Source organism: Candidatus Frackibacter sp. WG13 (assembly GCF_900114655.1).
Lineage (GTDB): Bacteria > Bacillota > Halanaerobiia > Halobacteroidales > Acetohalobiaceae > Frackibacter.
The window spans coordinates 1-57,671 of sequence record NZ_FOTT01000003.1 but is presented as its reverse complement, the minus strand read 5'-3'; the positions used below and the strand labels follow the sequence as shown (position 1 = coordinate 57,671).

Genomic DNA, 57,671 nt, shown 5'->3' with positions numbered 1-57,671 from the left:
AAGATAAGCTGTTTGATAGGAAACTAAAGCGTAAGCAGCACTATGAGATTTATTAAAACCATATCCCCCAAAATACTCCATTAAATCAAATAGATCATTTGCTAGCTTTTCTGAATAGCCATTATCTAAAGCTCCACTAATAAATTTTTGTCGATGTTTCTTAAGCAATTCTGGTTTCTTCTTACCCATACCTCTTCTTAAAATATCTGCTTCGCCAAGGCTATAGCCTGCTATTTCATTAGCAATCTTCATTACTTGTTCTTGATAGACAATAACACCGTAAGTCTCTTTTAAAATCGGTTCTAAGTCTGGATGCAGATACTCTATTTCAGCTTCACCATGGCGGCGTTGAATGAAGTCATCTACCATCCCACTCCCTAATGGTCCTGGTCGTCCTAAGGCCAATAAGGCAATTAAATCTTCAAACTTTGTCGGTTGCAAATCAGTAATTAACCTCTGAAATAGATTAGACTCAATTTGAAAGAGCCCTTCAGTATTACCAGTTTGGAGCAATTCATAAGTCTTTTGCTCTTCTAAAGAAATATCACTTAAATCTAGCTCTATACCTTGAGTTCTTTGAACTATTTCTAAGGTATTGTTAATAACAGTTAATGTCCTTAACCCCAAGAAATCCATCTTTAACAAACCGATCTCTTCTAAATCATTCATTGGGTATTGAGTAGTAACTTCACCTTTATTCTGCTGTAAAGGAGTATAATCAGTCAATTCTTCTTTCGAGATTACTATTCCAGCAGCATGGGTTGAAGCATGACGAGGTAATCCTTCTAGTCGACGAGCATAATCGATTAATCGCTTAATTCTTCGCTCTTCTTCATAGATCGACTTTAATTCTGGCGAAGCTTCTAAAGCCTCATCTAAATTAGCTCCAAATGGAATCAGTTTAGCTATCTTATCTACATCTCCATACGGCAAATCTAAAACTCTACCTACATCTCTAATTACTGCTCTTGCTGCCATAGTCCCAAAAGTGATAATCTGTGCCACTTTCTCCTGACCATACTTTTCTGTTACATAATTAATAACTTCATCTCGTCGTTGATAACAGAAATCTATATCTATATCTGGCATACTAACCCGCTGAGGATTAAGAAATCTTTCAAAGATCAACCCATACTCTAGTGGATCTAAATCAGTAATTCCTAATACGTAGGAGACCAAGCTTCCGGCAGCACTTCCTCGCCCTGGCCCCACCATAATCCCTTCCTCACGAGCATACTTAATAAAATCCCAAACAATCAAAAAATATGCTGGATAACCCATCTCTTCGATAATTTCTAACTCGTAATCTAACCTTTCTCTAACCTCTTCAGTAATTTCGCCATATCTCTCTTCTGCTCCCGTCAAACATAAATTTCGCAGATAGGAAGATAAATCATGTTCAGCAGGAACTTCATAATGAGGTAAATAGATCTGGTCAAAATCTAAATCTACATTACATCGTTTAGCAATCTCTAAAGTACTCTTAATGGCCTGTGGAGCATCTGCAAAAACAGTCTCCATTTCATCTCCACTCTTTAAGTAAAACTGATCATTAGGAAACTTCATTCTATCTTCATCAGACAAATTCTTTCCAGTCTGAATACATAACAGTACATCATGCGCTTGAGCATCTTCTTCTTTTAAATAATGAACATCATTAGTTGCTACTACTGGTATATCTAATTCCTTACTTAGCTTTAACAATTCATGATTAACCATCTTCTCTTCACGTAGACCTTGATCCTGTAGTTCTAAATAGAAGTTATCCTTACCAAAAATATCTTGATAACTCTCAATCGTCGCTTTAACCTCTTCAATCTGTTCATTTAAGACCCCTTTAGCCACTTTGCCAGCTAAACAGCCGCTTAAACAGATTAGACCATCACTATATTCTGTTAATAACTCACGATCAACCCGGGGTTTATAATAAAACCCTTCTAAAAAGCCTAAGGAAACTAACTTTAATAAATTCTGATATCCTTGATTATTCTTAGCTAATAATACTAAGTGATGGGCCTTTTCATCCTTCTTCCCTTCACGGCTAAATCTACTTCGAGGAGCTACATAAACCTCCGAACCAAGAATCGGTTTAACACCTTGTTTCTTAGCCTCTTTATAAAATTCTATTGCTCCATACATATTACCATGATCTGTAATAGCTAAAGCTGGCATATCATAAGCAGCAGCTTGACTAACTAATTCTTCAATTCTAGCTGCTCCATCTAAAAGACTATACTCTGTATGAACATGTAGATGAACAAAATCAGTCACTGCCAGCCCTCCTCTATCCATAATTAAAGACTATTATTCCCAATTTAAGCCTATATAACATCAATATATATCAAATTTTGGCATTAACTTCTTCTCTTTTTGATATAACTCTATTAACCCCAATATATATAGTTATTCAAGCTAACCACCTAAAAATCCTGCTTAAAATTAATTGTCCTTATTTATACAAGATAACCAAGTTCTAAATATATTTTTATATAAATATATATTATTAACAATTTAAGCAGGTGATATTATGCAAAAGATAGTTGTTGTTTTCTTTACTTCCCTCGGTGTTCTATTGGGAGGAGCATTAATCGGAAGTATTGGGGGAACTTTAACCAAACAGTCTCCTATTAAAATTATGTTTGAATTAGCAGAAGATATCAAATTATGGGCAGTAGCTACTGCTATTGGTGGTACTTTTTCTAACTTAAGAGTCTTAGAAGGCGGTTTTATGGAAGGAAAATTATCCTTAGTAGTTAAACAACTAATAATTCTAATTGTTGCTTTTTTAGGTGCTCAATTAGGAATCTGGATTATTACTGTCTTAACTGGGGGCAAATAAGATATGAAGTTTAGATTTTTAAGTTTAACTAAAGCTGAATTAATGCAATTAATTGCTTCATTTATATTGGGATTCATTATGGGTGCTTTAATATTAAATTTAATTGTAGCCAACGAAATAGATAACTTAATATATAAAAATAGGGAATTAAACAGTAAAATCAAGAACCAAAATGAAGAATTGAAGAAGTTAGAAGAAAGCCTATCAAGTCGAAAGTGGAAGGTAGTACAAAAAATAAAGATTGTGGTTGAAACTGAAGAGAATAAACATATCAAACAAGAACTAGAATCAAAACTATATGAAATTTTAAATAGCATTATCGGTCGCCAAATGAATAAGATAGACGGTACTTTAATCAGTAATACAGTTGACGACCGAGTAATAATTATTGATGACACAAACTACCAAATAGATTTAATCTGGTTACTCCTACAGGAAGAAACTATCGTTAAAGTTAAAGCAACTAATATAAGTCAAAATTAAATTCAATCTAAACAATCAGCAATTCTATCTAAAGCTTCAGTTAAATCCTCTAATGAAGTAGCATAAGATAACCTCAAATAACCCGGAGCCCCAAATGCACTCCCAGGAACTACTGCCACCTTAGCTTCAGTTAATAAGAATTCGACTAATTTTTGGTCATCTATAATTTTAACCCCTTTAATCTTACTTCCAATTAGCTCCTTAACATTTACAAAAAGATAAAAAGCGCCTTGTGGCGTTCTAGCCGATAATCCGTTAATCCTATTTATTCTTTCGACAATGTAGTCTCTTCGTTCTTTAAAAGCTTCTAACATTTCCGCTACTGGTTCTTGGCTGCCTTCTAAGGCAGCTACGCTTGCTTTTTGGGCAACGGAATTAGGATTAGAGGTGCTATGACTCTGCAATTTAGACATAGCATCTACTATCTCTTCTTTAGCAGCTACATATCCAATCCTCCAACCAGTCATCGAATAAGCTTTAGAAACACCATTAACTAAAATGGTTAAATTGTTAACTTCTTGCCCAAAACTGGCTATACTTACTGGCTTCTGACCATAATGAATCTTTTCATAGATCTCATCAGCTATAATGTAAATATTATTCTCAACTGCTATTCTAGCAATCTCTTTCAGCTCTTCTTCAGTATATACCGCCCCAGTTGGATTAGACGGCGTATTTAAAATAAGAGCACATGTTTTATCTGTAATCTGTCCTTCTAAAGCTTCTGATTCTAATTTAAATCCATTAGTTTCATCAGTTTCTAAAATTATTGGTTCTCCACCGGCTAATTTAATCTGTTGTGGGTAACTCACCCAATAAGGAGCCGGTACAATAACTTCGTCACCATCATCACAGATAACCTGTAAAGTGTTATAAAGTGAATGTTTAGCACCAGAAGAAACTATAATTTCATCTAGCTTATACTCTACATCATTTTCTAACTTTAATTTTTTGATGATAGCTTCCTTTAATTCTTTAATTCCAGCTACAGGAGTGTAGTTAGTAAAGCCTTCTTCGATTGCTTTGATTGCTTCTGCTTTAATATGTTCTGGAGTGTCAAAGTCAGGTTCTCCAGCTCCTAAACCAATAATATCAATCCCTTCATTCTTCATTTCTTTTGCCTTAGAACTAATTGCTAAAGTTGGTGATTCATCTATTCCTTTGGCGCGCTCAGATAAATACATCTCTTTCCTCCCCTTAGACTAATTTCTAAATTTAAAATTCTCTTTCATCATTCAAAATAAAATTCCTTATTAAACAACAAATTTCCTGCTTAAAATTAAAAATAAATAAAATTTTATTTAAGAAACCTGATCCGCGTCTAAGTATAATGTTTCCTTCTTAAACTGAGCATCGTATAATTCCTTATAGACCCCATCTTCTTCTAGTAATTCTTTATGATTACCTACCTCTTTAATCTTGCCTTCTTTAATCACTACTATCTTATCAGCCTTTACTATTGTTGATAAGCGGTGAGCAATAACAAAAGTAGTACGATTTAAATAGAGGTTCTCTAATGCATTTTGAATCAAACTTTCTGATTCCGAATCTAAAGATGAAGTTGCTTCATCTAAGATTAATATTTTAGGGTCTTTTAATAAGGCCATTGCTATAGCCACTCGCTGTTTCTGCCCCCCAGAAAGCTTAATCCCTTTTTCGCCAATCTCTGTCTCATATCCATTAGGAAAATTAGTAATAAATTGATGAGCATTAGCAGCCTTCGCTGCTCTTTCTATCTCTTCTTGACTGGCCTCAGGACAGCCATAAATTAAGTTTTCTTTAATCGTGCCACTAAATAAAATCGGATCTTGTAAAACAATTCCCATCTGTTGTCGTAAAGAATCCAAAGTATAATCTTCAATATCTACTCCATCAATCTTAATTCTACCAGAATCAAGATTATAAAATCTGAGTAATAGATTAATGATACTCGTCTTTCCAGCACCGCTAGGCCCTACTAACGCTACCATCTCCCCAGGACTTACTTCTAAATTAATATTATGTAATACTTCCTCTTCCGATGCATAACTAAAACTTACATCTTCAAATATAATCTCTCCTTGACAGTCAATTAACTCAACAGCTCCACTTTTTTCTTTAACTTCTACCTCGGTGTCTAATACTTCAAAAATTCTTTCTAAACTAGACATACCTTGCTGAATAATGTTATTCAACATAGTTAATCTGATAATTGGTCTAAATAACATCTGAGTATAAGTTATAAAAGCAGCTAGCTCACCTACAGTCAAGTTCTGATTCATTACTTGCAGCCCACCATACCAGAGAATAATTAAAGTCGATGATCTAGAAGTAAAGTTAATACTTGTATCTAACCTAGCATATAAACTACCTCGTTTAATATTTAAACGTTTATTCTCAACCGCTTCTTTCATAAATTTATTTAGTTCGTGCTCTTCGTTAACAAAAGCCTTAACTATCTTCATCCCTGAAATTGCTTCTTGTAACACACCGCTCATATCAGCCATCTTCTGTTGAATATTCTTATTTACTTTTCTTAGCTTACGTCCAAATTTAGACGTTATAAATAGCATAATCGGAAATAAAGACATTGTAACCAAAGTTAGACGCCAGTTCATCACAAACAAAAAGATAATAACTCCAACTATCGTTAATGACTGCTGAATTAAACGCGAAGAACCAGCCACAATCATCCGCTGTAGATCTTTTACGTCATTAGTCACTCTAGAGGCTATCTTACCGGTTAGGTTCTGTTCATAATAAGATAGCGATAGATGCTGTAAATGACTATATAATCTCTTTCTAATCTCCAATAAAACCTTCTGTGAAATGACAAAAACCAACTTTACTCGATATAAAGTTAATAAGTTTCTAATTACCAGTAGAAAAAACGAACCAATAATAACCCAGTTTAAAAGTGAAAAATCCTTTTGAGGAATTATTCTATCGATTACTAACCGAATCATCTGCGGAATAACAGTAGAGATAACTGCTACAAAGAACATCATAATAACAGCTATCGCTAACCCTTTCTTCTCTGGTTTAAGATACTCCTTAAAGAAGCGCTTAAAGATTTCCATTCTACCCCCCCCTATTTCTTTTGGGCCTTTATTCTTCGCTTCTTATTTAAAACTTTCTTTCTTAAACGAATATTGCTAGGAGTTATTTCTACATATTCATCATCAGCAATATACTCCAAAGCTTGTTCTAAACTCAATTTAGTAGGTGGAGTTAATTGAATTGCTTCATCGGCTGAGCCAGCACGAATATTGGTTAACTTCTTCTCTTTACAGATATTAATATCTAAATCATTTTCACGCGAGTGGGCCCCAATAATCATCCCTTGGTAAACTTTAGTTCCTACATCAACAAAGATAGTACCTCTTTCCTGAGCATTCCAAACTCCATACTTAGTTACTTCTCCTTCTCTATCTGCTACTAAAGAACCATGTTCCCTTTTAGGGATCTCTCCTTTATATGGAGCATAATGTGAAAAAGTATGGGTTAGGATCCCTTCTCCTTTAGTCAAAGTCAAAAAATCTGACCTAAAACCGATTAAACCTCGGGCTGGAATTTCAAATTCTAATCTAATCCTCCCCGCATTAAGATGAGTCATATTCTGCATTTCACCTTTTCGTTTCCCGATTTCCTCCATAATCGTTCCCATAAATTTCTCTGGAATATCAATTACTAAGTCTTCAAATGGTTCTAATTTTTTGTTATCTTCTTCCTTCATAATTACATCCGGTTTAGAAACTTGAAATTCATAACCTTCTCTACGCATAGTTTCAATTAAGATCGATAAGTGTAATCCTCCTCTACCAGAAACCTGCCAAGCATCAGCACTATCTGTCTCAGCTACATCTAAAGCAACATTACTTTCTAACTCTTTCAATAATCTCCTCCGTAAATGACGCGAAGTTAAATAATCTCCTTCTTGTCCAGCCAGTGGACTATCATTAGTAGTAAAAGCCATGGTGACCGTTGGCTTCTCTATCTCAATAAACGGCAAGGGCGTTGGTTTCTCTAAATCAGCAATCGTCTCTCCAATATTTATTTCTTCTAATCCAGCTATAGCAATTATATCTCCTACTTTAGCTTCTTCAACCTCTTTCTTATCTAATCCGTGATATTTATATAGATTACTCACCTTATCTTGAACTATACTTTCGTCAGGTTTACAAATCGCTATTTTTTCGCCATTCTTTATCTTCCCATGCATAACTCTACCTACCGCTAGCCTCCCTACATAATCATTATACTCAATTGTAGTTACTATCATCTGCAAAGGAGCATCTAACTTTCCTTTCGGCGCAGGAATCTCTTCTATTATCTTTTGAAATAAAGGATTTAAATTCTCATTCTTTAAATCTAAGTTTTCCTTAGCATATCCATCTAAAGCCGAAGTATAAATCACTGGAAATTCTAACTGTTCATCGGAAGCTTCTAATTCAATAAATAGATCTAATACCTCATCTACCACTTCATAAGCTCGCTCATCACTGCGGTCTATCTTATTAACTACCACTATTGGCTTTAAATCTAAAGCTAGCGCCTTTCTAAGAACAAATTTTGTCTGCGGCATAGGACCTTCAAAAGCATCTACTACTAAAAGAACACCGTCTACCATCTTAAGAATCCTTTCTACCTCTCCCCCAAAATCAGCATGACCAGGAGTATCGATTATATTAATCTTGACTCCGTCATATTCTATCGCAGTATTCTTCGATAAGATGGTAATGCCTCGTTCTTTTTCTAAATCATTAGAGTCCATTACTCTCTTTTCTAAATTCTTCTCTTTATGAAAAATCCCACTCTGTTTTAACATGCCATCGATCAAAGTCGTCTTACCGTGGTCAACATGAGCAATAATTGCTATATTTCTAATCTTTTCCCTCTTATCTAACTTAGTCAATAAATACATCTCCTTTTATTTATATACTACTTTCACATATTAATTAGCTCTAACTCACGATTTTTAAAAGTAGCTAACTTATTATATCCTATCTCTTTTAACATTTTCTTAGCTGTTACCAGTTTTTCTCCTACTCGTTCTGGTGAATGAGCATCTGAACTTAAGGTTACTGGTATATCTAATTCATAAGCTCTTTCTAATAATTGAATACTCGGATACATTTCATTAACCGGTTTATTAAGTCCATTAGTATTAATCTCAAGACAGAGGCCTTGATCTGCAATTGTTTGTAAAGCAAGTTCAGCATACTTCAATACATCTTCTTGCGGATGATGATCAAAGACTTTAATCAGATCTAGGTGTCCTATAATATCGAAGAGACCTGAACCGGCTGCTTGAGCGATATTTGAAAAGTATTTTGCATATAGTTGATCAATATTCCAATTATCATACTCATCAACATAATCTGGATGATCAAACATCCAATCATCAATATAATGAATTGAGCCAATAACATAGTCTAACTTAAATTGATTTAAAAAGTCAAATATTTCTCCTTCATGTAATGGTGTGTAATCCATCTCAATCCCTATTTTAAGTTCAACATCTGTAAATTCTTCATTAACAGCTTGAATATTATCAAACTTAAATGCTTTATGATAGCGATTATGATCAGCTATCCCTAATTCTTTTATCCCTTTCTCTTGAGCACTTTTAGCAAACTTTCTCAAGTTTTCTTTAGAATGATCAGCATCATCATGACCAATTGGGTGGGTATGGTAGTCGACTAACATTTCTATTCCTCCTAATCACTTTTATTATATTACTCAGAAATCAACTTTAATTTTATTTTTCTTTTACGAGGACCATCAAATTCACAAAAATAGATTCCTTGCCAAGTACCTAAAACTAAATTTCCTTCCTTAATGATTATCTGTTGACTACAGCCAACTAAGGTTGATTTAATATGAGCTGCAGAATTACCTTCTAAATGTTGATAATTATCATTGAATGGAATCACCTTATTTAACTCCATTAACATATCCTCTTTAACAGTAGAATCAGCATTCTCATTAATAGTAATCGCCGCAGTAGTATGAGGTACAAAGATAGTACAAATCCCATTTTGAAAATTAATATCTTGAATGAGCTTTTGAACTTTACTAGTTATGTCTAACAACTCCGTTTTAGCATTAGTTCCAATTTGTAGCTCATAAATCATAATTTTCCCCCTCTATCAATATTTTAAACTGAACTTCTAACTATTAATTCTTAATCTAATAGATTATTCCTGCACATTAAGTTTTTTTTAGCATATACTAAGAATATACATCATATAATTTAACAAAAACCTTTTATTAATCTAATTATTAAAATTTTCAGAAAATTCTTGACATTAATCCAATTTTGCTATATAATTTAATTCAACAGTAATTATTTAACTTTAATTCCATCTATAATATATTATGGTTAGGAATTAAAGTAAAAAAGATGAAGGGAGGGAGGAAATTTCAAGTATTCTACTGTTTAAATACGCCTTGATATAACAAAAATCATAACATATGTATGAAATTTAAATAGGAATAATATATCTGGTATTATGGTATATTTATTTTAGGTCATTCTCTAATCTTATTTATCATGTTTAAGTGGTTAACTTTTAGGCTTAATCAAAAATATTTATTAGAATACAAAGGGGGATTAAAAATGGCTGATACTAAAATAGCAAATCCTGCTCCTTTAGGGTTAGCAGGTTTCGCTTTAACTACATTTGTACTTAGTTTTTATAATGCTGGTATTCTACCAGTAGAAGGGGAGGCAATTGTTTTTTCACTAGCATTCTTTTATGGTGGTTTAGCTCAATTTATGGCTGGTATGTGGGAGTTTAAAACTGGTAATACTTTTGGAGCTACTGCCTTTACTTCTTATGGTGCTTGGTGGATGTTTTTTGCTTTACTTAAGTATTCACTTGCACTTGGATGGATATCTTTAGGTGAAAGTGGTGCTGTATCTGTAGGGTTAGTGCTTATGGCTTGGGCATTCTTCACTTTCTATATGTGGATAGGTACATTCAAGCTTAATAGAACTCTTTGGTTGGTCTTCTTAACCTTATGGGTTACTTTCTTCTTATTAGGCTTAGGAGATTTAGTAAATCCTAAGTTTGGAACAATGGGTGGCTATTTAGGTTTAGTTTGTGCTGCTCTTGCTTGGTATCTATCAGCTGCGGAAGTTATTAATTCTGTTTCTGATGGAACTGTATTACCTGTTGGTGAAAGAGATAATATTAGTGCTTAAAAACCCATAATATTTCTTTAATATATTAGTTTAAAGCCCTTCCTAATTCTGTGGAAGGGCTTCTTTTTTAATGATTCTTTTTTGCAACCTTCATTGGCTCACCTTTCTTATCACTATACCTTTCTTCATGTGTATATAACTGCCTATCTACATAGCTAGTATGTAATAATTCTTGAGATCTTTCTCCATGAGGATCACCTAAATAATTATCATACAATTTTTTCACAAATGGATTCTCGTGTGCAACTCGATATTCTTTCTGTCCGTCTTCTTCAAATAAACCTTTAGCTCTATGGGCTCTATCTTCAACCATTCTAAGCCATTTATCACGCCCAGAATAGATCGGTTGTCCACCACCACCGACACATCCTCCAGCAGGGCAAGCCATCACTTCAATAAAGTCATATTCGGCTTCTCCATTCATGATTCTGTGAATTAATCTTCTAGCATTCCCCGTTCCTCTTGCTACAGCTACTTTTAAGCTTCGACCATCTTTTAAATCTATCTCAGCTTCTTTAAAGTCTCTCCCTCTTACTGATTTTAATTCAAAGTCCTCTAGTCGTTCACCAGTTATCCTTTCATAAACAGTACGTAAAGCAGCTTCCATCACTCCCCCAGTAGAACCAAAGATAACTCCTGCCCCACTGGCATAACCCATCGGTTCATCATAATCCTCTTCTGGCAGTTTTTTAATATCTAATCCTATCTGCTTAATCATCTCACCTAATTCTCGAGTAGTTAATACAGCATCTACATCTCGATGACCACTAGAATCCATCTCTGGTCGCTGAGATTCGTATTTCTTGGCTACACAAGGCATAGTTGATACACAGAATATATCTTCTGGGTCAATCCCCGCTTGTTCAGCATAATAACTTTTTGCTAAAGCTCCAAAGACTTGCTGTGGAGACTTACAGCTTGACAGATTATCTAACATTGATGGATAAAATGATTCACAGAACTTAACCCATCCTGGACAACAAGAAGTAAATTGTGGTAAATCCTTGCCACTCTCTAACCTTTCCATCAACTCATGCCCCTCTTCCATTACAACTACATCGGCACCGAAACAATCATCAAAGACTTTATCGAAACCTAACCTCTTTAATGCAGCTACTAATTGTCCTGTTACTAAACTACCTATTTCCAACCCAAACATCTCTCCAATTGTAACCCTAATAGCAGGCGCAGTCTGAATCACTACATGCTTAGATTCATCAGCTAATGCATCCCATACTTTTTGCGTATCGTCCTGACCATGTAACGCTCCAGTTGGACAGACCATAATGCATTGTCCACAAGTGATACAAGGCGTATCCATTAAGCTTTCGTTATAAGCAGGTGCTGCAACTGATCCAAACCCTCTTTCAATGACATCATAAATATGCACTTCCTGGATTTCAGCGCAGACACTAATACATCGTCTACATAAGATACATTTACTTGGCTCTCGAACTAGCGATGGCGACAGATCATCGACTGGAAACTTATTTCTTTCCCCACCAAACTCTAAATCCCTAATACCATACTGCTTAGCTACAGATTGTAATTCGCAATTTTGATTAGCAACACAAGTCAAGCATTCAAAAGGATGGTCTGACAAAAGAAGTTCTATAACTCTCTTGCGTGCTTCTATAACCTGCGGAGTGTTAGTCCTAACTTTTAGACCGTCTGTAACTTCATAAACACAAGCTGGTTGAAAGTTAGCATCACCTTCTACATCCACCAAACAGACTCTACAAGCTCCTGGCTCATTTAATTCTTTTAAGTAACAAAGAGTCGGAATGTCGATATCTAACATATCAGCGGCATCCAATATTGTTGTTCCTTCACTTACTTCTACTTCTTGTCCATCTATCGTTACCGTAACCAACATTTAATCCCTCCCATTCTAACCTTTCGTAATTGCTTCGAAAGGACATTCTTCTTCACAGATACCACAGCTTTTACATGCTTCTGAATTTATAGTATATCCTTCTTCCTTATCTCCTTCTATAGTAGCAGCTGGACACTTTTCAGCACATAATCCACATGCTTTACACTTCTCTTCATCTATTACATAATCTAATAATGCTTCACAAACCCCAGCAGGACATCTCTTCTCAAATACATGGGCTTCATATTCGTCCCTAAAGTATTGCAGCGTACTTAAAATTGGATTAGGTGCTGACTGTCCTAGACCACACAAAGAGGATTTCTTAACTTGATTCGACAAAGCTTCTAATTTTTCAAGAATATTAGGTTCGGCTTCACCCTCTACTATCTTATTTAACATCTCTAGTAATCTCTTAGTTCCAACTCGACCAGGAGTACACTTCCCACAGGCTTCATCCTGGGTAAAATCCAAATAGAATCGTGCTACATCTACCATACAAGTATCTTCATCCATGATGATCAATCCACCGGAACCCATCATCGAACCAACTTCTATTAAGGAATCATAGTCCATAAGAATGTCTAAATGTTCCTTAGGAATACATCCCCCGGATGGTCCTCCAGTCTGAGCAGCTTTAAATTCTTTCTTATTTGGAATCCCACCGCCAAGCTCAAAGACTACTTCACGTAGAGTAGTCCCCATAGGAACTTCAATCAATCCTGTATTATGAATATCTCCTGCTAAAGCAAAGACTTTAGTCCCTGTACTCTCTTCAGTTCCTATATGGCTAAACCATTCACCACCATTCAAGATAATCCCTGGTATATTAGCTAAAGTCTCTACATTATTGATCACTGTTGGCTGTCCCCATAAACCCTTGTTGGCTGGATAAGGAGGTTTAAAACGCGGGTCTCCTCGTTCCCCCTGTACAGACTGCATTAATGCCGTTTCTTCGCCACATACAAATGCTCCTGCTCCTACTCGAATCTCTAAGTCAAATTTAAAACCAGTCTCGAATATATCTTCTCCTAAAAGATTTAATTCTCTAGCATCTTTAATAGCTTGTTCTAACCTTTCTACTGCCAATGGATACTCAGCTCGTACATATACATATCCCTGTTCTGCTCCAATCGCATAAGCAGCAATCGCCAAGCCTTCAATTACACTATGAGGATCTCCTTCCAATATACTTCTATCCATAAAAGCACCTGGATCACCTTCATCCGCATTACAGATTACATATTTAGGTGAACCTTTAGCCTTTGCTGTTAACTCCCACTTGAGTCCGGTAGGAAACCCACCGCCTCCTCTACCTCTTATCTTTGAAGTCTTGACTATTTCAATGACTTCCTTAGACGTCATATGAGATAAAGCTTCACCTAATGCTCTATAACCATCTCTGGCTATATACTCTTTAATCTTATATGGTTGAATAAGTCCACAATTCTTTAATGCAATTCTTTGTTGATACTTATAAAAGCCCATATCTTCATGCCCAGGAATTTTAGCCCCTGTCTCTGGATCTTCATAAAGCAAGTCATCTATAATCTCTCCATTTATTATATGTTCTTTAAGGATCCGTTCACTATCTTCTGGTTTAACTTGACAATAAAAGATCCCATTCGGCTCTTTTTCACAATAAATTACTACTACTGGTCCTTTTTCACAAAAACCAAAGCACCCCGTTTGAGTCAACTTAACCTTCTCTTCTAACTCCTTTCTTTTTAACTCTTCAATAAGATTCTTATAAATATCTGGTCCACCAGAAGAATAACAACTAGTCCCTCCACAGACCAATATTTCAGCTTTAGGCGCCATACTCTCCCTCCTTCTATTGATATTGCTCCAATAATTTTGGTACATCTTCTACTGTTAATCGCCCATGTGCATCATCACCAATTATAACTACTGGTGCCATGCCGCAAGCTCCTACACAACGAGTAGTCTCTAATGTAAACAATTTATCATCAGTAGTTTCTCCCGGTTCTATTTCTAATTCATTCTTTAATTTTTTTAAAATATCTTCTGCCCCTTTTACATAACATGCCGTGCCAGTACAGACTTCTATAGTATATTTTCCCCGAGGATTAGTAGAAAATAAAGAATAAAAACTTACCACACTATAAACTTTACTAAAAGGAATATCTAATCCCCTTGCGACTCGAACTTGTATCTCTCTTGGCAAATAACCAAGTATCTTTTGTGCTTTATGTAAAACATTAATTAGAACTCCTCTTTGCCCTTTATTCTCTTCTATAATTTTTTCCAACTCTTTTAACTCTTCTTCTGTCAATTTAACATCATCTATTGCTTCATCTTCTATCTCATGACCTTCTATTTCATTTCCTGTCTGCTCTGTATTAATCTTCTCTTCTGTAGTCGCCAATAAACTACACCTCCCTAATAATCTACATTGAATATTATCTCCATAGCCTTTAAAAAATATTCTGTATTAGAATATATAGTAATTAAAAATAAAAAAGCACCAAGAATAATATTCCTGGTGCTTTAACTAAATTCTATTCATTTTTACATTCTGAACATTGACCAAAAAACTCCATCCGATGATGATCGATATTACAATCCATTTTATTTTCTATATTATGATTTATTTCAACATGGATTGGTTCATCGACATCCATTACCTTACCACATCCTACACAAGTAAAGTGATAATGATTTTTGGGATTGCCATCGAAACGACTATAAGAGCTACCGTAATTTAATTCCATAATCTTACCCATCTCTTTTAACACATTTAAGTTCCGATAGACAGTGCCTAAACTAATATTAGGAATCTCTTCTTTCACCTGGTCATAAATCCAATCAGCAGTAGGATGAGTATCTGTACTCTTTAAAATTTCTAATATCTTCTTCCGCTGCTTTGTCATTCTTCTTTTAGGTTTAGATTTACCCATTTTTTCACCCTTTATTTGCTAATAGTAATAATTATTAATTGCTATTTTAATTATATCAATCATAACACTAATTGTCAAAAGCTAAAAAATATAATAAATCATATCTCTAAAATATTTTTCATTAATTTAAAAAGGAATATTATTCTCTATCAAGAAATAGTAGTTGTTGAGAATATTTTTTTAGAAATGTAAGCTATTTAACAGTATTACTTATTTGATTTTTGATATACTAGAAATAGTCTTGGCATTCAAGGTTTATTTTGGGAGGAGGTGACTTGAATTGAAAGAAGAAGTTCAAGCTGCTTTAAATAAGGTTAGACCATCTCTACAAGCTGATGGTGGAGATGTTGAATTAGTTGAAATTGATGGAGGCGTCGTAAAAGTTAGGTTAACAGGAGCTTGCGGCGGTTGCCCTATGTCTCAAATGACTCTTAAGAATGGTATTGAAAGAGTACTTAAGGAAGAAGTTCCTGCAGTAGAATCTGTAGAGTCTGTAGAATAAAATTTATTTTAAAGAATTAAAACCTTACTGGAATTCCCAGTAAGGTTTTTCTTTAGCTTAATTAATTTAATTTTTTTCAATTTTCCTCTTGACTATAAAGAAAAAATCATTTATAATTTATATTGTTGCATCGGAGCGTGGCGCAGTTTGGTAGCGCACCTGGTTTGGGACCAGGGGGTCGAAGGTTCAAATCCTTTCGCTCCGACCATTTAGGAGGGATGCCCGAGTGGCCAAAGGGAGCAGACTGTAAATCTGCCGGCGATGCCTTCAAAGGTTCAAATCCTTTTCCCTCCACCATTTTTTATAGTTAACATTTTAAAAAGCGAATTATAAAATAAAAAATTTAAATTATTTTTTATATAAACTTATAAAAGGTTGCTACTTAAGTAGCAACCTTTTATTCATTCTGTCCTAAACAATTTTAAATTAAACTAAAGATTTTCAATAATATTAATAGATTCTAAATTACATTGCCATTTCTCTTAATTTATATTTTTGCACCTTCCCACTAGCTGTCATTGGATATTCATCGACTATTTCAATCTTTTTTGGAATCTTATACCACGAAAGTTTATCCTTGAAATAATCAAAAATTTCTTCAGAAGTTGCCTCTGTTCCTTCTTTTAATTGAATATAGGCCATTACTTCTTCTCCATACTTTTCATCTGGAATACCTACTACTTGCACATCTTTAATCTCAGGATGTTCATACATGAATTCCTCAACTTCACGTGGATATACATTCTCTCCACCACGAATAATCATATCTTTAAGGCGACCAGTAATCTTAAAGTAACCATCACGATCCATAACAGCTAAATCTCCTGTATGCAACCAACCATCTTCATCAATAGCCTCTTCTGTAGCTTCTGGCATCTTATAATATCCTTTCATTACATGAAAGCCACGAGTACATAATTCACCTTGAATTCCTGGTCCTACTTCTTCACCAGTCTCCGGATCTACAATCTTAACTTCTACATTAGGCAATGCCTTACCTACCGTAGATACTTTCCTTTCAATAGAATCATCAACCCTAGTCTGGGTAATTACCGGCGAAGATTCTGTTTGACCATAAGCAATAGTTATTTCATCTGCTCCCATTTTATCAATTACCTGTCTCATAACCGACATTGGACAAGGAGATCCGGCCATAATTCCTGTTCGTAAAGAACTAAGATCATACTTATCAAAATTAGGATCTTCTAATTTAGCAATGAACATTGTTGGCACCCCATGCACCGCTGTACATCGCTCTGCTTCAATCGCTTTTAAAACTGGTTCCGGCTTAAACTTAACTACTGGAACCATTGTTGCTCCTGCTGTTACACAAGTTAGTGTGCCTAGCACACAACCAAAGCAATGGAAGAATGGTACTGGAATACATAAACGATCTTCATGACTAAAGTCCATACATTCCCCTATATAAGTAGCATCGGCTATAATATTAGCATGGGTTAACATAACTCCCTTCGGAAATCCAGTAGTACCAGAAGTATACTGCATATTAATCACATCATCAGGATCCAAGCTATCTTGTCGTTCCTCTAACTGGACATCACTAACTTCTTTACCCATCTCCATAATATCATCCCAGTGATACATACCAGCAGGTGCCTCTCCTTCGCCAATATATATTATATTCTTAAGACGAGGCAACTTTTCAGACTCTAACTCCCCTGGTTCGCATTCTTTTAATTCCGGACAAATCTTATATAAAATCTCTGGATAACTAGTTCTCATTCCTTCTGATAAAATTAAAGTTTCAGTATCAGAATTCTTTAACAGATATTCCAATTCAGAAGTTCGGTAATTAGTATTTACAGTAACTAAGATTCCACCCATCTTCCCCGTAGCAAACTGTGTCGTCAACCATTCTGGACGATTATGGGCCCAAACTGCTATGTGATCTCCTACTTCAATCCCTAGCTTCATAAACCCTTTCGCTGCCTGATTACAAACATCTCTAAATTCTCGATAACTATACCTAATCCCTTCTTCCACATAAACTACAGCATCATTCTCCGCATACTCTACTGCTTGCTGATCTAACAATTCACCTATTGTCATCTCTAACTCTTTAGTCATAATTATAATAAACCTCCTTAAAATATACTCTTCTTCTCTTCTACTCAGTTTTAATCCTAATAAAAATCAAAAAATCCTTCCGTCTCTATTAATATTAATAGAGACGGAAGGATTAATCCGCGTTACCACTCTAATTGTCTTGTCTTAAAAGATAAGACAAGACCCCTCTTAACCTCTTAACGGAAGGCACCGATATAATCTTACTATATTTCAGATTAACAACTCCAGGGTGAGTTCAAAAGTAGTAGATACTATCTCCCACCAACCGATAGCTCTCTAAAAATCTACTAGTATTTTACTACTCCCTATCTTCGTTTTTTACTAGTATTAAATTTTCACAATTTAATATTCACCTAATCTATAACTTCATTTAAAATATAAAAATCTTTCACCTCTACGTATACAAATAGAGACGAAAGATTTAATCCGCGTTACCACTCTAGTTATTACACCTAATAATTAAGATGTAATCCCTCTTAACCTCTTAACGGAAGGCACCGATATAATCCTACTTATATTTCAGATTAACAACTCCAGGGTGAGTTCAAAAGTAGTAGATACCATCTCCCACCAACCGATAGCTCTCTAAAAATCTACTAGTATTTTACTACTCCCTATCTTTATTTTTAATAATGTATTCATATTTTGTTGTTAACGATTGTAGCATAATATTTGAAATTAGTCAAGGGTTTTTTGGAATTTATTTATAATTTATTTCCATTTAATGAGAAATAGCATCTGATGTTGCTTCGGTTCTTTCTTTAGGTCGTAAGTGTAGTGGTAAAATTTCATATTTATCTAAAGCAATTTTATAATCATAAGCGGCTTGACTAAATTTCTCTTCTGCTTGCTTGAGCGGCATTCCTAATAAAGTTACCTTCTTTAAATCTCCTTCCCCTACTCCTTCTCTAACTAAATTATGCAAATAACGAACTGCTTGTTGCCTAAAACCTAGTAAACGAGCTCCTACTACATCAGTAGTGACTGGATCAGTACCAGCTACAACTAAATCAGCATTAACTGGTTTCCCATGCGAAGGCCCTGTTCCAACCATTCCTTGGTCCCCACTTAATATTGCAAGGTCTATAGGTATTAATTCTGCCATAGCAGTAATAAATTCATGCAAGTATTCATGAATTCCTTGACCTGCTTTCGGAAACCCATGTAACTCTGCCGGAGGACAAGCCAAAGCAATATTTTTAATACCCAAAGAGACTGTTGCTTCCTCGTGATGTTTAATCTGAGTATAAGAGATTAAAAAATCTGTTTCTTTTAAGAGCTTATTTAATTTTATCTTTTTAAACTTTGGATGATTAATCTCAAACTCTTCATAAGGGCCATAATTTAAATCAACAAATTCTACATCTTCTTTCTCAATAATCTGTTGATAACCGGTCTTTTTTAATACCTTCGTTGTTTCATCACCACCAGACCCAGTAGCAATTACTACTCTTCCTGGGGATTGTCCCTTAATATATTGAATTAACTTTTGTAAAGACTGCGGCCCTACAACAGTTCCGGTTTCCGGAGCATTGGTATTAACCCAATTAGGTGTAATAGTTACTGTATCCTCAAAAGAGATAACTTGTTCTATCTTTAGTGTATCTAATAATTGTTGGATAATATCTCCTTCCAACCCTTCTCCAATTGCCACCTTTGACTCTGATATTCTTCTTTCTCTTAACACAAAGAATCCCTCCAAATTTCGATAAACCAATTAAGGATCTTGCATAATTAATTGCCGATGCTAAAATTCTGTGTTAATTATGCTTGAAATCTAATTATAAAACCTACTTAATTATCAATTAATTTAACCAAAATTCAAAGAATAAATTCTTATAGTTTTAATAAAATCAAAAACTTTATATCTCAACCTATCATTACTTGCAATAAAGCTACAACAACCATAACTAATCCCGGTATAGCTGTAATACGATAAACTGATTTAAAACTAACTTCAAAATATTCTTTGGTCAAGGCAAGACAAAGATGAATAGGAGAGATTAAATAACCAACAAAAGCAGTAGTAAATAATAGAGAAATATATGGACCAACATTACCTTCTGGAAACAACGGAATAAATATTGGCGCTAAAATCCCCAATGCCGCCATAGTCATTCCTGTTAAGTAACCAGTAATTAAACCTAATACAGTAATCATCAAGCTTAAAGGTACCCCACTATGAGTTAAAAAATTAGCTAAACCATTAACTGCCCCACTAGCTTCAACTATTGACTTAAAAGCCATAACTCCAATAATTAAACCAGCCATCTTATAATTTACACCTTCAAATACAAATCTCTTCATTCTTTTGCTAAATTCAACAACCTTATTACCCTCAGGTAACTTTCTAATAACTGCTATAAGTAACCCAACAAATACAGCATAATGAAAAGCGACATCAAATAACAATGCCAATACTATAATAACTAAGATTGGTAAAAAACTTATAAAAAATCTCATAATTTCCTTAATAGTTTCACCTTTATCATCATTCTTAATACTATCATCTCTTTCCTGATGACTATTATTAAAAAAGACTAAATACGCAGATATAATACCTGCTAACATAATTAAAGCATTATACCTTAAAATAAATGTTTTTCCTACACTAAATAACTCACCAGTTAAAATCAAAGCACCATACAATGGATATCCAAATAAGAATATATGTCTAAAAAATAAATTACTTGCTGTTTTCCTAACGTTATCTAAACTAATTCTATCCCCACTTTCATTAATCAACGGAGCAGACAATATAGCTCCTCCAGGAACAGATAAAGTTCCAATTAATGCCGGCAAAAGCATACTCAGCAGTTTACCGTTCTTAACAATAGAAATTAATGAATCTATCATTTGATCAAGATCACCGGTCTCTTTCAATATATAACCTAGACCACTAATTACTGTCACTACAATAATTAATTGTAAAGTTACTGGCTCTACTATTGCTTCATAAATAACCAAACTTATTTCTTGAATACTCATCTGTGATAATAAGCCTGCAGATATAGCTCCAATTAATAACGATAATCCCATATTGATTTTCTTAGAATTAAGAAATAAAATGATTATAAACCCTAATAATATTCCTATTAATTGCATTCTATTAACCCCTTTATAATTAGTCTTTTCTTTATTATTTCCTATAATCGTTCTTTGAATATCACTATATTTAAATAATAAGATAAATAATCATTAGGGCTTTAAGTTTTATAATTTAAAACCCTAATGATTTGAATCTCAATTAAACTTTTAAATCTCTTTGACCTGATTACAATGATTAGGACAGTCTTTACATGCTTTTTTATTAGCTTCTAATTTTGGTTCTCCCTTAATTTCTTTAATTAATTCCATTGTTGCTACTACTTCGTCTTCAGTACCTTCAACCGCTAAAGTTACAGCCCCAGAGGATTCACCTATCCCCCCAGCAGCAATTTGTTCAACCTCAACTCCTGTTAATATATTCAAAGCTTCTAATTCTGTTACTATCTTTCCATAAGTTACTGGAATCAAGCCTGCCTTCATCCCATAAGAGTAATCGATTTTATCAATCCCTACTAATTGACTAGCTTTTTTAACTGATTCTATTCTCTTTTCTAAGCCAACAGGAACGATCAAATATGCACCTCTAGCTATTAAAGTACCTATCGCTGCACCAATAGTTCCACCTTCTGGATGTCCTGCTAAAACTCCTGCTATTCCTTCATTATCAAAAGCATTAGCTCCTTTAATGAAGACATCTCTACTAGTGAACTCACCTAAAAAATCAAGCCAATCTTCGTCCTGACCTTCTCCTGCTTCTAAAGTTAATGATTTAATCCTCTTATTAGGAGCTGTAGAACAATGTAATCCCTGACTAACAGTTCCTGCCGTATAATATTCTTTCTCTAATTCTTTCTCAATTAGCTCTTCAGCTACGTAACCATTTGTCGTTCCTCCGGCTACAATTATCTTATGCTTCTCCATAGCCTCTTTGACTTCAGGTAAAGCTTTAACCCCTTTAGCAATTAAGCGTTTAGATTCTGGTACTGTTAAGGTAAAAGTTGCTAGCATCAGTTTTCCTCCTCCTAAACTTATTATTTCTAATTTATTTATTTCTCCAAGATAATAAATTTTCCTTTATACTTATCTCCAAACTCCCTCTTTCATATAAAGAACTAAGGTATGCATTAATCGCTGTCTTTAGCAGATAATACTGTTGAATCCTCTCAATATTGATTTGGCATTGATTACATACCTCTTGTAATATCTCTTCTGTAGAACTTAGTTCTTTAGTAATCTCTAATATTAAGTTTTCTATCTCATCTATTACTTTTAAATTAGCATCTACTAATTCTTCAATATCCTCTATTGGCTCCCCATGGGCAGGTATATATAATTTATAATCACTATTTTTTAAGAAATCTAAAGTCTGCTTCTGCTTATTAATATCCATATAGAATGGAATTTTATGCTTTCTCAATACTGCTTTTGAAAAGATAGTATCAGCACAGAATAGAATATTATCTATTCCAATTCCAATCTGATTAGGAGCATGTCCAGGTAAAGGAAGAATATTAATTTTCAGACCTTCAAACTCTAATTCAGATTTATCTTTAGCTATAATCTGGTCTACTTTTGAAGGAGTCGCCATCAAAAATTTATTTTTTAAATCTTTTATTGGGGCAGCACCTGAAAATAGATATAACGGTTCTATGTAAGGAGCATTTACCATCTCAGCTTCAACTTTTGGTGCATAAATTTCAACCTCTGTATTCCTCTTAAGATAAGCATTGCCACCACAATGATCAGCATGGGCATGAGTATTAATTATTGCTTTTGGGTGAAGCCCCTCTTCTTCTAACACTCTTAATACTTTTCTTCCTACACTATCATCTAAACCGCTATCAATTAGAATTACTTCGTTATTAAATTTTATTATACCTATCTTGGTCCTGTTTTCCAAGTAACCTATATTTTGTGTAATATAATTTAATTTCATAAGCCCACCTCAATCTGAATGTATTCTGATTAATATAATGGAACAACCCCAAATTAGAATCAATTCTAATTTAGGGTTTAATTATAATTTTTTCCTTTATTCTCCGTGTTTTTCGGCTAATAACTCACCACCAACACCTACATTTTCAGCTTCCATCTCTTTAATTAAGACTACAAAAGCTTCCTCAGGTAAATTTACAACATTACTAGCAGTTTCAGTAAAGCCTTTAATTAATTCTTTCTTTTGTTCTTTAGTTAATTTAGGTCCGTCCAAAGTAATGATCGGCATATATTTTCACCCCCTTCATTAATTTTATTATTTTCTATACGTTTATTATTAATACCTGCAAATAATGATAACAGTTTAGTCCAGCAAACTCAAAAGCCTAATTGCTTAACAAGAAAGCAATTAGGCTTTAAAAATTTAGACTAAATTTTAAATTTTAATAATTATTCGTTGCCATTACCGTTTCCTTCAGTGTCTTCGTTACCACCATTTCCTTTATCTTCTCCATTTTTACCGTCTAAACCTCTTACGTTAATCTCACCGTTCTCAGAAATCTTATGACAATTAATACAGTTCTTATCATACTCTTCTTTATAGTGATCCCCTTCAACAAGATGTTTCTCATGAATTAATCTTTTAAAAGCAAGGTTCCCACTGGCATGACATTGCATGCAATCTGATAATTCTTTAGCTTCTACTTGCGGATGTCCTTCTATACCATCAATCTCCTTTTGTAAACTATATTCACTACCCGCTTCGTGACATCCGATACAACCTTTACCATCCGAATTATCCTGAGTAACTACTTTTAATTTTTCTTCTAATTTTGCTACTCTTTCAGCATTCTGTTTATTCTCCTCATTTTGAGCAGCATCAGCAGTGTCTTGAGCCTCATCTTGCGCCCCATCCTCTGCTTGGTCAGTTGCTTGAGGAGAACATCCAATCACAGTTAACACCAACAATAAAACCATTACTGTTAACACTAATCCTCTTCTTAAAAATTTGCGACTCTTCATTATTTAATTTATCCCCCTTTGCCTTCATTTAGTCTTTAGTCTACAGCAATTAATGCAAAAATATTCAAATGGAAATAAATTAATAATATTTTATTGATTATAAGCCTTTATAGAAAGAATATATATTGTAACACTAATAGCTATCAAGATTAATAAGATATTCCAAAATAAATTTTGGATTAAATAGGTAGACCAACCTATACTTATCCAGACTGTTAAAATAGATAAAATTTTCCCTTTAAAAGGAATTCCCTTCCCCTCACGATAATCTCTAATAAATCTACCTAATAATCTATTATCTAAAAGCCAATTATAAAACTGTTCCGAACTTCTAGCATAACAGATAGCTGCAAGCAATAAAAAAGGAGTAGTAGGCAAAAGAGGTAATAATATCCCTAAAATACCTAGAATTAAAGAAAGTGTTCCTATAATAATTAATATAATCCTAATGAAGTAATTCATCATGCGTCCTTTCTTCAATTAGTATAATATTCTTTTAAGTTAATCCATTAAAATTATTCTGCCTTAAAGCTTCATATAAAATAATAGAAACAGAATTAGCTAAGTTAAGCGAGCGAGTATCTTTCTTCATTGGAATACGAATACAGCTCTCTTTATATTGATTAGTTATATCTCCAGGTAAGCCAGCTGTTTCTCTTCCGAATACTAAAAAGTCATCTTCTTGATACTCAATATCTGTATAAAATTTAGTAGCAAACTTAGTAGCAAAGTAAAAATTATTTTTGGGATATTCCTTTATTAATTCTTTAAAACTATCATAATAATAGATATCTAACTTATCCCAATAATCTAATCCTGCTCTTCTTAAAGCTTTCTCGTCTGTAGAAAACCCTAATGGTCTAATTAAGTGTAAGGATACTCCTGTACAAGCACAAGTCCTAGCAATATTACCGGTGTTAGGAGGGATTTCCGGTTGATAAAGTACTATATTCATTAGTATATACCTCCCTCAATAAATTATTAAATCCTCTTAAACATGAATTTAGTTCTATAATCTATAATTTATCTACAATCTTATCGATCTCTTCTTCAGTATATACTTGAATCCCATTTCGCTTTAATAAGGCAGCTGTTACTCCATCGCCTTCTTTTAATTCACCATTGAATTCACCCGTATAAATTTGTCCTTTACCACAAGAGGGGCTCCTAGCCTTTAAAATAGCTAAGTTTGCTCCGTGCATCCTTGCTTGCTGCAAAGCTTGGTAAGCACCATCTACAAATTCATTAGTTAAGTCCCTATTATGTTTATCAATCACTTTAGCATTACCATCTAATACATCACTACCGTCTCCACCTCGAATTTCAGCTGGAGGGCGAGGAACAGGTAGGTCAGCCAAGCTTTCTGGACAGATAGGAACCATTGCGCTTCTTTCAAATAATTCTAGTGCTTTTTCATTCTCATTACTACCTCCGTCATATTTACAATCAAACCCTAGCAAACAAGAACTAACTAAGATCATCTCCATTCTCCTTTCAACAATCTTATTCTCCCCGATTTTCTTCCTTAATCATAGTCGGTTTTCTTAAATCATTACAACCACATTCTTGCTCAACATCTATCTTTCGCAAGGCATCCAATAGAATATTACCAATTACTTCTCCTTCATTATGGAAGAGATCACTAAGTTCATCATGACTCCAATCTTCTACAATTCCCTCAGCATAATTAACAACTAAATACACCGCTGCATAACAAGCACCAATCTCTCGTGCTAAGTAGACTTCTGGACAGAGAGTTTGACCTACTACATCTCCACCAGATTGCTTATACATTTGAATCTCTGCTGGACTCTCAAAATGTCTACCATCAGTAACAACATAGTTGCTCCTACTAAAGGTTCGTCCAAGCGGATTATCCTGTGCTTCTTCATATAAAGCCTGGTGAATATCAGGGCAGATAGCTTGACGCATCATTAATAGATAGCCTTGATTTAGATCTACATCTTTGCGTAATGACTGATCTATATAATCAGTAGGCACTACTATATCTCGCGGCTCTAATAAGTGATTGATAGCCCCTACTCCACCTTCAGCCATAATCTTTTTTACACCTGCTTGCATAAGGACCCAAAATACTTGCTGAGAAGCTTGAGCACGACTCAAATCCTCTTGCCACTTTCGCCAGCCATGCATCTTACAAGTTAGAACTTTTTTCTTGCCAATTCTAAATAACTTAAATTTAGGACTATCTCCATATGGAGTACTAAATATCATTTCCTTATCTAAAATTTCAACATCATCTGCTGCTAAATCTTCTGGAAAACTTATTGAATAAGTACTCGACCCACCAATGATTGCAAAATCTACTTCTGGAATAGTTTTTGCCATGATTTACACCTCTTCTTTCTTATTTCCTAATTAAAACCTTTATTTAATTAATATATTTCCATACCTAATATTTTATATTCTATATTCACTTATTCCTTCCTTTAAAAATATGCTAAATAATTAATCTTTTATCCACTGCTTTAGCTACCTTATCCAAATCATCTATTAATGAAGTAAAATCATTTGGAGTTAATGACTGCTCACCATCGCAAAGAGCCTCCTCAGGATTAGGATGCACCTCTACAATAATACCATCAGCTCCTACGCTAATTCCTGCCTTAGCTAAAGGATTTACTAAACTTCTCTTTCCTGTACCATGGCTAGGATCTATAATTACTGGTAAATCGGTTAATTCTTTAACTAAAGCGATGGCATTTAGATCTAAAGTGTTCCGAGTAGCTGTTTCAAAAGTTCTAATCCCTCTTTCACAAAGTATAACATTCGGATTTCCATGAGAAATAACATATTCAGCTGATAATAACCATTCTTTAACTGTTGCAGCATAACCTCTTTTAAGCATTACTGGTGTATCAACCTTTCCTAACTTCTTTAACAAACCATAATTTTGCATATTCCGAGAACCGATCTGCAAAATATCAGCATAATTGTCTACTAATTCAAGATCTTCTGAATCTAACACTTCAGTAATAATTTTAAGTCCTGTTCTCTCCCTAGCTTCAGCTAATAATTTCAGCCCTTCTTCCCCTAAACCTTGGAAGCTATATGGCGAAGTACGCGGTTTAAATGCTCCCCCTCTTAATATTTGGCCTCCATTAGCTTTAACATGCTCCGCTGCCTCAAGAATCTGTTCTCTACTTTCAACTGCACAAGGCCCAGCCATAATCACTAATTCGTCGCCACCAATCTTTACATCTCCTACCTCAATTATCTGCTTATGATTCTTAACCTTTAAATCTTTTAACATTTTTATCACCCCAATTTTTAATAATTGACAGTTGACAATTTACAATTGACAATTAAAACATTTCTAAATAAAAAACCTATCTTGCTGTCCTATTTAGGACGAAACAAGATAGGTTAAGTTCCGTGATACCACCCTAATTGACTTATACGAATAATATTAAATGAATTAAAAACCATAATCTATCATCCCATAGCTATAAGCCACTAGTTTAATTAACGACTTAGATTGCCGGTATAATTTACTAAATTTCAATTATACAGCTCCAGAGCGAAATTTCAGTTAAAGGTACTTTTAGAGATGTTTCCAGCCGATGACATCTCTTCTCTATTCTACAAAATAAACCTTACCTACTTAACTCCTTCTTTGCTTTTAATCTATATTTTATTATCAAATTAAAAAAACTCCCCGCCTCTTTTTCAGAAACGAAGAGTTTATATCGCGTTACCATTCTGATTGATTAGCTAATAAAAACTAATCCACTCTAATTAATAGGATACGAAGTAATTCTTTAATACAAAACTACCTTTATATCCTCTTCCTTAGATAACGGGGGAATACCGGCTAAGCCTACTTGATTTTCAACTAGCAACTCCAGAGAGAACTTCAGCTTTAAACTTCTGGCTAAGCTTCCACTACCCTTAGCTCGCTATTCTTCCATCTAAGACTTACTTTTCTCCTTCATAGTCGTTTAAATATCTTAATATGACTTTTAAAAATTGTAGCATATATTTTGAGATTTGTCAAGCTAAATTTTACACTATGTTTACACTATGTTTACACTATGTTTACACTATGTTTACACTATATTGCTAAATTTACTCTAGTACCTCTATAATACTCTCATACATTATATCTAACATTGCTATCAATTCATTTTGTGTACTGCATAGCGGCGGCATAAAGACTACTACATTTCCTAGAGGACGAATAATCATTCCTCTTTCTCTGGCTTTCATACAGACTTCCACTCCTATTCGCTTCTCCCAATCATAAGGCTCTTTAGTTGATTTATCTTTAACTAACTCTATTCCGACCATTAAACCCTTCTGACGTATATCTCCTACATGGATTAAAGTCTTAAACTTTTCTAATTCCTCAGCAACTACTTTAATTTTAGGTTGCATCCTACAAATAAGATCTCCTTGCTCAAAAAGTTTTATATTAGCTACAGAAACTGCTGCTGCTAAAGGGTTCCCCGTATAAGAATGACCATGAAAGAATGTCTTTTGCGTTTTATAATCATCATAGAAAGCATCATAAATCTTATCTTTAGTTAGAGTAGCTGAAATCGGTAAGTAACCACCACTTATCCCTTTAGCTACTGCCATAATATCTGGCACTACCGCTTCATGTTCACAAGCAAATAATTTTCCTGTACGACCAAATCCAACTGCTACTTCATCAGCAATCATCAAAATATTATATTTATCACATAACTCTCTTACCTTAGCCAAATAGCCATTAGGGGCTACAATCATTCCCCCAGCTCCTTGTACTAATGGTTCAATTATTAAAGCAGCTACCTCCCGATGATTTTCTTTCATTATCTTTTCTAATTCCTTAACGCAAGTAAAGTTACATTCTCCTTTTTGTTCTCCAAATGAACAACGATAGCAATAAGGAGATGGTGATTTTAAACTATTAAATAATAATGGTTTATAGATCTTATGAAAAAGATCAATACCACCAACACTCACTGACCCAACTGTATCTCCATGATAAGCATTAATTAAAGTTATAAATTTATCTTTTGAACCACAATCTTCTTCTAACTGCTGCCAGTACTGAAAAGCCATCTTCAAACCAATCTCCACTGCTGTAGATCCACTATCAGAATAAAAAACTTTATTTAAACCTTTGGGAGTTATCTCCACCAACTTCTCTGCTAGCTCTATTGTTGGTTCATTTGCTAAACCTAACATAGTTGAATGGGCTACTTTATCTAGTTGATCTTTAATTGCCTCATTTAATTCTGCTTTTTGGTGTCCATGAACATTTAACCAAATAGATGAAACACCATCATAATACTCGTTACCATCTATATCATAGAGCTTAATACCATCTCCACGTTCTATAATCAATTGATCATCCTGTACCCATTCTTTCATTTGAGTAAAGGGGTGCCATAAGTATTTCTTATCCTTTTGTAGCAAGGATAATTTATCTTGCATATTATTTAGCTCCTTTCATTTTGATGTAATTTGTCACTTAGCCTATCTAAATCAACATTTTGTGCAACTATCTCTCCTAAATTAACCTCTCTTGACCTGTCATTTAACTCATTAATATACGGAACAATACCTAAAATCGGTATTTGAGCTAATTCAGCAATAATTTCGGGGTTAGTCTCTTCGGCGACCCCGACTTCCTCTTCTTTAAGACCATTAATGATTACTCCTAATACATTTAACCCTAATTCTTTAGCTACCTTTACCGTTAAAACTGTATGATTGATAGTTCCTAAGCTAGGTCGTGCAACAATAATTACTGGTAAGTTTAATAACTTAACTAAGTCAGGAATTAAAAAGTTATCAGTTAAAGGAACCATTAAGCCACCGGCACCCTCGACTACTAAAGCTTGATGCTGTTCTTGTAACCTTTGATAAGCAAACTTTACTTTTTCAATTCTAACTTCTGCCCCTTCTATTTCTGCTGCTACACTAGGAGCTAAGGGTGGACTTAGTCGAACCGGATTCATTAAGTCATATGTTAACTTATCATCTCCCTTTAAACCTGTCATTTCTAAAACAAACTCTATATCTGGTGCTAATAATTCATCTTCTTTCTTAATAGCGCCACTTTGAAAAGGCTTCATTACCCCGATATCGTAACCCTTTTGTCGTAAGCCATCTATTAATCCAGCAGTTAATACTGTTTTACCAACTCCTGTATCAGTCCCAGTAATAAAGAATCCTTTCTGCATTATCTATACCTCCTAAATTAAGTTTAATTCTCTCCCTAATTTAGCAAAAACCTCTAATGCTTCCTCTATATCCTTAATCTGATGATTAGCCATAACTGTTGTTCTAATTCTACTTGTCCTTTTTGGAACTGTCGGTGGTCTAATTCCTGGAGCTAGGATTCCTTCTTCTAAAAGCCGATGACTCAACTCTATTGTCTCTTCTTCATCACCAATCATAATCGGAATTATTGGACTATTACTAGGCAATAATTGATATCCTAAATCTTTTAAACCAGACTTCAATAAATTAATATTTCTCCATAATCTCCGTAAGATTTGAGGATTGTTGTACAAATATTGTAAAGAGCTTAAACCTGCTTCTATTGCGCTTGGCGCTAAAGCTGTAGAGTAAATAAAAGACCTAGCCTTATTACGCAGTAAATCAACTAATAATTTATTCCCGGCTATAAATCCTCCCTCAGCAGCTAAAGCTTTACTTAAAGTACCAACCTGAATATCTACCTCATTTTTCAAGTTAAAATGTTCTACAATACCAGCCCCGCTCTCACCTAAAACCCCAGTACCATGAGCATCATCAACCATCACCAACGCCTGATATTTAGATGCTAAATCTACTATTCCTGGTAGGGGAGTTAAGTCGCCATCCATACTAAAGACCCCATCAGTCACTATTAGTATTCTTCTATAATTCTTTCCTTTCTGTAATTTTAATTCTAAATCTTTTAAGTCTTTATGCTTATAAATGACTACTTCAGCCTTACTTAAACGACATCCATCAATAATACTAGCGTGATTTAATTCATCACTAATAATTAAGTCTTTTTGACCAACTACCGTAGTTAAGACCCCTAAGTTAGCCATATAACCAGTATTAAAAATAATAGCTGCTTCTGTGTCTTTAAAATTTGCTAGTTCACTTTCTAAACTTTGGTGCAAATCATAATTCCCAGTAGTTAGACGCGATCCTCCTGAACCAGTACCGTACTCCTTAACTGTCTCTATAGTTTTCTGTTTTATCTCTGGTTCTATAGTTAATCCTAAATAGTTATTAGAAGCTAACATAATAACCTCTTTACCATTGATAACCGTTCGTGGTGCTTGGGAACTCTCTAACCTCTTTAACTGACGGTATAATCCTTTCTGCTTTATTAAATCTATCTCTCTACTTAATTCTTTATGCCATTCCTCCAACATCTTCACCTCGCACTTTTAACATCTCGTTAGTAGATGAATACTTTTCAATTATAAAATCTAAATCATTAATTAAAACTGGCCTCTTTTGAATATATGTTAATGTTTCATTAAAATTGGTTAACGAACTTAAGAAAAAAACTCGTCCCCCTCTAGCTACATCGTCAGGCTTAAGATAAGGAAAACGACAATATCCAAACTTTTTACTAGCTACATAACCCGCAGTATAATTAGGATCATCTGAGCAACATAGCTCAGCTATTATTGATGGACACGAAAGAACTTTAGTTGCTAAAGCCAAAGCATCAGGTAAGTGTGTTTGGTTGAGGTTATTCCTTTTTAATAAGTCAATTAACTCCATTTTGGTTTCTCTTTTATAGTCCATCCTACTGGCTCTAATACCGCGATATTGATCAGGTTCTAATCTTTCTCCCGTAATTGAATTCATTAAGATAGCTCCTCGCATATTCTCTCTATCTGGATTAGGTCCATTGGCTAGTAAACCAAGAGCTTTGTTTATTCCTTTTTGCTCAATTCCTAATTTCAATAATAATCTTTTAACTTCCTTTCTTCCAGTTGAATAATTATCTACCTTAATCGTAGTAATCGGTAAAGAAGTAAGCTTTTCTATCTCCTCTGATTTAAGTAGTTCTAATGTTAAATTTATATAGTCAGCGTTCCCTTGGCTATGTTCCTGTGCTCGTTTAATTAACGAACTTACCTCATTATCTATCTCTTTTGGAGTAATAATTCTTTCTGCTCCTGAAATATGTCTTCCACCTTCTTTATGACTTCCACCCTCAGCAGCTCTCATCCGTAAACTAAAAAGTTGTTTGGACATAATCTCCTACTCCTTTATTAATCTTTTCAGCAATTCCCTTTAAGACCATAGTTAAAGGATACGCAGTCAATGCAGTAAAGATAATCCCTGGTAAAGCAGCTACTAATAATGGAATTAAACCTTGACCTAATATTTCACTTAGAATGATCCGAGCTAAAATCGAACCTAAAGGACCAGCAATAATAATAGCCCAAATAACAGGACCAACTAAAGTGACCAAACTACCAGCCACAACTCTAAAAATCATAGCGATTCCAATATGAATCAATGTTTGAGTCCCTAAAATAAATCCGACAGTGCTAGAAATAACTCCAGCTAATATATATCTTTTAAAACCAAAAACAGCAGCAATAGCAACCGCTAAAGGAGCAGATAATTGAAAATCTGTCCCGGCTGGTCCAGGAATTTTAAAAGCTCCACTAACTGTAATTAAAACTGCTAATAAAGCAATTCTTGTTAGTCTCTTTGATTTGTTTATCATTTTATCCCTCCATATTCAAACCTAAATCTTTAATCATCTGTAGGTCATCTTCCACAGCCCGTCCTTCAGTTGTTAAGTAATCACCAATTAATAGACCATTAACACCTGATAATAGACTCAAAGATTGTAAGTCACGCAGATTTTCTTCTCTCCCACCACATAACTTAATAATTTTTTTAGGTAGAATAAATCTAAAGATTGCCGTCGTCTTCAGACTTTCCATAGGCGGAAGGGGTTCATTATCTTCTAAAGGAGTTCCTGATACTGGATTTAAAATGTTAATCGGTACTGAATCTACATCCAATTCCTTTAATGTAAAAGCCAACTCAACTCTATCAGTAAAGCTTTCTCCTAAGCCAATAATTCCTCCACAACAGACCTCTATTCCCTTGTCTTTTAAAAATCTTACTGTCTTCACTCTTTCCTCATAAGTATGAGTAGTACATATTTTAGAAAAATAACTTTTGGAAGTCTCTAGGTTATGATTATATCGTTTTAAGCCTACTTTTGATAACTTATTGGCCCGACTCTCATTTAAAGTTCCTAAAGAAGCACAAACTTCTAAAGTAGTCTTCTCTTTTATTTCACTAATAATTTCTATAATTTTATTAAAGTCTTCATCACTAACTACTCCTCGACCACTAGTTACTAGACCAAAATGTTCTGCACCACCTTTTTCTACTTCCTTAGCTCGAGCTAATACCTTTTTCTTGTCTAGTAAAGGATAATTGTTTACTCCTGTCTCATGATGTGCTGATTGAGCACAAAAAGTACAGTCTTCTAAACAACTACCCGACTTAGCATTTACAATCGAACAGAGGTCTACTTTCTTACCAATAAACTTTTCTTTAATCTCATTAGCTGCCGCTAATAGTTGCATTGTCTTACTCTCTTCTAATTTTGCTAAAGCCATTGCTTCCTCTTGATTAATCTCTCCACCTGCTAAAACATGTTCTGATAATTTTTCTAACATAATCTTCCTCCTTAAATCCGTTAACCAAAAATACGTTAACTAATTTATATATTAGGTTGACAATATAATTAAAAATAAATAGAATATTAACACAAGACTTACACGAAATCATACACAAAACTTTTTTATTTTCAAGAATTAGTATCAATTGAGTTTTACTCTTAACCTTATTTTTAATCTAATTTTAATTACCTAAGCTTTTAAAACCCTTTAATTGTCAATTATTATTAGTCTGTGTCTAATTGTTATTTAATTTTTTTAGTGTTTTAACTGTCAAATATCAACTAGCCTACTCAATCTCATCCTTAGCCTAAGTCTCAATCTATTATATAAAATATCACCAAATATGTCAACCACTTATAAGTTTAGGTTAACACAAATCTGATAACTTATCAATCACACCTTCAATCTCAACGATCACTTCTTCCTCTCTTTCTTTTGCTAACCTCTTCTTTAAATCACCAATTACACTTGGCTCGCCTATCTCTCCTAATGCCCACGCGGAATGAGCCCTAACAATCGGCTTAGGGTCATCTAATCCTTTTAGAAGATGAGGAATAGCCTTAGGATTCTTTAAATTCCCTAAAACTATAGCAGCATTGCGCTGAATTGGTCTTTTCCCTCGCCAATTCATTGGAGTTGGCTTAAACTTTTCTTCATAATCTTTATTGGTTAATGCTAATAAAGATGATAATTGCGGATAGGCTTCTAAAGTCTGTGGTAAAAAGTCTGAATGGTTCCCGAATTTAACCTTTTGATTATGAGGACAAACATCCTGACAGGTGTCACAACCCCATATTCTTGTTCCCATCTTTCTCCTGTCTTCTTTTTCAATATAACCTTTACTCAAAGTAATATAACCTAGACATTTATTACTCTTCAAGGTATACTCATCTACAAGTGCTCCGGTAGGACAAGCTTCAATACATTTTCTACATCCACTACACTGATCTTCAATTGGAGCATCAAATTCTAGCTCCAAATTAGTAATAATTCCTCCTATAAAGATCCAAGAACCATAATCTGGGTTAATAATACTACAATTCTTGCCTTGCCAACCTATTCCCGCCCGACGTGCTAAAGCACGATCAACTGTAGGTCCGGTATCTACAAACTTTTTCACTTCTAAATTATCAGTTCTTGTCCGCAAAAATCCTATTAGTTGCTCTAATTTCTCACCTAAAACTTGATGATAGTCTCTTCCCCAAGCAAATTTGGAAAATTTTCCTCTCAGTTCCTCTTTAAAACTAGGAGGTGATTCTATTTCATGATAATAAGAGATAGCACAAACAATGACTGATTGGGCTGTTGGTAGTACTTGCTTAGGATTGGTAATTAAGTCTATATCATTATTAATGAATTTTGAAAGATAATCTCGCTCTTTCATATTCATTAAAAACTCTCTTGCCTCTAAGAAAGGTTCTACACCTGTTATTCTTATTTTATCTATACCAATACTCTTTGCATACTCCTTAAGTTCTTCTGTCAAAGTCACCTAAGCTCACCTCATTTAAATTTCAACTTTTTTAAATTGCGCTTTATTAAAAAGACCTTCTTTATTATGATAATTAAATAATATATTAGTCTGTCCCTTCTTTAACTCTTTCGTAGGCTCTTTAATTGCCTCTATAATATCGTAAGCAAAAGTCTCTATCTGAATTTCCTTCCGCAATTGTCGAGAAGAAAGTTGATTTAACTCTACAAAATACTTTTTAATCTCTTTTGGATTATTAGTAAAGTCTCTAAACCTAGTTTTATAGTTTTCTATTCTATATCTAGTAAGAAAGTCAGGTAAGTTATTAACTCTTCTTCTGCCTAATAAATAGTCAAATTTCAAGACTTCATTGAATAGCTTTTGCTTTGCTTGACAATGTTGTTGATAAAATTTCTGTAAAACCTGATAAAGGAAAGTTAATTTATGCGAATAACGATAATATTCTCCTTCTTCCCAAAAAGAAGCTAAATCATAATATAGTTCAAAATAACTATCATAAAAATTCTGGTAAATAAACTCTAAACTGTGATCAAAGTAATGAGCATTCCCAAAGGTTTCTAAAACTTCCTCTACCATCTTCAAATTTAGAATCTGATCATAACTTATATCGTTATTAGCCAAAACTTCATATGGTGGTCGTTCTGTGAATAAATATCCATATTCTTCAGCATTTTTTCGCAAACCAGAGCCTTGCAACAACTTTAAAAACCCTAATTGTAATTTATGAGGCTTAAGTTGATAAACATCATTAAACGACTCTTTAAACCTTTCATAATCTTCCCTAGGCAGACCTGCAATTAAGTCTAAATGAAGGTGAATATTTTCAGCCTCTAATAATTCATTAACTACTTCTTTTACACGATTAAAATCCATCTTTCGTTGAATTATATCTAAAGTTGCTGACTTAGTAGACTGAACCCCAATCTCAAATTGAAAATAACCGATCGGAACCTGCTTTAACCATTCAATCATCTCATTACTTAACAGGTCAGCTGCTATTTCAAAGTGAAAGTTAATTTCATGGTCATCAGGCTTATTATCTAATAAAAACTTAAATATCTCCCAAGTCCTCTTAGAATTGCAATTAAAAGTCCTATCTACAAATTTAACCTGTTTCACCTTAGCATTTATTAATCTTAATAGCTCGGTCTTAACTCTTTTTAATGAGAAATTTCTAACCGATGATAAAGTAGATGATAAACAATACTGACAGTTAAAGGGGCATCCTCTACTTGCTTCAAAATAGGCAATTTTATTCTCTAAACCACCTATCTGATTATATGGTGATGGTATTATATCTAAGTCATCAATTACTGGTTGTGGCTCATTTTTAATTATCTTATTCTCTTGTCTATAAACTAATCCTTTAACATTACTAAAAGGTTTATTATATTTTAAGCTAGTAAGCAATTCCTTAAAAGAATACTCCCCTTCACTATAAATAATATAGTCAATCTCTGCGTACGCTTCCATTAATTTAACTGGATTATAAGAAACTTCTGGTCCACCTAAAATAATAGTTAGCTCCGGCTTAACTTTCTTTAATATTTTAATGATATCTAAAGTTTTATCTATATTCCAAATATAACAAGAAAACCCGAGTACATCGGGATTAGCTTTATAAATCTCAGCAGCAATATCATCACTATGTTGATTGATTGTATATTCAGATATCTCTATTTTAAATTCATCCTCACAGTAACTCCTTAAATATCTAATAGCTAGTGAAGAATGTACAAAACTAGCATTTAAAGCTGAAAGTAATACTTCCATATTAACCCTACCTCTCTTAACTACCTAATTATTAGTTAATAGTTTTTTAATTTAACTATCTTTTATGTATTTTTCAATAACTATTAAGAATTAACCTTCATTATTAATTAAATTTTCATATTATAATTTTTTCACAAAAAGGTATTAACATTCGTATCTAGAATATAGGAGTAGAAACATAATATACCAAATGACTGGAAATAATCAAGGAGTTGATAATATAAAGATGCATCTTAATCAGATTAATCCAAAAGACAAACTGCTAATCTTAGCCAAAAGGGTTATTGATGGTACAGGTGCTCAACCTAAAAATAACCAAGCTATCTTTATTGAAAACCAGCAAATCAAAAATATTATCCCACAAAAGAAATTAAACAATCATCCAGAATTAAACAACTACCATAAGATTGATCTAAATGACACTACAATACTACCAGGACTAATCGACAGCCATGTTCATCTAGCATTAGATGGCATAGACTTCAAAAAAACTACTGAAGAATGGAAGTCACCAGCTAAAACGAATAAAAGAGTTAAACAGGAACTTGAAAATACTATTAAGAAAGGAATAATAGCTATTCGTGATGGCGGAGATAAAATTAAAATAGGATTAAACAGTAAAAGAAGAATCCTTAATAATGAAATAGTTGGACCACAAATCATCTCTACTGGGCAAGCTATCTATAAAGACGGAAACTACGGTTCTTTTTTAGGACCAGGTATCAACTCTAAAAAAGAGATCAAAAATGAGATTACTCGACTTTATAATCTAGGAGTTGACCAATTGAAAGTCTTAGTTTCCGGGATTGTAAGCTTTAGTAATTATGGCAAGGTAGGTCAAGTTCAATTTGATGTTGATAATTTAGAGTATATAGTAGATTTGGCCCATAGCTTAGGCCTTGAAGTAATGGCACATGCTAGTTCAAACGAAGCGGTACAAGTGTCAATTAAAGCAGGCGTAGACACTTTAGAGCATGGCTACTTTTTAAGTGAAGAATCCTTGAAATTAATGACTGAAAAAGATATCCCTTGGATTCCTACTGTAGTTCCAGTAGCTAATCAAACGGAAGTCCCAGATCAATATTCTGATGAAGAGCTAGATGTTATCAAAAGAACTTACAAACTACAATTAAAAATGATAGATAAAGCAAAAGAATTAGGAGTTAGGTTAGGAATAGGTACAGATGCTGGAGCTTACCAAGTGCGACATGGTCTCTCTTATTTTAGAGAATTAGAATTATTTAACCAAACCTCTTTGACTCCTTTAGAAATTATTAAAATTGCTACTATTAATAATGCTGAAATCATTGGCCTAGATCAAAAATTAGGTAGTATTGAAGCAAATAAAGAAGCTCACTTAATTGGAGTTAAGGGCAATCCATTGAATGACCTTTCTTTACTTAAAGATCCTGAATTAGTCTTCTACACTCCAATAAATAACGAAACTAAATTATCACAATTAGAGGCATGAATTTTAAAAAATTGATTTTTATTAAATTATCTTTTGACAAGCTTACCATATCATGTTATAATAAATTAGATTTATTATTTACAAGGAGGAATTATTTTTTATGAAAACAGGAACAGTAAAATGGTTTGACTCAGAAAAAGGTTATGGATTTATTGAGGTACCAGGTGAAGACGACGTATTTGTACATTTCTCAGCTATTCAAGATGATGGATTCAAGACTTTAGAAGAGGACCAAGAAGTAGAATTTGAAGTTGTTGAGGGAGATAGAGGACCTCAAGCTGAAAATGTAGTTAAGTTATAATCGCCTATTATATGCGTAAAGCAATAATATAGATTATTTCTGAAAAGAGTCATTCGGTTAACCGAATGACTCTTTTTTTATCTCCTAGTCTTCTATACTGCCTTTACTAATTAGCTTTACTATTTTTTACATAAGAAGAATGAACATAATAAACTAATCCAATTAGAAATAGCCCATAAAATATCATAACACCATATCCTATCCTAATACCTAATAGATCATTAAGTAATCCGGTTAACCAATTAGCCAAGATAACATTCCCTAAACTACCAGCAGTTAAAGTAGCACCTAAAATAACCGATACATTTCTTTTAAATGTTTGAAACATTGCCGCCTGTAAGGTTGGAAAATTCATAGCAATAAAGAAACCAGTCATTGAAAAGAAGATTGCAAATGAATTCGGCCCTAATAAACCCAAACCCAAAAGAAGGATAGTTACTACAGTCGTCAATATAACAAACTTTAGATACTCAAATTTTTCTACTACCATGCTAGCTAGGAGACGCCCTAGTGTAAATAAAATAAAGAAAACAGAAATATAAAAACTGATTTCTTCTTTACTCCTCATCTGCACATCATCTAAATATACTCCTAACCAACTAGCTAAACCTACTTCTAAACCTATATCTAATCCAAAAATAAACATAAAGATTAATACTCTTCTATCCGCTAAAAGCACCTTTAAAGGTACACTTTCTTGAGTCTGTTCTTGGCGTTTAGAAGGAAAGTTACTAAATAGAGAAGAAACTAATAATATTATAACAAATACTATTCCAAACGAATAAGTCGCTTCCCAGTTAAAATTAAATTTAAAGACCAAACTAGCATATAATGGAGCAATAAAACCACCTACCCCAAAAAATAGATGAAAACGATTCATCATCTTTCCCTTTTCTTTAGTAAAAAGCTTAGAAACTAAAGTATTAGCACTTACATTTAAAGTACCTATCCCATACCCTAGTAACACCATTACTAAAATTAATGATTGATACTGGTCAGTAAAGCTAACTCCTACTAAAGCTATACTACTAAATAAGAAGCCTGAGATGAAATTTTTCTTCAAACCCAACTTTTGAATTAGTACACCACCAATTGAGGTAGCCACTATACTTCCTAATGAAAAACTAGAGACTACAAAGCCTAATTGAGAATAATTAATATTATAATCTTCCTGTATTAAAGGATTGACGACCCCTTTTAAGTTAATTATGATTCCTAAGAATAACATAACTGCAAATGCATATCCAATCAAAAACTTACGTCTATTACTAATATCCATTTATACTGCCTCCATTTCAGTAATCGAAACTATATCTACAAACAATGACTATTATATATTATTGACTAACAAATTAAAAGCTAAAATCATCTTTGCTTCAATTGGTTAAAAGTGGTATAATTAGTACAAAAGAAGAGAGGAGACTCTAAAATGGGGCAAATATTTGTAATTGGCAATCAAAAAGGAGGAGTAGGAAAGACAACTACTTCTTTAAATTTAGGAGCTGCTTTAACTGAATTCGGAAAAGATATTCTCTTAATTGATTTAGACCCACAAGGTGGCTTAACATTACATTGTGGTTATGAACCAGATAAATTAGAACTAAGTATCTATGATGCTCTTAAAGATGAAGACTTAACTAATGATGCTCTTTTAGAAACAAAGTTTGGAGCTCACCTTCTACCAGCCAATGTCGATTTAGCTGTAAGTGAAATGGAACTTATCAATTCCGTAGCTAGAGAACGACGCCTGACCGCTATCTTAAACCCAATTCGCGATAACTATGACTTAGTAATTATCGATGGTCAACCGTCATTAGGTCTTTTAACCTTAAATGCAATGACTGCTGCTAATCAAGTTATTATTCCTATTGCTTGTGAATACTTGGCTTTACGCGGAGTAGATGGTTTAATGAAGATGATAAAGAAAGTACAAGGACAATTAAATAGTAAATTAAAGATAAATGGCGTAGTACCAACTATGTTTGATCGCCGAACTAATCATACTGAAGCTGTTTTAAAACAGATTAAAAAGACATTTGAACCCGAAATTAAAGTCTATGACCACATTATATATCGTAGTATTCGTTTTGCTGAGGCTGCTGAAAGACAGAAAGCTATCATCTATTATGCTAAAAATATCCCTGGTGCTGCTGCTTACCGTGATTTAGCGCGCGAATTGATTAGAGCAGGTGAAGTTTAATATTATTAAATAAAAAGAAGTAGACTAGTTTTACCTAATCTACTCCTTTATAGACATATAAATCATATGTTCAACTACATTAAGATTCTCATATGAATTAGTTATAAAAGTTAATTACTTAATTAACTTTAATGGTACTGGAGTAAATTCATCTACTGTTTTACCATTTGCTACTTTCTTAGCTGTCTCAACAGCCATCTCACCCATTAATCCTGGCTTCTGAGCAATAGTTGCCGCTAACTTACCAGCTTTAACTGCTTTTCTAGCATCATCGATAGCATCAAATCCAACTACAGTTATTTCATCTAACCTTCCTGCTGCTTCAATAGCTTGGATAGCTCCTAACGCCATAGAATCATTATGAGCAAATACAGCATCAATATCTTTTTCAGCTTGTAAGATATTTTCCATAACTGTCATTCCTTTTGCTCTATTAAAGTCAGCTGGCTGACTAGCTACTACTTCTAACCCTTCGTATTGATCGATACCTTTATGAAACCCTTTCCCTCGGTCTCGAGCAGCTGAAGTCCCTGGAATACCTTGTAGTTCTACTAACTTACCTTTTTTATTTAACTTTTTAGCAATAAATTCTGCTGCCATCTTACCACCAGCTACATTATCCGAAGCAATATGAGAAGCTACCTTACCGCCATTTGCACCTCTATCAACTGTAATTACTGGAATATTAGCATCATTGGCTGATTGAATTGCAGATACAATCGCATCTCCATCTACCGGATTAATAACTAATACATCTACCTGCTTCACAATTAAATCTTCAATGCTACTTAGCTGTTTAGCTGCATCATCTTGAGCATCCACCACTAATAATTTAGCACCTATTTCTTTAGCTTTCTTTTCTGCTCCTTCTTTTAAGTCAACGAAGAATGGATTGTTCTGAGTAGATACAGCAAATCCTATCTTCAAAGCATCTGCTTTTTCTTTCGATTCTTTTGGTGCATTACCTTGACACCCCATCAACCCTACTGCCAACACTATAATTAATCCTAAAATTACCAACTTATTCTTTAACATATTTAATCCTCCCTCAAAATCAAGATTATTTGATACATTTTTGACCTCTAAATTCTGCTAGCTTTTAACTCATAATATCATTAAGCAGGCCTCACCTCCCCAATCTTCAAGCTTTTTACTGACTTCTACGGTCTAAAAAGACCGCAATTAAGATTACTGCCCCTTTAGCAACTAACTGATAAAATGATGAAACATTTAACAAGTTCAATCCATTATTTAAGACACCAATAATTAAAGCCCCAATAATTGTTCCAATTATTCCACCTTGGCCTCCAGAAAGACTAGTACCACCCAAAACAACAGCCGCTATTGCATCTAATTCATAGCTTGTCCCAGCCGTAGGTTGAGCAGAATTCAATCTTGCAGCTAAGATAACTCCACTGACTGCTGCTAAAAAACCACTAATCATATAAACGCTGGTCTTAACAGTATCAGTATTAATCCCTGATAGTTTAGAAGCCTTTTCATTTCCGCCTATAGCATAGACATAACGGCCAAATGGAATCTTTTTTAAAACAATATAACAGACTACTAAAATAATTACCATAATTACTACCGGCATAGGAATCGGTCCTAAATAACCAGCACCAATAAACCTAAAAACTTCATTAAACCCTGAAATAGGTCTACCATCTGAATAAATTAAAGTTAGACCTCGAGCGATAGTCATCATCCCTAAAGTAACTATAAAAGCAGGCATTTTGGCTTTAGCTACCATTAATCCATTAACTAAACCTAATACTGTTCCAACTAAGATACCAGCCAAAATAGCTAAGAAAATGCCTGTCCCACTAGCTAATAATCCAGCCGTAATCGCTGATGATAATGCCAATACTGAACCTACTGATAGATCGATACCGCCAGTTAGGATAACAAAGGTCATACCGACTGCTAAAATAGCGTTAATCGAAACCTGTCTTGTTACATTTAATAAGTTATGGGCTGTTAGAAAGTAATCACTGGCTAAAGATAAAGCAATAACTAAAACAATCAAACCAATACCTGATTTAAATTTACTAATTACTTTTACCCCTTGTTTCCATTTAGAATTAACGGCTTTCTCTCCCATTATTATATTCCTCCTGTCGCCAATTTCATGATTTTTTCTTGATTTGTTTCTTTTCTATCTAATTCACCAGCTATTCGTCTATCATTCATTACTAAGACTCTATGACTTAAATTCAATATTTCTGGTAGTTCCGATGAAATTAAGATTACTGCTACTCCTTCTTCAACTAACCAATTAATCAAATCATAGATCTCTGCTTTAGCCCCTACATAAATACCTCGGGTAGGCTCGTCCAAAATAACGACTTCTGGCTCAGTAGTCAATAGCTTAGAAATAACTACTTTCTGTTGGTTTCCACCACTTAAATTTTTAACTAACTGCTTAGCATGAGGTGTCTTAATACTTAATTTATCAATGTACTCATCTGCTAATTTAGCTTCTTGGTTCTCATTTATAAAACCAGCCTGTAATAGTTCATGCAAGACAGATAAGGAAATATTCTCTTGTACTGAAAGATCAAGAACTAATCCTTCACCTTTGCGGTCTTCACTTAAATAATAGATTCCCATCTCAATCGCCTGCTTAGGAGAAGTAATATTAACTCTATTACCTTTAAAGTAAATCTCACCTTCCTCTATATTAAATAAACCATAGAGACTTTTAGCTAACTCAGTTCTACCTGAGCCCATTAAACCTGCAATTCCTAAAACCTCTCCTTTATATGCTGCAAACGAAAGATCGATTACTTTATCTGGAACAGTTAGACCTTTAACTTCCAAGATTTTATCTGATCTATTATTAATGATTTCTGGAAATCTATCCTCAATCTTGCGTCCTACCATCATCTTAATTAGTTCATCTTCGTCAGTTTCATCAATTTCTACTTCCCCAACATACTCACCATCTCTTAAGACAGTTACTCGATCACAAATTTGAAAAATTTCCTCCATTCGGTGAGATATATATAATAGAGATCCCTTCGGCTGTTAGTCGTTCAATTAAGTCAAATAAGATTTCAATCTCTTTTGGCGTTAAAGATGAAGTAGGTTCATCCATTACTAAAATATTAGCATCTTGTGATAAAGCCTTAGCTATCTCTACCATCTGTTGATTCCCGATATTCAACTCGTTTATTTTACTTTGTGGATCAATATTCACTCCTAGCCGATTCATAATTTCTTCAGTCTTTTCATTGAGACGCTTAAAATCGACTAAGAAACCTTTTTTAGGTTCACGACCTAGGAATATATTCTCAGCTACCGTTAAGTAAGGGATTAATTCTAGTTCCTGGTGGATAATAGCTAATCCTGCTTCTTGTGCTTCTTTGGGACTTTTAAACTCAACTTGATTACCTTCAAGATAGATTGAACCACTATTCTTTTGATAGATTCCATTCAAAACTTTCATTAAGGTTGACTTCCCAGCACCATTCTCACCTAATAAAGCATGGACTTCACCTTGATGAAGATTAAAGTTAACATTATCTAGAGCCTTAACTCCTGGGAACGTTTTCGTAATCGCTTTCATCTGCAAAATTATCTCTTCATTCTGCATTAAAAATCAACCCCAGAAATCAGAATTATATTAGCGTAAGATATTACTTCCCCCGTCCTTACTATTCCTTTAGCACTTTGAGTCATCTCCTTGAATTCTTCATGACTACAGTATTCAATATCTATTTCTCCTAAAAGTTCTAGTATCTTATCGTGTAAATCAGGACTCACATCTCTTATTTCACTAGCCATAATTGCTTTTTCCACTACTAAATCATCTAAAGTTGCTTGTAAAACATTCATGAATTTAGGAATTCCTGCGGTTAAAGCTAAATCAATCCTATTAGCCGGTCTTGGAATCGGCAACCCGACATCACAAATTACTAATCGGTCAGTATGTCCCATTTCTGCAATTAATTGCGATAAGTTACTATTAAGAATACCTTTTTTCTTCATCTATTATAAGCCCCTTTCCTGTTGAAATGCTTTCACCTCTGAAAGACTTGGCAAAGAAGTCTGAGCTCCTAACTTAGTTACTGCTAGAGCAGCAACTTGATTAGCGAATCTAATAGACTTCTCCTCATCCCAACCTTGCTGCAAACAATAAGCAAACGCTCCTGCAAATGAATCCCCAGCTGCCGTAGTATCCACTGCTTCTACTTCAATAGCTGCATAATCTTGCTCTTCATCATTAGTATAAAGAGTAATACCATTCTTTCCTTTCGTCAGTAAGACTTTATTTACTCCCCAACTTAAAAGCTGATCAATCTTCTCTTGACGATTTTTAAACCTATAATCTTCCAAAAGTAGATCTAATTCACCTTCATTTGGTAACAAATAATCTATTTTATCATAAATATCTTCTGGTAACTTTTGGGCCGGTGCTGGATCGAGAATAACAGTAGTCTGATATTTATCAGCTAAATTGATCGTATGAATAATCGTTTCTAGAGGAATTTCCATCTGTAATAAGATTACTTCTGCTTCTTTTATCTTATTCTCTCGCTTATCAATCATTGTCTTTCTTAACTTTCCATTAGCACCAGGTACTACTACTATTCGGTTATCACCACTATCTTCTACAGTTATAGCTGCAACCCCGGTACTCTCTTCAAGTCTAAATATACTATCTGTTTTTACTCCTGCTTCTTCTAAATTAGATATTAAGCTATCACCGAAATGATCTATACCACATGCACCAATAAAGCTAACTTGACCACCTAATTTACCTACCGCTACTGCTTGATTAGCTCCTTTTCCACCAGGAATTTCTTTAAAATATTTGCCGATAATCGTTTCTCCTGTCTGTGGATAACGTTCAGTCTGTACTACTAGGTCCATATTCATACTACCAACTACTAAAACTTTATTATGCATTAGCTTGCCACTCCTTTGTAGAACTTCTTATCTGCAACTTAGGCTTTAAGATTACATCATCCCCTATGAAATTAGATTCATTTATTCTTTTAATTAAAATTTCTGCTGCAGTCATTCCCAACTTATACTTAGGCTGCATAATCGTTGTTAATCCTGGTCTAATAGCTGAAGCAATATCAATATCATCATGACCAACAATCGAAATATCCTCAGGAACCTTTAGACCTGAATCAAAGACTGCTCCATAAGCACCGATAGCCATCAAATCATTAGCCATAAATACAGCTGTTGGTCGCTGTGATTGTTCTAGTAAAGTCGTCATTAACTTATACCCTGACTCTTTGCTATAATCTCCTTTTAAAACCCAATTGTCACTATATTCGAGGCCAAACTCATCTATCGCTTGCCTAAAACCACTCAATCTATCACGAGCTGTTTTAGTTGCCAAATCACCGGCTATATGAGCTAACTTAGTATGGCCCAATTCTATTAAGTAAGAAGTAATCTGATAGGCAGATGTCTTATTATTAATTGTTACTGCTGGCAACTCTACCTCAGGTATCTTACGGTCAATTTGCACAACTGGAAAATTAGCTTTAGCTAATTTATGTAATTCTTCTTTATTACCTATTGATAATGACAGAATCATACCATCAACCTGCTTACTCCTCATTAATTCAATTGCTTCTCTTTCTTCCTCTTTGTTATTATCAGTATTACAGAAGATAACTGAATAGCCTAACTCTTTTGCTTTATCTTCTATTCCTCTAGCCACCTCTGGAAAGAACGGATTACTAATATCAGGTATAATCAAGCCAATGGTATATGTTTTTTTTAGTACCAATCCTCTCGCAACACCATTAGGATTATAACCTAGTCGATTAATTACTTTTTGTACTTCCTCTTTTGTATTATCACTAACATCGGGTTTATTATTTAAAACGCGGGAAACTGTTGTAATTGAAACTCCTGCTTCTTTAGCTATATCTTTTATAGTTACCTTCAATCTATTCACTCCTCATTATAACAACCGATATCTTAATTAAATAATGACTTTTAAGAAATATATCTTTCATGAAAGCGTTTTCGGTAACGCTTTCAATAACATTATAAAATATTCTGACAAATTAGTCAAGTAATTGTGATAATATTTTTTCATCTTTGCTTTAACACCTCTTATTATTGATGAATATGATATTAAAAATAGTTAAAAAGGAGGTATTAGATAATGAATGAATCTAAACCAAACAATTTTGAAGAATTATCAAATAATAATTCAAATCAAAACCAAGTCAATCTCTCAAATGAAGGACTACAACAAGAAGATGAAGTAGAAAGAGTCTGTTTACCAGAAATAGGCTCACCTGCTCCTAAATTCACAGCAATGACAACCTTCGGTAGACGTTCTTTAACCGATTATCGAGGTAGTTGGCTAGTCTTCTTTTCACATCCAGGTGATTTTACCCCAGTCTGAACAACTGAATTTATTGCCTTTGCAGAGGCATACGATGAATTTCAAAGGTTAGACACTGAATTACTTGGGTTAAGTATTGGAAGCCTACAATCTCATTTAGCTTGGGTCTATGATATTTATCAAGAAACTGGAGTGGAGATCCCATTCCCAATCACTGTTGACCTTAGCATGCAAATTGCTAAGCAGTATGGTATGATTCAACAAGCTACTAGTAATACATCTACAGTTAGAGCAGTCTTTATTATTGATCCACGAGGTATTGTGAGAGCCATCAACTATTATCCTTTAGAAGTTGGTAGATCAACTGAAGAAATATTACGATTAGTTAAAGCGTTACAGACGGCAGATCGATTTGAAGTTGGTACACCTGCTAATTGGCAACCTGGTGAACCAGTTGTTGTGCCACCACCTAGCACTTATCAACAACTTATACGAAGAGTTGAAAATCCACCATCTGATTGGAATTGTATCGATTGGTATCTATGTTTTAAAGATTTATAGTTAAAATTGTAGACCACCTCATTTCGAAAGTCTCTAATATATTAATACTTTTACTCATTTAATCCCCCCAGTATAATTAGTTTTCTCTACTATAATAATTTATGGCATTATAATATATTATATAATAGTATAAGTCCTTTAAAAAATGATTAAACAATATAATATAAAGTAAAAACCTCTCCTATGACAAAGAGAGGTTTTTACTTTATATTTAATTTAAAAGGGAGTTATATGCTATTTTACATCATGCCAGGACCATAGCCACCCATCATTCCTGGACCTTGACCATAACCTCTCATCATACCAGGGCCATGCATCATTGGACCAAAACCAGCGCCCCCCATCATACCCGGGCCACTCATACCACAAGGCATTCGGTAAGCACCATTACCTCTATTGTCTAATTCATCTCCATGCTCTTCATAATATTCCTTCATTGTTTCTAATCTTTCTAACATATACTCTGCTTGTTGTTCAGTGATTAAACCTCTTTCTAACTGCTGGTTGATGTAATCTTTCTGAAATTGATAATTCTTCTGAAACCAGTTATCATTTCCTTCTTTCGCCATAACCATTACCGCCATAGATAATACTAACGCCAATACTGTTACACCTATTACTACTTTTTTCATCTTATCCACACTCCTTTGTTAATTTATCCCCTTTTAGGGGCTGTTCCTTTCTTGTTAAGTATATTGTATATACTAAATATGAAAATATAATGAAAAGAGTGTGAAAAGAATGTGAAAATTAAATAAGACCAGAGCTGTGACAACCCTGGTCTCCTACTAAGGAATATGTTGTATTATATAATTGTGAAGGAAGATAATGAGGGGTATTCATTAACAAGGGGTAATTCAATTAAAAGAGTCTATAATTACCTTCCTTCTTTTTAAATTTTAACATGGAATTAAATCTACTTCTGTTGATTAAGTCACATTATCATTGAATGTCCATATTCTTTAAATTGAACATAATCCCCTATACCCTTTATATTTAAATTATTTTCTGCTATCCACTTTCCAACTGTAAACTCAAAAAAATGGTGGGACTAGCAGGAATTGAACCTGCGACCTGCAGATTAGGAGTCTGCTGCTCTATCCTGCTGAGCTATAGCCCCCATATTCCCTTATATATTATATCCAAATTTGCGAACGATTACAAGATAAATAATTTGATAATTATTTATAAACTCACCCTAAATTAACATTCCTACTACTTTATAATATTTATAATTTAATTATTTGTTAAAACTTAATTATCTATTACAGCATCTTCTTTATTGAAAAACTCTTATATCAATTCAATCTTCCGCATTATGTTTTAATTTTTAATAATTTTTGGTTACTTATCTGAATAAAATGACTTAAATATTTAAATAAAACAAAAAGAACTAATCCGACTGACAAAATTTCTGCTATCCGAGCAGGATAAAGAAGTAAAGTACTATTAAATTCCTTTTCTAAAAACCCTGAAGTCAATTTTAAACCTATAGCTGTGATTACAAAAGGAAATGTAAAGGCTGAAAAACTAGGATAAAAACCTACTGCAAGCATCTTTGGTAAATAAATTAAAACAAGAGCTAACATCGTTAAAGTCAATAAAAGCAACCAACCTAACATCAACATATTCTTCTCAGGAAAGACGCTCATATATCCAGCCAAACAAAGTCCCGCTGGAGCTGTAAATATAGAAATAGTAGGCAAAGTAGGATCCTTCATTTCCCCAATCCGAAAGACTCGATAAGTAACGATCGGTAATAGAATCATGTAAGCAATAAATCCAAACCAAAAGATTATTTGCCCCAGCTCAATGCGGTTAAAAAGAGGAGCAGTTACACTAGCGACTACTATACCTACATAGACAATAAAATAGCTAGGAAAAACATTTTTAATATCAAAATTCATAATAAAACGAAATGAAAATATGATAACCAATAAAGCATGAAGTATAATTCCACCATACCATATATATAAAGCCAGTTGATAAGAAAAAGGCACTATATAACTAGCTAAAATTATAATTGCCATAGAAAAAGTTAAGGCTACACTAGCCACCACTGGATTCTTTAAATCATTAACAACTCCTCGGCAGTCAATAAAAAGTCTACCTATTAAAAGCAACAATATTGACACAGCTAACAGCCCTGCCAAATAACGATATTGACTTCCATAAGAAAGAACAAGATTTCCTGCACCAACTAAGCCAAGCATCAAACCTGCTATCGGTACTGGTGTTCTCTTGAAAATTGTAGACATCTTATTCTGCCTCCTCTAAAGTAGTGCCGCCTGCATTAATCTCACGCAAAATTATCTCAGTAGCTTTAGCAGCCACTTCCCCAGTAAAAGAAGCACACTGGTCTTTATGCTCCCCGGAAGCCATATTAAACCCATCGGTTAAGACCTTACAACAAAGACATCCATGATTGTCTTTAAAACTCTGCTGAAGTTCATTTGTTAACCTTAAATTTCTTTCAACCCGTTTATCTCCACCTTTAGTACGACCAAAGAAATAACTGATTGCCATCACTCCTCCCGAAACAGCTCCACAAACACATTTTGATTTACCGATCCCAACTGGAAATCCAGAAGCCATAGCGATTATTCTATCTGAGATATCTAATTCAAACTGATTCCTAATACTACTAATTATCGCCTCCGAACAATAAAACTGCCCACTCCTAAATAATCCTTCTGCTTCTTCTCTTACCTCATTTACTCTTACATCTGTTTGCAAAATTAACCCCTCCTAATCTTTTCTTATAAACTATAATATCACACATTATAAATCTTTTCAATAATCAATATAAATTAATTTTATAGAAGAGGGGGTAAAGTTAATAATCTGCAAATAATATAATTTGTTATACAATAAAAAAACCTGTCTCTTTTTTTAAGAAACAGGCTTGTTCACTCTACTTAAAACTATTATTTTTTAACTATTTAATCTCTTGAGGTTGTTCTTTTCAACTAGCTTCTTTCTTTATTCTTCTTGCATCTAGGGCATAATCCATATAATTTTATCTTATGTTCAAATAACTGATAGTCCGTTTTATCACTCACTTTTTCTTCAAAATTATGTAACGGGCAATCCAGTGCCCTAACTTTACTACAAATAACACAGACCAAGTGATGGTGGTGCTCTCTACCCACTCTTAATTCAAACCTACTCTCTTTACCATATAAATTTAACCTATAAATAATATTCTTCTCTTCAAAATAATTAAGATTCCGATAAACTGTTGATAATCTCAAAGTATCCCCTTTACTCTTGATCTTTTTAAATACCTCTTGCGCTGATAAAGGTCGATTACTATTGATTAAAACTTTTAAAATAGCAAAACGCTGCTTAGTAAATTTAATCTCTTTATCTTTTAATTTCTGCTTCCAAAAAGCTAATTCATCCATATATTATCTCCTACACCCCATTACTCGTTGTGTTATCCTTAACCTTAATCCCAATCTTAGTCTAAACCTTAACCTCTTGCCACCTGCAAATAAGACCCCTTACCCACTTATAAATAATAACAGTAATCAAACAAACTACACTGGCTAAAATTATCGTTCCTCCAGGAGCTAAATCCTGATAAAAAGCAATAATAAGCCCTACATTAACCGCAAGAATACTAAAAATAATACTATTCCTTATGGTTGCTTTAAAACTTTTGGCTAACTGCAAGCTAGTAGCCACCGGTAATGTAATTAAAGAAGATACTAATAAACCACCGATAATCCGCATAGAAATTGCAACAGTAATTGCTACTATAATTAAAAATATAGTATTCAATCTCTTAACTGGCACCCCAGCTAACCTAGCCTCTGCCTCATTAAAGGCTAAAAAAAAGAAACCATAATAAAAATAGAATATAATACCTATTATCAAAATTGCTAAAGGAATAATAATAAATATATCTTTCATTGTAATTAGTGATATACTACCAAATAAGTAACTAAAGATTCCTGAACTATTACTAATCAAACTAATCAATATTATTGCCACTCCTAAGCCTGTTGCTAAAATGATAGCTAATGATAATTCTTCATAATCTTTATAGTCTTGTCGTAATTTCTCAATCCCCAGCGATGCAGTAATAGCAACTATTAACGCAGTATAAATAGGATAAATACCAAGTAACATTCCTAATGCTACTCCAGCTAATGAAATATGAGATAGAGTATGACCTATTAATGATAATCGCTTTAAGGTTAGAAACACTCCAATCAAAGGACAGATTATTGCTACTAAATTTCCTACTATAAATGCTCGCCGCATAAAAGAATAAGCAAAAACTTCTAACATAGACTGCTTTCCACCACCTGAGAAGCACTTAGAGGAGTTATCTTTTGTTTAGCAAAATGAAATACTCTATTTGCATACTGAATTACAGCTTCAATATTATGAGAAATTATTAATATTGTCAATTCTAATTCTTGATTTAATCTGTTAAGCAACTTATAAAATTTATTCTGATTCTCAATGTCTACTCCAACTAAAGGTTCATCTAGAAAAATAACTTTCGGTTCACTAACTAAGGCCCGAGCAATAAAGATTCTCTGTTGTTGCCCACCAGACAGATTACCAATCTGTCTCTCTTTGTGCTCCAACATATCTACTAACTCTAAAACCCTATTAATCTTTTGGTCCAACCTTAAATTCAATAACTTAAACCTTCCAAACTCCTTATATAAATTAGCTCCGATAACTTCTTTTACAGTAGCTGGAAAACTATCGTTAAACTCCTTTACTTCCTGTGAAATATATCCTAACTTCGTCCAGTCACTAAATTCATTTATATTTTGACCAAAGAGTTTTATCTCTCCTTGTTGAAAAGAAATCTGTTCCGTTAAGAGTTTTAAAAAAGTGCTCTTACCTGAACCATTAGGACCTACCAAAGCTACGAAATCGCCGTTCCTAATATCTAAATTAACATCTTTTAAAATTACTTCTTCATCATAACCAAAATTCAAGCCTCTTATTTTAATTATTTCACTCATCTTCATCTACCAACGCCTTTCTTAAATTCTTAAGATTTTTACTCATTATTGAAAAATAGTCTGCATTATTCTCCTTCTCTTCTTCAGTTAAACCAATAATCGGATCAAGAGTTAATATCTTCAAACCAGTTTCTTTAGCTAATACTTCTGCCACCCTAGAATTAGATAACTTCTTCATAAAGATATATTTTAGCCCATCTTTTCTTACTCTCTCAATTAATCTAGCCAAAGCTCCTGGCGATGGCTTTTCATGAAGTGTGACTCCGGTAACAGATAACTGATTCAATCCATATCTATTGGTCAAATACCTAAAAGCATCGTGAGAGACCAAAATATAATCTCGATTTCTATTAGTCAAAGTTGCTCTATATGCTTGACCAAGAATATCTATCTTCTTCGTATAACTTTTATAATTTTGCTGATACTCCCTTTTATTTTCAGGATCTAAATCAATAAATTCATCCCTTACTCGTTTAGCAATCAACTGCATATTAATGGGGTCTAACCAAATATGTGGGTCATACTGACCATGGCTATGTACGTAAGTATTTTCCAACTTTAATAGCTTAACTTCTTCACTAGCCTTAATAACTTCGATACCTTTTTTTTGAAGAAGCTTTGCAACCTTAGTCCCCCAAGGCTCTAAACCAACGCCATTATACAGAAATAAATCCGTTTTTAATAATCTACTTTGCTGTTGAAGTGAAGGTTTATAACTATGTACTTCTTCACCATTAGGAATTAGGAGATGTAAGTCTACTTTATTTCCACCAATCTTATTTGCTAAGTCATATAACGGATAAATACTCACATAAATATTTAATCTATTCTGTTGATTCCTTAGGCTATTTATCTTATTTACATCAGAAGTCCACCAATTATCAGGCAGATCAATTAAGACTAATGATGTAGCTATTATGAAAAGTAATAATAGATAAAGAAACCAGCGCCGATTAGTATATATTCTTCTGTCTTTAAACAATTAACCTCACCCTAACCATATCTTTATTTGCAAATCATTTGCATCTACTATTCATATAATTAACATTTTAAACACTTTTTATACAAAAAATAAACTCTCCTATGAAATCACAGGAGAGTTTATTAATTATATTATATTATATTATATATTAAGTTTACTTAAACATTTCAAAGTATTTTTCTGGTGTTGGAAACTCACCTAGTACAGCTGCCATCGCTGCTACATGAGCACTTCCTAAATAAGTCTCTGAATCAGCTGGTCCAATTCGAGACTGATAATTACGAGTAGTTGTAGTTAGAGCTGTTGCTCCAGAGCCGATTCTTCGTTTATTACCCATACATAAACCACAACCTGGCATAGTAATTGTAGCTCCTGCCTCGGTTAATTTAGCTAAACTACCATCCTTAACTAATTCATTATAGATATCTCGAGAAGCAGGACAGACGACAAAGTTAAGACCATGTGGTACTTTGTGACCTTCAACGATTCGTGCTGCTGCTCTAATACTTTCCAAGTCGCCACCGACACAACTACCGATAAAGACTTCATCTAATTCAGTTCCTGCTACCTCTGATATTGGTGCTACATTATCAGGATGATGTGGCTTAGCTACTAGAGGCTCATCTACTTCAGTTAATGGAATTTCAATAGTAGCTGCATATTCTGCTTCTTCATCAGCCTGAGGTAGAACTGGATTAGCTAAAAACTCTTCAATACTCTCAATCGTATCTTTAACCGAAGGACAACTTTCTGCATCGGTTCTTGACTTTAAGTATTCTAAGTTTTCTTCGATTGCTTCAATAGTGACTTCATCTGCTGGTACTGTTCCTGCTGAAGCACTTCGTTCTGCAACAGCATTTGTTAAGATATATCTCTTATCAGAATCTAAAAACTCTACACCTTCCATTTCAATGATGCGACCATTATATACATCTTTACCTACTATCTCTTCCGCATAAACTACTAAAGTAGAAACCAAATCACGAGCAGTTATTCCTTCCTTTGGTTCACCTTTAAAGATAACTCTTACTGACTCGTCCATAGTCAAATCTTGTTTACCATACTTCATAGCCCCTGCTACGATATCTGATGCTGCTGGGAAGGAAACTCCTCTTGGAGTTCGAGTATGTGAATCTCCTCCTACCACTACATCTGTAGGTAGTATGAATCGATTTCCAATCGTATGGATGATACCCTCGCCAGGCTCTAAGCAGACACCGCCTCGTTCAGTAACGAATTCATTAATAAATTTATGTCTATCTCTATCTTCACTAGATGGACATTCTCCGGTATGACATAATGATTGAACTACAGCTTCTGCACCGAAGTCTCCCCCAGCCATCGATTGATACTCTTCAAGAGTCATTGGTCCTGTTGTATCCTGAGAGTAAACTGCTCTTACTGCTACAGTTGCAGTCTCCCCTGGTACAATTGTATCTTTCCCATCTAACCTATTCATTCCTACAATCTTTTGAGCTAATGTTTGAGTAGGTTTATCATCCTCTTCTTTAGCTCCTGCAGGCAATTTGCTCTCATCAAAGTCGACACCACTTTCACGACAATATTCTGCTGCCCACTGTTGTAATTCATTTCCGGCATCAAAATAAGTCATTCCCCCGGCAGCAATCTTATCTAACATAAATTGAATCGGTAGTTCAATATCTAATTCTTCTTCCTTATTAACAGTTAACTTCTCTGCTTCGATATCAACTTTTAATTGGTCCCCTTCATTAATAGAATCAGTATTACATTCAAGTGGTACAATACCAGAAGCTACTAAAGAGTTCTTGAAAATTGGGGCAAAGCTCTTAGCAATAACCACTCCCCCAACCTTCTTTTCTGGTTCTCCTTCAACTGGCTTACCTAAGACTTGTAACATCGTATAAGTAGCTGATTTTCGTGAAGAACCTTCTCCTAATGCAGCTCCTGCCACAAAGATAACATTATCATCTTGCTCTTTTAATTCTTCTAAACGTTCTAAAAAGTCTTCCTCATCTTCACGTCCATCCATAATAAATTGAGCATGACGAGGATGGTCAGTTCTACTGTCAGCATTCTTTGAAGGACTTAAGTGACCAGTAGTAATATTATCTCCTACTTTAATTGTAACTCCTTCATATTCAGCCTGCAAATCCCAATCCTTAGCAAACTCTCTTTCAGCCCAACTCTTAATTATCTCTTGCGCTACTTGTTTATCTTCAACTAAATTAGCTACCTCTTCAAATTCAGACTTATTAACTAATACCGTTTTCTTTAAAATGTCAGTCACTTCTTCTACAAATAAATCCGCTTTTAATATATCGATTAACTCACTAGTAGCTGCTCCACCGTTCATATCTGCTAATAATGCTAAAGCTTCTTTAGCATTTAAGTAATCAGATTCAATCTCACCTTTAACAACTTTAGCCAAACCTTCAGCTTTAGCATATGAAGAAGGGAAAGTCCCTCTTCTTACTTCTTCAGATAATAATCTTACAACTAGCTTGTCCATCCGTTCAGTTGTAAAGATAGTAAATTCTCCTTCATCTAAACCTTCTACTTCTAAACCCGCTATTAATCCCTCAACCTCATCAACATTTAATGGTCTCGGTGGTAAATTATATGCGTTTTTGCGGGCTAAAGCTTTTTCTTTATAGCCTTCCAACAATTCAATTAATTCTTCTTTCATGCTGTATTACTCTCCTCCTCATAAAAAGCGATATTTATCACTTTATAATTATACATTATTTCAACAGCATTTACAAATTTAATCCATCTTCACAGAGTGATTTGTGAGCTAAACCTGTTCACTTAGATCAACATTTTTTATAGAGGTCATTTGAAAGAGCAAAGCCACTATATCTCTAAATCATAGAGACATAGTGACTATCTTCTACACAATTGAATCTTTATCTACCTTAAGCTTTTTTAATAAAACAGACTATCTCACTCTCTTTTTCCTTCACTTTTATTACTTCATATCCACTTTCGTCACACCAAGACTTGACCTCATCTTTAAATGCTGGATCATCAAGCTTCACCTCTAAAATATCGTCACCTTCTAGCTCTTCAACTTTATTCTGTACTCTTTCACTTACATCCATACATTGTTCTCCTCGAAGATCCAGTATAATAGCATCACCTAACGGCTCTCCAGTCTCATCAGTAGCAATCTGTCCGTGTACTACTTTATCTTTCACTTCACCTTTGGATCTAGCTTCTTTATCCTGCTCAACTATTTTATAAAGTCTATAACCACCACTTAGATTCTTCACCGTATCAAATCCATTCTGCAACAGAATCCGAGCTGCTATATAAGAACGCAACCCACTACCACAATAAACGATAATCTCTTTATCCTGTGGTAATTCATCTATTCTTTTGCGTAATTTACTAAGAGGAATATGTATTAAATTATCAGTAAGGTCAATAACTCCCATCTCATACTCTTTCTTAGTTCTAGTATCTACCAATACGGACTCCTGCCAATCTACTTCATCTAAGTCTGACCAATGAATGACTCCAGTTGTCTCTTTAAGAATATTACCAGCTGTAAAGCCAGCCATATTAACTGGGTCTTTAGCTGAAGAATAAGGCGGTGCATAAGCTAATTCTAACTCTTGTAAATCAAATACATTTCTTTTAAATCTAAGTGCAGTTGCTAAAACATCGATTCGTTTATCTACTCCATCACGACCTACGATCTGTGCTCCTAATAACTCACCATCCTCTGGTTTAAACAGAATCTTAACTGTCATTGGAAAAGCACCTGGGTAGTATCCAGCGTGGGAACGAGAAATCGTAAAGGATGCTTCATATTCAATTCCTTCTTGCTCTAAGCTCTTTTCATTCTTCCCAGTCGAAGCAACAGTTAAATCAAATACTTTGGCTACGGAAGTCCCTTGTGTTCCTGTAAACTTCTCCTTGCGACCAGTTAAGTTATTAGCTACAATTCTCCCTTGTTTATTAGCTGGTCCTGCTAAAGGAATATGAGTCTTTACTC

General features: G+C 34.0%; 54 protein-coding genes, 3 tRNA genes, 1 pseudogene and 3 other annotated features (1 of these 61 running past the window's edge). Of the genes and pseudogenes, 11 read left to right on the top strand and 47 right to left on the bottom strand.

The annotated features are described in order from the left end of the window. Window positions 1-2,271, bottom strand: the 5' portion of a protein-coding gene (locus tag BM077_RS02890; RefSeq protein ID WP_089748157.1) for a DNA polymerase III subunit alpha. The gene continues 1,116 nt to the left of window position 1, outside the view; 2,271 of the gene's 3,387 nt are visible here — the first part of the coding sequence; the start codon lies at window positions 2,269-2,271; the stop codon falls past the left edge of the window. Between the two features lie 256 nt (window positions 2,272-2,527). Between BM077_RS02890 and BM077_RS02885 the strand changes: the two genes are divergently transcribed. Together BM077_RS02885 and BM077_RS02880 are read left to right on the top strand one after the other, a co-directional pair. Next, window positions 2,528-2,839, top strand: a complete 312-nt coding sequence (locus BM077_RS02885; protein WP_089748158.1) for a YtrH family sporulation protein — start codon at window positions 2,528-2,530, stop codon at window positions 2,837-2,839. A gap of 3 nt (window positions 2,840-2,842) precedes the next feature. Then, window positions 2,843-3,322: a hypothetical protein gene (locus tag BM077_RS02880; RefSeq protein WP_089748159.1), complete on the top strand. Its 480-nt coding sequence runs from the start codon at window positions 2,843-2,845 to the stop codon at window positions 3,320-3,322. Window positions 3,323-3,324: 2 nt separating this feature from the next. On the opposite strand, the gene BM077_RS02875 is transcribed toward BM077_RS02880, so the two are convergent. The 5 genes from BM077_RS02875 to BM077_RS02855 form a co-directional block, all read right to left on the bottom strand. After that, complete coding sequence (locus BM077_RS02875; RefSeq protein WP_089748160.1) at window positions 3,325-4,506, bottom strand: pyridoxal phosphate-dependent aminotransferase; 1,182 nt, start codon at window positions 4,504-4,506, stop codon at window positions 3,325-3,327. A 117-nt stretch (window positions 4,507-4,623) separates the two neighbouring features. Beyond that, window positions 4,624-6,381 carry an ABC transporter ATP-binding protein gene (locus tag BM077_RS02870; RefSeq protein ID WP_089748161.1) on the bottom strand — a complete coding sequence of 586 codons (1,758 nt, stop codon included), beginning with the start codon at window positions 6,379-6,381 and terminating at the stop codon, window positions 4,624-4,626. A gap of 11 nt (window positions 6,382-6,392) precedes the next feature. Next, window positions 6,393-8,216 (bottom strand): translational GTPase TypA, encoded by a 1,824-nt coding sequence (typA, locus tag BM077_RS02865; protein WP_255361536.1) that lies wholly within the window; start codon window positions 8,214-8,216, stop codon window positions 6,393-6,395. Window positions 8,217-8,248: 32 nt separating this feature from the next. Further along, the gene (locus tag BM077_RS02860; RefSeq protein ID WP_089748163.1) at window positions 8,249-9,010 is read right to left on the bottom strand and encodes a histidinol-phosphatase HisJ family protein; all 762 of its coding nucleotides are present in this window, start codon (window positions 9,008-9,010) and stop codon (window positions 8,249-8,251) included. A 29-nt stretch (window positions 9,011-9,039) separates the two neighbouring features. Then, on the bottom strand, window positions 9,040-9,438 hold the full coding sequence (locus tag BM077_RS02855; RefSeq protein ID WP_089748164.1) for a secondary thiamine-phosphate synthase enzyme YjbQ: 399 nt from the start codon (window positions 9,436-9,438) through the stop codon (window positions 9,040-9,042). A gap of 485 nt (window positions 9,439-9,923) precedes the next feature. Here BM077_RS02855 and BM077_RS02850 point away from each other — a divergent pair, with 485 nt between their 5' ends. Beyond that, window positions 9,924-10,511 carry an acetate uptake transporter gene (locus tag BM077_RS02850; RefSeq protein ID WP_089748165.1) on the top strand — a complete coding sequence of 196 codons (588 nt, stop codon included), beginning with the start codon at window positions 9,924-9,926 and terminating at the stop codon, window positions 10,509-10,511. A gap of 67 nt (window positions 10,512-10,578) precedes the next feature. Here the strand turns inward: BM077_RS02850 and BM077_RS02845 are convergent, their stop codons facing one another. The 4 genes from BM077_RS02845 to BM077_RS02830 form a co-directional block, all read right to left on the bottom strand. Then, the gene (locus BM077_RS02845; RefSeq protein ID WP_176941610.1) at window positions 10,579-12,387 is read right to left on the bottom strand and encodes an NADH-dependent [FeFe] hydrogenase, group A6; all 1,809 of its coding nucleotides are present in this window, start codon (window positions 12,385-12,387) and stop codon (window positions 10,579-10,581) included. Window positions 12,388-12,402: 15 nt separating this feature from the next. Then, window positions 12,403-14,205, bottom strand: a complete 1,803-nt coding sequence (locus BM077_RS02840; RefSeq protein WP_089748166.1) for an NADH-quinone oxidoreductase subunit NuoF — start codon at window positions 14,203-14,205, stop codon at window positions 12,403-12,405. Window positions 14,206-14,218: 13 nt separating this feature from the next. Continuing rightward, window positions 14,219-14,695 carry an NADH-quinone oxidoreductase subunit NuoE gene (gene nuoE, locus BM077_RS02835; RefSeq protein WP_089748208.1) on the bottom strand — a complete coding sequence of 159 codons (477 nt, stop codon included), beginning with the start codon at window positions 14,693-14,695 and terminating at the stop codon, window positions 14,219-14,221. Window positions 14,696-14,906: 211 nt separating this feature from the next. Further along, on the bottom strand, window positions 14,907-15,305 hold the full coding sequence (locus tag BM077_RS02830; RefSeq protein ID WP_089748167.1) for a Fur family transcriptional regulator: 399 nt from the start codon (window positions 15,303-15,305) through the stop codon (window positions 14,907-14,909). A 280-nt stretch (window positions 15,306-15,585) separates the two neighbouring features. Between BM077_RS02830 and BM077_RS02825 the strand changes: the two genes are divergently transcribed. The 3 genes from BM077_RS02825 (at window position 15,586) to BM077_RS02815 (ending at window position 16,104) form a co-directional block, all read left to right on the top strand. Continuing rightward, on the top strand, window positions 15,586-15,807 hold the full coding sequence (locus BM077_RS02825; RefSeq protein WP_089748168.1) for a NifU family protein: 222 nt from the start codon (window positions 15,586-15,588) through the stop codon (window positions 15,805-15,807). 131 nt (window positions 15,808-15,938) lie between these two features. Next, window positions 15,939-16,015: transfer RNA gene (locus BM077_RS02820), tRNA-Pro, on the top strand. A 4-nt stretch (window positions 16,016-16,019) separates the two neighbouring features. Next, a tRNA-Tyr gene (locus tag BM077_RS02815) sits at window positions 16,020-16,104 on the top strand. Between the two features lie 168 nt (window positions 16,105-16,272). Here the strand turns inward: BM077_RS02815 and BM077_RS02810 are convergent. The 20 genes from BM077_RS02810 to BM077_RS02715 form a co-directional block, all read right to left on the bottom strand. Then, entirely contained in the window at window positions 16,273-17,895 is a 1,623-nt protein-coding gene (locus tag BM077_RS02810) for an AMP-binding protein (protein ID WP_089748169.1), read from the bottom strand. 96 nt (window positions 17,896-17,991) lie between these two features. Further along, window positions 17,992-18,216: a binding site (T-box leader), on the bottom strand. Between the two features lie 84 nt (window positions 18,217-18,300). After that, window positions 18,301-18,525, bottom strand: a binding site (T-box leader). A 91-nt stretch (window positions 18,526-18,616) separates the two neighbouring features. Beyond that, complete coding sequence (locus BM077_RS02805; protein WP_089748170.1) at window positions 18,617-19,582, bottom strand: DUF362 domain-containing protein; 966 nt, start codon at window positions 19,580-19,582, stop codon at window positions 18,617-18,619. A 182-nt stretch (window positions 19,583-19,764) separates the two neighbouring features. Next, window positions 19,765-21,000, bottom strand: coding sequence for a DUF401 family protein (locus BM077_RS02800; protein ID WP_089748171.1), 1,236 nt, complete (start codon window positions 20,998-21,000; stop codon window positions 19,765-19,767). Between the two features lie 150 nt (window positions 21,001-21,150). After that, a complete protein-coding gene (locus BM077_RS02795; RefSeq protein WP_089748172.1) occupies window positions 21,151-21,951 on the bottom strand; it encodes a hypothetical protein in 801 nt (266 codons plus the stop codon). A 34-nt stretch (window positions 21,952-21,985) separates the two neighbouring features. Then, the gene (locus BM077_RS02790; protein ID WP_089748173.1) at window positions 21,986-22,879 is read right to left on the bottom strand and encodes an MBL fold metallo-hydrolase; all 894 of its coding nucleotides are present in this window, start codon (window positions 22,877-22,879) and stop codon (window positions 21,986-21,988) included. A 96-nt stretch (window positions 22,880-22,975) separates the two neighbouring features. Then, window positions 22,976-23,167, bottom strand: coding sequence for a 4-oxalocrotonate tautomerase DmpI (dmpI, locus tag BM077_RS02785; RefSeq protein ID WP_089748174.1), 192 nt, complete (start codon window positions 23,165-23,167; stop codon window positions 22,976-22,978). Window positions 23,168-23,328: 161 nt separating this feature from the next. Next, on the bottom strand, window positions 23,329-23,901 hold the full coding sequence (locus BM077_RS02780) for a hypothetical protein (protein ID WP_089748175.1): 573 nt from the start codon (window positions 23,899-23,901) through the stop codon (window positions 23,329-23,331). A gap of 90 nt (window positions 23,902-23,991) precedes the next feature. Then, on the bottom strand, window positions 23,992-24,366 hold the full coding sequence (locus tag BM077_RS02775) for a YbaN family protein (RefSeq protein WP_218149509.1): 375 nt from the start codon (window positions 24,364-24,366) through the stop codon (window positions 23,992-23,994). Window positions 24,367-24,397: 31 nt separating this feature from the next. Beyond that, window positions 24,398-24,856: a tRNA (uridine(34)/cytosine(34)/5-carboxymethylaminomethyluridine(34)-2'-O)-methyltransferase TrmL gene (trmL, locus tag BM077_RS02770; protein ID WP_176941611.1), complete on the bottom strand. Its 459-nt coding sequence runs from the start codon at window positions 24,854-24,856 to the stop codon at window positions 24,398-24,400. 61 nt (window positions 24,857-24,917) lie between these two features. Then, window positions 24,918-25,382 (bottom strand): 2-thiouracil desulfurase family protein, encoded by a 465-nt coding sequence (locus BM077_RS02765; protein WP_089748178.1) that lies wholly within the window; start codon window positions 25,380-25,382, stop codon window positions 24,918-24,920. 22 nt (window positions 25,383-25,404) lie between these two features. Next, window positions 25,405-26,250 carry an MTAP family purine nucleoside phosphorylase gene (locus tag BM077_RS02760; RefSeq protein WP_089748179.1) on the bottom strand — a complete coding sequence of 282 codons (846 nt, stop codon included), beginning with the start codon at window positions 26,248-26,250 and terminating at the stop codon, window positions 25,405-25,407. 112 nt (window positions 26,251-26,362) lie between these two features. Next, window positions 26,363-27,175: a 3-deoxy-7-phosphoheptulonate synthase gene (gene aroF, locus BM077_RS02755; RefSeq protein ID WP_089748180.1), complete on the bottom strand. Its 813-nt coding sequence runs from the start codon at window positions 27,173-27,175 to the stop codon at window positions 26,363-26,365. Window positions 27,176-27,590: 415 nt separating this feature from the next. Next, window positions 27,591-27,866, bottom strand: a binding site (T-box leader). A gap of 124 nt (window positions 27,867-27,990) precedes the next feature. Continuing rightward, window positions 27,991-29,346, bottom strand: a complete 1,356-nt coding sequence (gene bioA, locus BM077_RS02750) for an adenosylmethionine--8-amino-7-oxononanoate transaminase (RefSeq protein WP_089748181.1) — start codon at window positions 29,344-29,346, stop codon at window positions 27,991-27,993. A 5-nt stretch (window positions 29,347-29,351) separates the two neighbouring features. Continuing rightward, entirely contained in the window at window positions 29,352-30,098 is a 747-nt protein-coding gene (gene bioD, locus BM077_RS02745; RefSeq protein ID WP_089748182.1) for a dethiobiotin synthase, read from the bottom strand. Window positions 30,099-30,110: 12 nt separating this feature from the next. Then, the gene (bioF, locus tag BM077_RS02740) at window positions 30,111-31,289 is read right to left on the bottom strand and encodes an 8-amino-7-oxononanoate synthase (protein ID WP_218124638.1); all 1,179 of its coding nucleotides are present in this window, start codon (window positions 31,287-31,289) and stop codon (window positions 30,111-30,113) included. Continuing rightward, complete coding sequence (locus BM077_RS02735; RefSeq protein ID WP_089748184.1) at window positions 31,273-32,130, bottom strand: 6-carboxyhexanoate--CoA ligase; 858 nt, start codon at window positions 32,128-32,130, stop codon at window positions 31,273-31,275. The genes bioF and BM077_RS02735 overlap by 17 nt, the downstream gene beginning before the upstream one ends. Further along, complete coding sequence (locus BM077_RS02730; protein ID WP_176941612.1) at window positions 32,111-32,611, bottom strand: hypothetical protein; 501 nt, start codon at window positions 32,609-32,611, stop codon at window positions 32,111-32,113. The genes BM077_RS02735 and BM077_RS02730 overlap by 20 nt, the downstream gene beginning before the upstream one ends. 1 nt (window position 32,612) lies before the next feature. Beyond that, window positions 32,613-33,584, bottom strand: coding sequence for a biotin synthase BioB (gene bioB / locus BM077_RS02725; protein WP_089748185.1), 972 nt, complete (start codon window positions 33,582-33,584; stop codon window positions 32,613-32,615). A gap of 370 nt (window positions 33,585-33,954) precedes the next feature. Next, window positions 33,955-35,079: a tRNA epoxyqueuosine(34) reductase QueG gene (gene queG, locus BM077_RS02720; RefSeq protein WP_089748186.1), complete on the bottom strand. Its 1,125-nt coding sequence runs from the start codon at window positions 35,077-35,079 to the stop codon at window positions 33,955-33,957. 15 nt (window positions 35,080-35,094) lie between these two features. Continuing rightward, entirely contained in the window at window positions 35,095-36,852 is a 1,758-nt protein-coding gene (locus BM077_RS02715) for a B12-binding domain-containing radical SAM protein (RefSeq protein WP_089748187.1), read from the bottom strand. Between the two features lie 226 nt (window positions 36,853-37,078). Here BM077_RS02715 and BM077_RS02710 point away from each other — a divergent pair, with 226 nt between their 5' ends. Together BM077_RS02710 and BM077_RS02705 are read left to right on the top strand one after the other, a co-directional pair. Then, window positions 37,079-38,323 (top strand): amidohydrolase family protein, encoded by a 1,245-nt coding sequence (locus BM077_RS02710; RefSeq protein ID WP_176941613.1) that lies wholly within the window; start codon window positions 37,079-37,081, stop codon window positions 38,321-38,323. A 100-nt stretch (window positions 38,324-38,423) separates the two neighbouring features. Further along, the gene (locus BM077_RS02705) at window positions 38,424-38,624 is read left to right on the top strand and encodes a cold-shock protein (protein ID WP_089748189.1); all 201 of its coding nucleotides are present in this window, start codon (window positions 38,424-38,426) and stop codon (window positions 38,622-38,624) included. A 106-nt stretch (window positions 38,625-38,730) separates the two neighbouring features. Here BM077_RS02705 and BM077_RS02700 read toward each other — a convergent pair whose 3' ends face one another. After that, window positions 38,731-39,903, bottom strand: a complete 1,173-nt coding sequence (locus BM077_RS02700) for an MFS transporter (protein WP_089748190.1) — start codon at window positions 39,901-39,903, stop codon at window positions 38,731-38,733. 150 nt (window positions 39,904-40,053) lie between these two features. Between BM077_RS02700 and BM077_RS02695 the strand changes: the two genes are divergently transcribed. Beyond that, window positions 40,054-40,824 carry a ParA family protein gene (locus BM077_RS02695; protein WP_089748191.1) on the top strand — a complete coding sequence of 257 codons (771 nt, stop codon included), beginning with the start codon at window positions 40,054-40,056 and terminating at the stop codon, window positions 40,822-40,824. Between the two features lie 114 nt (window positions 40,825-40,938). Here BM077_RS02695 and rbsB read toward each other — a convergent pair whose 3' ends face one another. The 6 genes and pseudogenes from rbsB to BM077_RS02665 all read right to left on the bottom strand — a co-directional run bounded on the left by rbsB (window position 40,939) and on the right by BM077_RS02665 (window position 46,753). After that, a complete protein-coding gene (gene rbsB / locus BM077_RS02690) occupies window positions 40,939-41,859 on the bottom strand; it encodes a ribose ABC transporter substrate-binding protein RbsB (protein ID WP_089748192.1) in 921 nt (306 codons plus the stop codon). 115 nt (window positions 41,860-41,974) lie between these two features. After that, window positions 41,975-42,928, bottom strand: coding sequence for an ABC transporter permease (locus BM077_RS02685; RefSeq protein ID WP_089748193.1), 954 nt, complete (start codon window positions 42,926-42,928; stop codon window positions 41,975-41,977). Window positions 42,929-42,930: 2 nt separating this feature from the next. Beyond that, window positions 42,931-44,422, bottom strand: a pseudogene (locus tag BM077_RS14175) (sugar ABC transporter ATP-binding protein). Continuing rightward, the gene (gene rbsD / locus BM077_RS02675) at window positions 44,422-44,817 is read right to left on the bottom strand and encodes a D-ribose pyranase (protein ID WP_089748194.1); all 396 of its coding nucleotides are present in this window, start codon (window positions 44,815-44,817) and stop codon (window positions 44,422-44,424) included. The pseudogene BM077_RS14175 and the gene rbsD overlap by 1 nt, the downstream one beginning before the upstream one ends. A gap of 3 nt (window positions 44,818-44,820) precedes the next feature. Next, complete coding sequence (gene rbsK / locus BM077_RS02670; protein ID WP_089748195.1) at window positions 44,821-45,738, bottom strand: ribokinase; 918 nt, start codon at window positions 45,736-45,738, stop codon at window positions 44,821-44,823. Further along, window positions 45,731-46,753, bottom strand: coding sequence for a LacI family DNA-binding transcriptional regulator (locus BM077_RS02665; RefSeq protein WP_255361541.1), 1,023 nt, complete (start codon window positions 46,751-46,753; stop codon window positions 45,731-45,733). The genes rbsK and BM077_RS02665 overlap by 8 nt, the downstream gene beginning before the upstream one ends. A gap of 213 nt (window positions 46,754-46,966) precedes the next feature. Here BM077_RS02665 and BM077_RS14170 point away from each other — a divergent pair, with 213 nt between their 5' ends. Next, window positions 46,967-47,212 (top strand): redoxin domain-containing protein, encoded by a 246-nt coding sequence (locus tag BM077_RS14170; protein WP_445082259.1) that lies wholly within the window; start codon window positions 46,967-46,969, stop codon window positions 47,210-47,212. Continuing rightward, window positions 47,093-47,713, top strand: coding sequence for a peroxiredoxin (locus tag BM077_RS02660; protein WP_445082258.1), 621 nt, complete (start codon window positions 47,093-47,095; stop codon window positions 47,711-47,713). Before BM077_RS14170 ends, BM077_RS02660 begins: the two co-directional genes overlap by 120 nt. Window positions 47,714-47,952: 239 nt before the next feature. Here BM077_RS02660 and BM077_RS13580 read toward each other — a convergent pair whose 3' ends face one another. The 10 genes from BM077_RS13580 to BM077_RS02610 form a co-directional block, all read right to left on the bottom strand. After that, window positions 47,953-48,345, bottom strand: a complete 393-nt coding sequence (locus tag BM077_RS13580) for a hypothetical protein (protein WP_089748198.1) — start codon at window positions 48,343-48,345, stop codon at window positions 47,953-47,955. Window positions 48,346-48,756: 411 nt separating this feature from the next. After that, window positions 48,757-48,833: transfer RNA gene (locus BM077_RS02650), tRNA-Arg, on the bottom strand. Between the two features lie 196 nt (window positions 48,834-49,029). Next, window positions 49,030-49,971, bottom strand: coding sequence for a TDT family transporter (locus BM077_RS02645; RefSeq protein ID WP_089748199.1), 942 nt, complete (start codon window positions 49,969-49,971; stop codon window positions 49,030-49,032). 1 nt (window position 49,972) lies between these two features. Further along, on the bottom strand, window positions 49,973-50,449 hold the full coding sequence (locus BM077_RS02640) for a C-GCAxxG-C-C family protein (protein WP_089748200.1): 477 nt from the start codon (window positions 50,447-50,449) through the stop codon (window positions 49,973-49,975). A 233-nt stretch (window positions 50,450-50,682) separates the two neighbouring features. After that, a complete protein-coding gene (locus BM077_RS02635; protein ID WP_089748201.1) occupies window positions 50,683-51,120 on the bottom strand; it encodes a Fur family transcriptional regulator in 438 nt (145 codons plus the stop codon). A 61-nt stretch (window positions 51,121-51,181) separates the two neighbouring features. Further along, window positions 51,182-52,012: a metal ABC transporter permease gene (locus BM077_RS02630; protein ID WP_089748202.1), complete on the bottom strand. Its 831-nt coding sequence runs from the start codon at window positions 52,010-52,012 to the stop codon at window positions 51,182-51,184. Then, on the bottom strand, window positions 52,006-52,713 hold the full coding sequence (locus BM077_RS02625; protein WP_255361542.1) for a metal ABC transporter ATP-binding protein: 708 nt from the start codon (window positions 52,711-52,713) through the stop codon (window positions 52,006-52,008). Before BM077_RS02625 ends, BM077_RS02630 begins: the two co-directional genes overlap by 7 nt. After that, window positions 52,700-53,689, bottom strand: coding sequence for a metal ABC transporter solute-binding protein, Zn/Mn family (locus BM077_RS02620; RefSeq protein WP_089748203.1), 990 nt, complete (start codon window positions 53,687-53,689; stop codon window positions 52,700-52,702). Before BM077_RS02620 ends, BM077_RS02625 begins: the two co-directional genes overlap by 14 nt. Window positions 53,690-53,843: 154 nt before the next feature. After that, entirely contained in the window at window positions 53,844-56,357 is a 2,514-nt protein-coding gene (locus BM077_RS02615) for a bifunctional aconitate hydratase 2/2-methylisocitrate dehydratase (RefSeq protein WP_089748204.1), read from the bottom strand. Window positions 56,358-56,586: 229 nt separating this feature from the next. Continuing rightward, window positions 56,587-57,671 (bottom strand): rhodanese-like domain-containing protein (locus BM077_RS02610; RefSeq protein WP_177188338.1); only part of this gene is annotated, 1,085 nt, incomplete at its 5' end.

Coding starts and splice junctions, on each gene's coding strand:
- BM077_RS02780 (WP_089748175.1), bottom strand. CDS start 23,901: ATGAAGAGTCGCAAATTTTTAAGAAGAGGATTAGTGTTAACAGTAATG.
- rbsD (WP_089748194.1), bottom strand. CDS start 44,817: ATGAAGAAAAAAGGTATTCTTAATAGTAACTTATCGCAATTAATTGCA.
- BM077_RS02635 (WP_089748201.1), bottom strand. CDS start 51,120: ATGGATGAATTAGCTTTTTGGAAGCAGAAATTAAAAGATAAAGAGATT.
- BM077_RS14170 (WP_445082259.1), top strand. CDS start 46,967: ATGAATGAATCTAAACCAAACAATTTTGAAGAATTATCAAATAATAAT.
- BM077_RS02850 (WP_089748165.1), top strand. CDS start 9,924: ATGGCTGATACTAAAATAGCAAATCCTGCTCCTTTAGGGTTAGCAGGT.
- BM077_RS02880 (WP_089748159.1), top strand. CDS start 2,843: ATGAAGTTTAGATTTTTAAGTTTAACTAAAGCTGAATTAATGCAATTA.
- BM077_RS02735 (WP_089748184.1), bottom strand. CDS start 32,130: ATGTCCAAACAACTTTTTAGTTTACGGATGAGAGCTGCTGAGGGTGGA.
- BM077_RS02695 (WP_089748191.1), top strand. CDS start 40,054: ATGGGGCAAATATTTGTAATTGGCAATCAAAAAGGAGGAGTAGGAAAG.
- BM077_RS02765 (WP_089748178.1), bottom strand. CDS start 25,382: ATGATCTTAGTTAGTTCTTGTTTGCTAGGGTTTGATTGTAAATATGAC.
- BM077_RS02625 (WP_255361542.1), bottom strand. CDS start 52,713: ATGAAGATGAGTGAAATAATTAAAATAAGAGGCTTGAATTTTGGTTAT.
- BM077_RS02710 (WP_176941613.1), top strand. CDS start 37,079: ATGCATCTTAATCAGATTAATCCAAAAGACAAACTGCTAATCTTAGCC.
- BM077_RS02615 (WP_089748204.1), bottom strand. CDS start 56,357: ATGAAAGAAGAATTAATTGAATTGTTGGAAGGCTATAAAGAAAAAGCT.
- aroF (WP_089748180.1), bottom strand. CDS start 27,175: ATGTTAAAAGATTTAAAGGTTAAGAATCATAAGCAGATAATTGAGGTA.
- rbsK (WP_089748195.1), bottom strand. CDS start 45,738: ATGCATAATAAAGTTTTAGTAGTTGGTAGTATGAATATGGACCTAGTA.
- rbsB (WP_089748192.1), bottom strand. CDS start 41,859: ATGTTAAAGAATAAGTTGGTAATTTTAGGATTAATTATAGTGTTGGCA.
- bioD (WP_089748182.1), bottom strand. CDS start 30,098: ATGCAGAAAGGATTCTTTATTACTGGGACTGATACAGGAGTTGGTAAA.
- BM077_RS02795 (WP_089748172.1), bottom strand. CDS start 21,951: ATGCTAGCAACTTTTACCTTAACAGTACCAGAATCTAAACGCTTAATT.
- BM077_RS02760 (WP_089748179.1), bottom strand. CDS start 26,250: ATGGCAAAAACTATTCCAGAAGTAGATTTTGCAATCATTGGTGGGTCG.
- dmpI (WP_089748174.1), bottom strand. CDS start 23,167: ATGCCGATCATTACTTTGGACGGACCTAAATTAACTAAAGAACAAAAG.
- BM077_RS02730 (WP_176941612.1), bottom strand. CDS start 32,611: ATGATAAACAAATCAAAGAGACTAACAAGAATTGCTTTATTAGCAGTT.
- BM077_RS02875 (WP_089748160.1), bottom strand. CDS start 4,506: ATGTATTTATCTGAGCGCGCCAAAGGAATAGATGAATCACCAACTTTA.
- BM077_RS02870 (WP_089748161.1), bottom strand. CDS start 6,381: ATGGAAATCTTTAAGCGCTTCTTTAAGGAGTATCTTAAACCAGAGAAG.
- BM077_RS02790 (WP_089748173.1), bottom strand. CDS start 22,879: ATGAAATTAAATTATATTACACAAAATATAGGTTACTTGGAAAACAGG.
- trmL (WP_176941611.1), bottom strand. CDS start 24,856: ATGAATATAGTACTTTATCAACCGGAAATCCCTCCTAACACCGGTAAT.
- BM077_RS02830 (WP_089748167.1), bottom strand. CDS start 15,305: ATGGGTAAATCTAAACCTAAAAGAAGAATGACAAAGCAGCGGAAGAAG.
- BM077_RS02885 (WP_089748158.1), top strand. CDS start 2,528: ATGCAAAAGATAGTTGTTGTTTTCTTTACTTCCCTCGGTGTTCTATTG.
- BM077_RS02845 (WP_176941610.1), bottom strand. CDS start 12,387: ATGTTGGTTACGGTAACGATAGATGGACAAGAAGTAGAAGTAAGTGAA.
- BM077_RS02860 (WP_089748163.1), bottom strand. CDS start 9,010: ATGTTAGTCGACTACCATACCCACCCAATTGGTCATGATGATGCTGAT.
- BM077_RS02800 (WP_089748171.1), bottom strand. CDS start 21,000: ATGCAATTAATAGGAATATTATTAGGGTTTATAATCATTTTATTTCTT.
- BM077_RS02775 (WP_218149509.1), bottom strand. CDS start 24,366: ATGATGAATTACTTCATTAGGATTATATTAATTATTATAGGAACACTT.
- BM077_RS02630 (WP_089748202.1), bottom strand. CDS start 52,012: ATGTTAGAAGTTTTTGCTTATTCTTTTATGCGGCGAGCATTTATAGTA.
- BM077_RS02685 (WP_089748193.1), bottom strand. CDS start 42,928: ATGGGAGAGAAAGCCGTTAATTCTAAATGGAAACAAGGGGTAAAAGTA.
- BM077_RS02810 (WP_089748169.1), bottom strand. CDS start 17,895: ATGACTAAAGAGTTAGAGATGACAATAGGTGAATTGTTAGATCAGCAA.
- BM077_RS02855 (WP_089748164.1), bottom strand. CDS start 9,438: ATGATTTATGAGCTACAAATTGGAACTAATGCTAAAACGGAGTTGTTA.
- BM077_RS02705 (WP_089748189.1), top strand. CDS start 38,424: ATGAAAACAGGAACAGTAAAATGGTTTGACTCAGAAAAAGGTTATGGA.
- BM077_RS02715 (WP_089748187.1), bottom strand. CDS start 36,852: ATGGAAGTATTACTTTCAGCTTTAAATGCTAGTTTTGTACATTCTTCA.
- BM077_RS02700 (WP_089748190.1), bottom strand. CDS start 39,903: ATGGATATTAGTAATAGACGTAAGTTTTTGATTGGATATGCATTTGCA.
- BM077_RS13580 (WP_089748198.1), bottom strand. CDS start 48,345: ATGAAAAAAGTAGTAATAGGTGTAACAGTATTGGCGTTAGTATTATCT.
- bioA (WP_089748181.1), bottom strand. CDS start 29,346: ATGCAAGATAAATTATCCTTGCTACAAAAGGATAAGAAATACTTATGG.
- BM077_RS02645 (WP_089748199.1), bottom strand. CDS start 49,971: ATGTCTACAATTTTCAAGAGAACACCAGTACCGATAGCAGGTTTGATG.
- bioB (WP_089748185.1), bottom strand. CDS start 33,584: ATGTTAGAAAAATTATCAGAACATGTTTTAGCAGGTGGAGAGATTAAT.
- BM077_RS02840 (WP_089748166.1), bottom strand. CDS start 14,205: ATGGCGCCTAAAGCTGAAATATTGGTCTGTGGAGGGACTAGTTGTTAT.